Origin of the sequence: uncultured Aquabacterium sp. (genome assembly GCF_913773725.1) — a bacterium.
GTDB lineage: Bacteria > Pseudomonadota > Gammaproteobacteria > Burkholderiales > Burkholderiaceae_C > Aquabacterium.
The window spans coordinates 1-55,963 of sequence record NZ_CAJYGK010000161.1 but is presented as its reverse complement, the minus strand read 5'-3'; the positions used below and the strand labels follow the sequence as shown (position 1 = coordinate 55,963).

Sequence of the window (55,963 nt, the reverse complement as noted above, 5' to 3'; positions counted from 1 at the left end):
GGGGTGCAGGCAACGGCGCCAGTCGTCCAGTGTGCCGGTGAAGTCGGCGCGTGCAGAGCCGAAGATGGTGAACATCTCGTCGCTCCACATCAGCCGGCCGGCTTCGATGTCGTATTCCCAGATGCCGATGCCGTTGGCCTGGGTCGCCAAGGTCAGGCGTTCCTGGTGCGCGCGCAGTTCAGCCTCGACGGCACGGCGCCGGGTGACGTCTTCAAGAATGGCCACCGTGCGGACGTGGCGGCCATCTTCATGGCGCTCGAGGATGGCCGACATCAGCGTCTCGAGCACGCTGCCGTCCTTGCGTACCAGCCGGTAGGGCATGTCGTGGCACTGGCCTTGCCGGTCGAGCTCGCGGCGGGCCAGCTGCCGGGTGGCGTCCATCCCGGGGGCCATGAAGACATCGACCCGCTGACCCACCACCTCGTCGCGCTGGTAGCCGGTCTTGTCCAGCCAGGTGTCGCTCACGGTGAGCACGATGCCGTCCGGATCCATCGAGCACAGCATGGCAGGGGTGCGCTCGTACAGGGTGCGCAGCCGGGCGGCGCTGTGGCGCAGTTCGTCTTCGTAGCGGCCCTTGGCTTGCAGGCTCTGCTCGATGGCGCGACCTCGCATGGACAGGGCGGCTGCGGCGGTGGCGGCCAGCTCGCGCAGGACGGTGCGCTGCCGGGCGTCCAGTTGGCGTGGCACGCTGTCGATCACGCACAGCGTGCCGATGCGGGTGCCGTCGTCCAGCGCGATGGGGGCGCCTGCGTAGAAGCGGATGTGCGGGGGCTCGGTCACCAGCGGGTTCTGGGCGAAGCGCGGATCGAGCCGGGCGTCGGGCACCTCCAGGATGTCCTCGCCGAGGATGGCATGCGAGCAGAAGGCGACGTCGCGGGGCGTTTCACACACGCCGGGCAGCCCGACGGCCGCCTTGAACCACTGACGGTCGGCATCGATGAGGCTCACCAGCGCGATGGGCATGTCGCACAGTTCGCTGGCCAGCCGGGTGAGCGCGTCGAACAGAGGCTCGGCAGGGGTGTCCAGCACAGCCAGCGCCTTCAGGCGCGCCAGGCGGCGTGCTTCGTCAAGGGGCAGGGGAGCGGGGCAGGTCATCCGGATGCGTGGGCCAGCGTGGAAACGAAGGGCGGTACAGCAGAGGAGCCCCGTGCGCACGCTGGCGCCGGCTCCCTGGCGCTATTGTGGGTGTGGCGGGGTGTGGCTATCCTCGAACCATCCCGGGTTTTTCGCCCGATTTGTCACGTTCCATACGCTTTCCTGGCCCAGGCTCAAGCCGCCGTCTGCCCTGCCGATACACAGTCGAATCAGCGGTCTCTTTTTCCTGGCGCGGACGCGCGACAGCCACCTTGCGACAACTCCAGTCCCTTCTGTTTCCATCCGGCACGTCGGACGTGTTCCTGGCCTTGCTGGGGGTGGTCGCATGCGTGGCGGGGCTGACCCATTTCTGTCTCTTGCTGCTGTTTGCCGCCACAGGGGTGACCGCGCTGGCCCAGGTGAACGTGGCCAGCGTGCTGTGCTACGTGCTGGCAGCGTCGCTGCTGCATCGGGGCTGGCCGAGCGCCGCCATGATGCTGATGGGCGCTGAGATCATCGCCCACGGGCTGATGGCGGTGGCCGTGATCGGCTGGCAGAGCGGCTTTCACTTCTACATCGTCCTGATCATTCCAGTGATCATCGTGAACTCGCTGCTGTCGCCCGTGCCCAAGGGCGTGCTGGCGGTGGGCGTGGGGCTGTTGTACCTGGGCATGGACTGGCGGTGGCGCAACGCGACGCCCTACATGGACGCGCCCCGCGCCGTGCTGGACGCGCTGTATTACTTCAACCTGACCTCCACCCTGGTGATCCTCGGGGTGTTGAGCACGGTGTATTTCCAGTTGGTGATGAATGCGCAGAAGCGCCTGCGCGACGTCGCTCGGACCGACCCGCTCACGCAACTGCGGAACCGCCGCTACGCCATGGAGGCCGCGCAACTGGAAGCGGCCCGTGTGCAGCGGGGCGCGGGCCCACTGGCGGTGCTGCTGGGGGACATCGACCATTTCAAGGTCATCAACGATACCCATGGGCACGAGGTCGGGGACGAGGCGCTCAAGGCCGTGGCCGAGGTGCTGCGCGGCGGCGTGCGGGAGGTCGACCACGTGGCCCGCTGGGGCGGCGAGGAGTTTCTGGTGCTCTTGCCAGGCACCGATGCCGGCGAGGCACTGGCCGTGGCCGAGCGGCTGCGCGCCGGCGTGCACGCCGTGAGCGTGCCGGCGGCGCACGGCTGGTCCATGGGCATCACCCTGGGCGTGAGCGTGATGGTGCCCGGCGAGACCTTCGAGCAGGCTTTGCAGCGCGCCGACCGCGCGCTCTATCAGGGCAAGGCTGCAGGCCGTAACCGCGTCGTCCTGGCGTCAACACCCGGCATTTCTTGCCCACAGGACAAGGCGGGCGTCCTATAATCGCGGCTCCTCCGAGGAGCGTTGCAAGGTCACGGGCGCATGTCGCCATCGCTGACCCCAGGCTCGGAAGGTCAACTCTGATTGCAACGGCGCTCACCCGCATGTGTCCCGCTGGGTGAGTTGCATCCTTTCACGTCCTCCCGGTAGCGCACGGCGGCTTCTGAACCCATTTAGGAGCTCTGTCCATGAACGCTGTTCTGAAACCCCTGCCCGTTGACCAGTACGTGGTGGCCGACCTGTCGCTGGCCGACTGGGGCCGCAAGGAACTGACCATTGCCGAGCACGAAATGCCCGCGCTGATGGCCATCCGCAAGGAATTTGCCGCCAGCCAGCCGCTCAAGGGCGCGCGCATCACTGGCTCGCTGCACATGACCATCCAGACCGGCGTGCTGGTCGAGACGCTGCAAGCCCTGGGCGCCGAAGTGCGCTGGGCCTCGTGCAACATCTTTTCGACTCAGGACCACGCCGCCGCCGCGCTGGTGGCCGCAGGCACCCCGGTGTTCGCCTACAAGGGCGAGACGCTGGAAGACTACTGGGACTACACCCACCGCATCTTCGACTTCGGCCCGGCCGGCACGCCCGGCGAAGGCCCGAACATGATCCTGGACGACGGTGGTGACGCCACGCTGCTGATGCACCTGGGCAAGAAGGCCGAGACCGATCCGTCGGTGCTGGCCACCCCGGGCTCCGAAGAAGAGCGCATCCTGTTCGCCGCCATCAAGGCCAAGCTGGCGCAGGACCCGACCTGGTACTCGCGCAAGTCGGCCGACATCATCGGTGTGACCGAAGAGACCACGACCGGTGTGCACCGCCTCAACGAGATGAGCGCCAAGGGCACGCTGATGTTCCGTGCCATCAACGTGAACGACTCGGTGACCAAGTCGAAGTTCGACAACCTGTATGGCTGCCGCGAGTCGCTGGTGGACGGCATCAAGCGCGCCACCGACGTGATGATCGCCGGCAAGGTGGCCGTGGTGGCGGGCTACGGCGACGTGGGCAAGGGCTCGGCCCAGGCCCTGCGCGCCCTGAGCGCCCAGGTGTGGGTGACCGAGATCGACCCGATCAACGCGCTGCAGGCCGCGATGGAAGGCTACCGCGTCGTGACGATGGACTGGGCCGCCGACAAGGCCGACATTTTCGTGACCACCACCGGCAACAAGGACGTGATCACCTACGAGCACATGGCGGCCATGAAGGAAAACGCCATCGTCTGCAACATCGGCCACTTCGACAACGAGATCCAGGTTGCGAAGCTGGAAGAGAAGTGCAAGTGGGAAGAGATCAAGCCGCAGGTCGACCACGTCATCTTTGAAGATGGCAAGCGCATCATCCTGCTGGCCAAGGGCCGCCTGGTGAACCTGGGTTGCGCCACCGGCCACCCGAGCTACGTGATGTCGTCGAGCTTTGCCAACCAGACGCTGGCGCAGATCGAGCTGTTCACCCGCCCGAACGACTACGAAGCCGGCAAGGTGTATGTGCTGCCCAAGAAGCTGGACGAGAAGGTGGCCCGCCTGCAGCTGACCACGCTGAACGCCCAGCTGACCGAGCTGACGCCGGAGCAGGCCGCCTACATCGGCGTTGCGGTGGAAGGTCCGTACAAGCCCGATACGTATCGGTATTGATCTCCCCCCTACGGCCTGACGGCCGCCCCCCTTTCCGGGGGGCAACCACCAGCGGACTGGCCAAGCCAGATCCGCGGTGGTTTGCTCGATCGCGGTGCTCCGCGTGAGTGCCTCGATCCACCACAAGGAAATTCATGCCACGCGCTGATCAGCTACTCGTTCAACAAGGGCTTGCGCCCACCCGCTCGGCGGCCCACCGGCTGATCGACGCCAGTGCGGCGCAGTGGCTCGGCCCCAAGGGCTGGACCGCGCTGCGCAAGGCCGGCGAAGACCTGCCCGAGGACGCGCAGCTGCGCGTGACCAACGACGACGAGTTGCGCTGGGTGTCGCGCGCCGGGCTCAAGCTGGAAGGTGCCCTGGCACACATCGGCCTCGATGTGTCGGGCATGACCTGTCTGGATGTGGGCCAGAGCACGGGTGGCTTCACCGACGTGCTGCTGACGCAGGGCGCCGCCCGCGTGGTGGGCGTGGAAGTGGGCCATGGTCAGCTCCACGACAAGCTCAAGGCCGACGACCGCGTGGTCTGCCTGGAAAACGTCAACGCCCGCGAGCTGGACGCCAGCCCGCTGCGCGAACACGCCCCGGCCGACGGCTTCGACCTGATCGTGGCCGACCTGTCTTTCATCGCCCTGTCCAAGATCGTGCCCCACCTCGGCCCCTGGCTGAAGCCGGGCGGGCAGGTGGTGTTGCTCATCAAGCCGCAGTTCGAGGTCGGCAAGGAGCACGTGGGCAAGGGCGGCGTGGTCAAGGACCCGGCCCAGCACGCCCGCGCCCGCGACATCGTGCGCCGCGCCTGCACCGACCTGGGCTGGAAGGTCCACAAGGGCTTTGCCAGCCCGATTGCGGGCGGCGACGGCAACCTCGAGTTCTTCATCTGGGCGCAATCGCCCGTGCCCGACCAAGAGTGAGTTCATGACGACCCTGACGAGTTCGCAGCACGCGCTGCCCATCAGCATGGAGTTCTTCCCGCCCAAGACCCCCGAGGGCGTGGACAAACTGGCGGCCGTGCGGCAGCAGCTGTACCCGCTGAAGCCCACTTACTGTTCGGTGACGTATGGCGCCGGCGGCTCGACCCAGGACGGCACGCTGCAGACGGTGTGCGCCATCCTGCGCGAGGGCTTCGATGCCGCGCCGCACTTCTCGTGCATCGGCGCCAGCAAGGACGGCGTGCGCGCCCAGTTGCAGCAGTTCAAGGCGGAAGGCATCCGCCGGATCGTGGCCCTGCGCGGCGACCTGCCCAGCGGCTACGGCGGCTTCGGCGAGTTCCGCTACGCCTCGGACCTGGTGTCCTTCATCCGGGCCGAAACCGGGGATCACTTCCACATCGAAGTGGCGGCCTACCCCGAGATGCACCCCCAGGCCCGCAACCCGCAGGCCGACCTGCAGGCCTACGTGACCAAGGTGAAGGCCGGCGCCAACGCCGCGCTGACCCAGTACTTCTACAACACCGACGCCTACTTCCGCTTCGTGGACGAGGCCGCGGCACTGGGCGCCGACATCCCGGTCATCCCGGGCATCATGCCGATCACCAACAGCAGCCAGCTGCTGCGGTTCTCCGACGCCTGTGGCGCCGAGATTCCGCGGTGGATCCGCACGCGGCTGGAAGGCTTCGGCGACGACAAGGCCTCGATCCAGGCCTTCGGTCTCGACGTGGTGACCGACCTGTGCGACCAGCTGCGCTGCGCTGGCGTGCCGGGCCTGCACTTCTACACGATGAACCAGTCGGGGCCGGTGAAGGCCATCTGCGAGCGCCTCGGCCTGACGCCCGCAGCCTGATCTGTCCGGTACACCCGGGAGGGGGGCTCAAGGTGTTGCGTTTGCGCATCACCCTTGTCTGATCTGACGCAAAGCGCGTCGGCCGGGGCCCCCGCTGTCGTCCCCGTCGACCGGGGCGACTTGATGCAGCACAAGTCCGTGCGCCGTTCCGCTTGTTGCAATGAAGTCATGGAAAGCCCACCGGCGATCCACCCAGCCATTGAACAAGAAGGAACCACCATGAGCACCATCTTCAACCGCTCGAGCCTGATTGCCGCAGCCGCCCTGGCCTGCGCCGCCCTGACCCCCGCCGTCTCGCAAGCCGGTGCCGGTGACATCGTGGTGCGCGCCCGGGCGCTGTACCTGGAGCCGGCCAACGAGAGCGATGCGATCCCGTCGCTGGAAGTGCCGGAGAACGCCATCCACGTCAGCAGCAAGTACATCTGGGAAGTGGATGCGTCGTACTTCGTGACCGACAACGTCGCCCTGGAACTGATCGCCACCTCGCCGCAGAAGCACACCGTGTCGATCGGTGACACCAAGCTGGGTTCGGTGCGTCACCTGCCGCCCACGCTGACCGTGCAGTACCACTTCGCTCCGACCAACCCGGTGGTGCGCCCCTACATTGGCGCCGGTGTGAACTACACCCGCTTCTCTGCCGTGAAGCTGGCCGTGCCTGACGTGGCCCAGCTGGAGCTGGAAACCAACAGCTGGGGCCCGGCCTTCCAGATCGGTGCCGACTTCCCCATCACCGACCGCCTGTCGCTGAACGTCGACTTCAAGAAGATCGACATCCGTTCCGATGTCAAGATCAAGGGCACCGACACCGTCGTGACCCGCGTGAAGATCGACCCGATCCTGTTCGGCGTCGGCCTGGCCTATCGCTTCTGATCGGTCCCGCCTTGGCCGGCTGCGACGCCGGCTGGCACGACCCGCTCCAAGCCCCCGTCAGGGGGCTTTTTCATGGGCGTTTTCAGGAGAGGGATGAAAGCACGAGCAATCTGGCGCCTGGTGTCGGATGCAGCGTCCCGTGCTTGGGGGGTGTTTAAGGGTCAACGATATGCGGTGCATGAGGGGTCGCCTGCAGCATGGGTTCAACTGCTTCTCGCAGTCCAACCAACCTACAGCACAAGGTGACAGACATGCACAGCACTCTCTTCCGGCTGAGCCAGGCGGGCGCCGCGGTGGCCGCCCTGGCAGCCTCGGCAGCCGTTCAGGCGGCGGCATTCACGGCACCGACCCAGGCCATCCTGGCGCTCAGCTCGGACATCTCGTCCGCCCTGTCGGGTGCCACCTTCTCGGCCCTGGGCGGCGCCACCTACAACAGCAGCACCAACACCCTGAGCGAGGCCTTCACCTCGGTGACGCTCAGCAGCGCCGCGGCCACCGACTTCGTCGGCCTGACCGATGCCGCCTCCGGCTTCCTGCTGACCAGCGACAAGGGCCAGAAGCTCAGCATCACCAACATCAGCTACGCCCAGGCCAGCAAGGCGCTGAGCGGTGTGCTGGCCGTGGATGGCTCGGTGAAGTACACCGGGCAGATCCTGACCAGCGCCACCGCCACGGTCAGCGAGAGCTTCAACGCCACGCTGGGGACGGGCTATCTGTCCACCGGCAGCCTCTACCTGACTGCCGGTGCGGCCAACGCCATGTTGACGGCTTTCGGGCTGTCGACCTTCTACAGCGGCTTCCTGCAGAGCGTGAACTTCGGGACATTTGCCGCCGACGTGACCGGGCCGGCCAAGACCCCGGCCGTTCCGGAGCCATCCACCTATGCGCTGATGGGCCTGGGTCTGGTCGGCATCGCCGCGGCGGCACGCCGCCGGGCTGATCGACGCTGAGCCCCCTTCGACGGACGGATTTTGAGCGCCCCCTCGGGGGCGTTTTTCATGGGCGCGCGCCTCAGCCGCCCCAGGTGGCCGAAGGTGTGAGCACCGCCATCAGCGGCACATCGTGTGCGGCCGGAGACAGCGCCGACACCTCGACCTGTGCTTCGTCCCATGCCAGGCCGATGGCGGTCACCTCCGGGTGGGCAGCCAGGTAGCGGTCGAAGTAGCCCCCGCCGTAGCCCAGGCGGAAGCCTTCGGGGGTGAAGCCCACGCAGGGCACCAGCACGACATCGGGTTGAACCACCTTGGCGACCGATGGCGCGGGCAGGCCGCACTCGTCCCGCGTGTCCGGCTCGGTGCCATCCCAGGGCCGGAACTGCATCTCGACCGGGGTTCGTCGCGCGTAGGGCAGGGCCAGCGCGCAGCCCGATGCCGCGCGGGCCGTCAGGGCGATGTCCCTTGGGTTAAATTCGCCCCTGACTGGCCAGTACAGCCCCAGACACGCCGGTTCCAGTTGAGCCAGCACGCCCGCCAGCCGGTCTGCCAGCGCCTGTTGCGCTGTCTGCGCCGCAGGGGACGTGGCCCAGGCCTGCCGGGCGCTGAGGAGACGTTGCCGCAGGGCACGGCGGGCTTCGGCGGCAGGCGTGGGGGCGGGGGGCACGGTCATCAGACAAGGTCCATCAATTGAACATCTTCCGACAGTATGCGTCCCGCGGGCAGCCCGTGCCGGCCCCCGCGTCCTCCTCTGCCCCGCCGGGCCGTGCCAGGTCGGCGTTGGCGGCGGCGGGCATGTGGCTGGTGGCTTCGGCCGCCATGGTCATCCCCGGAGGCCTGGGCACGTCCCTGCTGCTGGCGCCACCGTCGGCCGTCGCGCAGCTGGCGCCGGTCAATGACGCCCTCATCCTGGAAGCACGCGAGGCATGGCGGGTCCGCGATCGCCAACGCCTGACCAGCGCCCGCGACGGCCTGATTGCCACCGGCCATCCGCTGGCGCCCTGGGCCGACTACTGGCTCTTCATGGCACGCCTGACCGACATCAGCCCGGCCGAGGTGGACGCCTTCCTCGGGCGATGGCCCGACGCCTATGTGGCCGACCGGGCTCGCAACGACTGGTTGCTCGAGCTGGGCCGCCGGCGCGACTGGGCCACCTTCGTGCGCATCCAGCCGGCCTTCCGGATGAACGACGACCGGGAGGTCACCTGCCTGGGGCTGCTGGCGCGTCAACAGCTGGGCATTCCCATGGAGGGGCCGGGTGAGCTGCGCGAGCAGGCCCGCCAGGCGTGGTGGGGTCAGCGGGACCCCGACCAGGGGTGCGACACCATGGCGCAGACGCTGCTGAGCGCGGGCGTGCTGACCCAGGCGGACGTGTGGGTGAAGCTCCGGCTGGCGCTGGAGGCCGACAAGTTCAAGACCGTACAGCAGAGCGCGCGCCTGTTGGGCGAGCCCCTCGCCCAGGCCGTGTCACGGCTGGTGAGCCAGCCGGCGGCCTTCCTGAAGCCGGGCGGTGTGGCGGCCGCCCCCCGTGAAGCGCCCGGTGCCGTCATGGGCGCACCCGGTGCGAACAAGAAGACCAAGGTGACGTCGAAGGCGCGAGCCCGACCCGCCCCGACGCCGATTCCCCTGGTCTTGCCCGAGCCGGTGGAGGCCCAGCTGAACCTGCTGGCGTTCATCCGCTGGGCTGGCACGGACACGGCCGGTGCGACGGCGGCCATCGAGGATGCGCCCACGCGCCTTCGCTGGCATTGGCAGCCCGAGGAGACCGCCTGGGCCTGGGCGCAGCTGGGGCGGTCGGCGGCCTGGCGGTTGATGCCCGAAGCGCCGTCCTACTTCCAGCGCGCCCTGGCAGACCGGGCCCTGGCTCTGGGGACTGCGGGTGGCAACCGCCTGCCCCCGGCCTGGTCGGCCGAAACCCTGGCCTGGATGGCCCGGGCCGCATTGCGCGCCGCGAACGCCGGTCAGCCGGCGGCCTGGACCCAGGTGGAACAGGCGCTGGACGCCATGGGCCCCGAGCAGCAGGCCGACCCGACGTGGGTCTACTGGCGCGCCAAGGCCTTGCAGGCCCGTGCGGCTCAGGCCGGCACGGAGCCGGGGCGCCGTGCCCTGCGTGAGCAGGCGCGAGAGCTGTTGGGCCGGGTGGCCCACCCGCTGACGTTCTACGGCCAGCTGGCGGCCGAAGAGGTGCACGGGGCCATCCGGCCGCCCGCGGTGCCTGCGCCTTTGACCGATGCCGAGTTGGCCCAGGCGCGTGCCGTGCCCGGCGCCGACCGGTCGCTGCGGCTGTTCGACCTGGGCTGGCGCGGCGAGGCGGTGCGCGAGTGGAACTACACCCTGACCTGGGGCAAGCCTGGCGGCATGAGCGACCGCGACGTGATCGCCATGGCCGAGCTGGCCTGCCAGCGCGAGCTGTGGGACCGCTGCATCAACGCCAGTGACCGTACCCGCCATGACATCCACCTCGGTCAGCGCTATCCGACGCCGTTCCGGCAGGAGATCCTGACCGCTGCCCGCGACGTGGGGCTGGATGCGGCGTACATGTATGGCCTGATCCGCCAGGAGTCACGTTTCCTGGTGGCGGCGCGGTCGTCGGTCGGGGCGTCTGGCTTGATGCAGGTGATGCCCGCCACAGCGAGCTGGACGGCGCGCAAGCTCGACATCCCCTACACCCCCGACCTGTTGACCGATCGGCAGACCAACCTGAAGCTGGGCGCGGGCTACCTGAAGCTGGTGCTGGATGACTTCCAGGGCATGCAGGCGCTGGCGGCTGCGGCCTACAACGCCGGGCCCGGCCGCCCGCGCCGCTGGCGTGAGGGCCCTCGCATGGAGGCGGCAGCCTGGGTCGAGAACATCCCGTTCAACGAAACGCGCGACTACGTGAAGAAGGTGCTGTCCAACGCCGTCGTGTACAGCCACCTGCTGCATGGCAAGCCGCTGGCGTTGCGTGAACGGCTGGGCCAGACGGTGGGGCCCCGTGCAGGCAGCGCGCCGCCCAGTGCCACCGACCTCCCTTGAGCCGAAGGAGTTCCCATGCGACGCATCCTGATTCTTGGCGGTACCGGGTTCGTGGGCCGCGCCCTGTGTGAACAGATTCCCCACAGCGCGGCCCTGGCCGGCGCCCGCGTGCTGGTGCCCAGCCGCCGCCGCGAGCGCGGCAAGCACCTGTTTCCGCTGCCGCACGTCGATGTGGTCGACGCGAACGTGCACGACGAGGCCACGCTGGTGCGGCTGCTGGCCGGCTGTGATGCCGTCGTGAACCTGGTTGCCATCCTGCACGGGACGCCGCAGGCGTTCCGGACGGCCCATGTCGAGCTGGTGCAGCGCCTGGTGGCGGCGTGCGGCAAGGCCGGCGTGCGCCGCCTGGTGCACGTCAGCGCCCTGGGCGTGCCCGACGATCCGGCCCAGGCGCCGTCGAACTACCTGCGCAGCAAGGCCGAAGGCGAGGGCGTGCTGCGCCAGGCTGCGGCGGCAGGCCTGAGCGTCGCCATCCTGCGCCCCAGCGTGATCTTTGGCGCACAGGACCGCTTCCTGAACCTGTTTGCCGCGCTGCAACGGGTGTTCCCTGCGATGCCGCTGGCTGGAGCGCAGGCGCGCTTTCAGCCGGTGTGGGTCGAGGACGTGGCGGCGGCGCTGGTGCGTTTGCTGGAAAGCGGGCGCGAGGGCGTGTACGAGGCGGCCGGCCCGCAGGTGCTGACGCTGGCCGAGCTGGTGCAGCGCGCGGGCCGCTGGAGCGGGCACGCGAGGCCGGTGCTGCCGATTCCCGACTTCGCCGGGCGCATGCAGGCCACGATGATGGGCCTGATGCCTGGTGAGCCACTGATGTCGCCCGACAACCTGGATTCGATGAAGGTGCCCAATGTGGCCAGCGGTCGCTTGCCGGGCCTGACGGAACTGGGCATCACGCCCCACGCGCTGGATGCGATCGGGCCCGCTTACCTGGGCGAAGCGGGCGCCCTGGCCCGGCAGCTGGACCTGTGGCGCTCGCTGGCGCGACGAGGCTGAGTCCACCGGGGTTCGAAAACGACAACGCCGCCCGGAGGCGGCGCTGGCGCAGGAGGCGGGTAACGCTCAGGCGGCAGCCAGCAGCTGGGCGGTGTCGAACACGCTGCTCATCGGCGGCAGGTTCATGATCATGGGCTGCGGCGCGTTCTTCGAGACCTTGACCGGCTTGGCGTTGGGGTCGTTCTGGGCCACGTCGGCCTTGTCCCAGTTGCCGGCCGATTCCTTGCCCGACACCGCGATCGAGTAGAACACGCGGAAGGGCACCTTGCGCTCGGCCCAGAAGTCGGCGGCGTCGCGGAAGGCGTCGAGCAGCTGCTCGCGGCTTTCACGGTCGTAGCGGGCGCCGTCCGGGATCAGCTCGAGCACGACGACGAAGCCGGGCTGCGGGCCGGACTTGTGGACCATGTCCGTGATGCAGTCGTACAGGGCGTCGAGGTTCTTGCCGAAGTGGTCCGGGAAGAGGAAGTCACGGGCGATGATGTCCAGCACGTCCTGCTTGCTCTGGGCGGCGCTCAGGTTGGTGTACAGGAAATGCTGGCCAGCCGCGTTGGCCGCCTGTTGCAAGTCTTCCGGGCGGTAGGCGCGGATGGATTGAACGATGTTGGTTCGAACGGATTGCAACAACATGATCGCTGGGGCCACGGGTCCGGCGCGCCTGGCGCGTCAGCCCCGGTGGGCCGATGAGAAGGTGTGAGGAAAGAACGAGGATGGGGGCGACCGGGGTCAGCGGTCATTGCCGTGGATCAATGGTCAGGAAGCTCTGGTAGTGATCCTCGGTGTAGAAACAAGTTTCGGGTCGTCTGACTTCCTGTCCGCCGCAGACGATGCGCCGGGCTCCCCGGTTGCGTGCGCCTGGCGTCGGCACGGTGTATTCACGGTAGTAGCCGCGTGGCTGACGTGGCAGGATGCGCTCGCGGTTGCCAAACACCGTGCCATCCTTGTCATGGCGGAACGGCCCACCTTGCAGGATGCGGCCGTACACGTCCTGTGCCTGGCGGGGCAACGTGGACAAGGGCGCCACCGCCAGACCGGTCGGGCTGGACAGTTCGGTGTCTTGCGGGGTACTGCGACGCGCGTCTGCCCGATCGGGCACGAGGCCCAGATTCAGGCTGGCTCCCACCAACACGGCGGTGACCACGCGAACAACGAAACGGGCCATCTTGTGGCGTCCGTCAGGGAGACCTTGAACCAGGCCGTGGATGAGGCCTGACGGGGTCGGGGCGGTGGGCTGGTTTACCAATCCGCAACCGCTTGAAGACGGTTCCCTGGTCAGCGTGGCGGGCACCATGTTGCTGTGTTTCCAGCCTTGATCGGTCAGCAATGCAGCTCTACGACAAAGCAGAAATGCTATAGAAAACGGCCCAAAAGCTCAAGGCCCCGGCGCCTGAAAAACAGGCAGACGGGGCCTTTTTACGGGGCTTGACACCGTGTGCTATAAGCCCGCCGCCCCGGCTTCAGGGGGGCGGGCCTGCGCTTCAGCGCACCGCGTTGGCGTCCGCCACGGTCATGGCCGTCATGTTGACGATGCGGCGCACGGTGGCCGACGGCGTCAGGATGGTGACGGGCTTGGCCGCCCCCAGCAGCACCGGACCGAGCGCGATACCGTTGCCCGCCGCGACCTTCAGCAGGTTGTAGGCGATGTTGGCGGCGTCGATGTTGGGGCACACCAGCAGGTTGGCCTCGCCGGTCAGGGTGCTGTGCGGCATCAGCTCGGCGCGGTAGGCCGCGTCCAGGGCCGTGTCGCCGTGCATCTCGCCGTCGATCTCCAGCCAGGGCGCCTGCTGCTGGATGAGGCCCAGGGCTTCGCGCATCTTCAACGCCGACGGCTGGTTGCTCGAGCCGAAGTTCGAGTGCGACAGCAGCGCGGCCTTCGGACGCTGGCCGAAACGCATCATCTCCTCGGCGGCCATGATGGTGATCTCGGCGATCTGTTCGGCCGTCGGGTCGTAGTTGATGTGCGTGTCCAGGATGTTGACCGTGCGACCCGGCAGGATCAGGCCCGTCATGGCCGCATACGTCTTGACGCCCGTGCGCTTGCCGATGACCTGATCGATGTAGTTCAGGTGCATGGAGGTCTGGCCCCAGGTGCCGCAGATCAGGCCGTCGGCATCGCCCTTGTGCACCAGCATCGAGCCGATCAGCGTCAGGCGGCGGCGCATCTCGATCTTGGCCATCTGCGCGGTCACGCCCTTGCGTTCCGTCAGGCGGTGGTAGGTCTGCCAGTAGTCGCGGTGGCGCGGGTCGTACTCGGTGCTGACCACGTCGTAGTCGATGCCGGCCTTCAGGCGCAGGCCGAAGCGTTCGACACGCTGCTCGAGCACGGCCGGGCGGCCGACCAGCATCGGGCGAGCCAGGCCTTCGTCCACCACGATCTGGGCGGCACGCAGCACGCGTTCCTCTTCACCTTCGGCGTAGGCGATGCGCTTGGCCTTGGCGCGCTTGGCCACGCTGAAGATGGGCTTCATGGTGGTGCCCGAGGCGTAGACGAAGCTCTGCAGCTTCTCGCCATAGGCCACAAAGTCCTTGATCGGGCGGGTGGCGACGCCGGACTCTTCGGCGGCCTTGGCCACGGCCGGCGCGATCTTGATCATGAGCCGCGGGTCGAACGGCTTCGGAATCAGGTATTCCGGGCCGAAGCTCAGCGTGGCGCCCACGTAGGCGGCCGCCACCACGTCGCTCTGCTCGGCCTGGGCCAGCTCGGCGATCGCGTGCACCGCGGCGATCTCCATCTCATCGGTGATGGTGGTCGCGCCCGAATCCAGCGCCCCGCGGAAGATGTACGGGAAGCACAGGACGTTGTTGACCTGGTTGGGGTAGTCCGTGCGGCCGGTGGCCATGATGGCGTCGTCGCGGACGGCCTTGACTTCCTCGGGCAGGATTTCCGGCGTGGGGTTGGCCAGCGCAAAGATGATCGGGCTGTCGGCCATCTTGGCGACCATGTCGGCCTTGAGCACGCCGCCGGCCGACAGGCCCAGGAAGATGTCCGCGTCGGCGATCACTTCGGAGAGCTTGCGCTGGTCGGTCTTCTGGGCGAACTGCGCCTTGTCCGGGTCCATCAGTTCTGTGCGGCCTTCGTACACCACGCCCGCCAGATCGGTCACCCAGATGTTCTCGCGCGGCAGTCCGAGCTTGACCAGCAATTGCAGGCAGGCCAGGGCGGCTGCGCCAGCGCCCGAGGTGACGAGCTTGACGTTCTTGATGTCCTTGCCGACGACTTTGAGACCGTTGAGCAGGGCGGCGCCCACCACGATGGCGGTGCCGTGCTGGTCGTCGTGGAAGACGGGGATCTTCATCCGCTCGCGCAGCTTGCGCTCGACGTAGAAGCAGTCGGGGGCCTTGATGTCCTCGAGGTTGATGCCGCCGAAGGTGGGTTCGAGCGCGGCGATCACTTCGACCAGGCGATCGGGGTCCTTCTCGTTGATCTCGATGTCGAAGACGTCGATGTCGGCGAACTTCTTGAAGAGGACGGCCTTGCCTTCCATCACCGGCTTGGCAGCCAGCGGGCCGATGTCGCCCAGGCCCAGCACGGCGGTGCCGTTGGTGATCACGGCCACGAGGTTGCCGCGGCTGGTGTACTTGAAGGCGTTGGCGGGGTTCTCGACGATCTCCTCGCACGGTGCGGCGACGCCGGGGGAGTAGGCCAGGGCGAGGTCACGCTGGTTGGTGAGCTGCTTGGTGGCACTGATCGCGAGCTTGCCGGGTGTCGGCAGCTCGTGGTACTCGAGCGCGGACTTTTTGAGTTCGGCTCGTTTCTGCTCAGGTGTGGTCATAAACAGGAGGGGTGGGTTTGAGCGGCCGGGAAACGGCCGCCGGGACAGGGATTTTAGGAAGTTCGGGCACTTTCGGGTTGCGGATCGCCACATTTGTGTCGGTCCGTCTGCCGATTCCCACCGGTCGGTGAGGGCGGGTCAATGTCCGACTCCGCCGCCGTCTTGCTGTTCACTCCCGAGCCTGACCCGGATGAGCGTTTCCTGACCGTGCTCCTCCAATTGGAGGGCGACGGTCCGGGTGGTGGATGCCTAAATTCTTGACATCCATGTGTCGATCGGTCCTGCGGGGTACCCGGCGGGGTGTCGTCAAACACGCAAAGGGCACCGGGGTGCGCCGTGAACCTTCACACGGGTTGCCCCCTTTTATCCGCCGCCTCGGCCGTTCGAACGATGCAAAAGCACGCGGAACCCCCTAGAACTCAGCCTTGGCGTTTACGGAAATTCACAGAATGATGCGCTTTGACATCCCCTGCTTGCGGGTTTGTGAGCACCGGGGCGCGTCGGGTTTTCCTCCAAATAACCTTCTCGGAGATCGTATGGTCGTGTGGCATGCAAGGTCCTTGAACTGGGCCAGAACAGCAGTGGGTGTCGGGGTGCTGGCGGTGTTGACCGCCTGTGGTGGCGGCGGGGGCGGCAGCTCGTCCACCAGTGGCGGCGGGGGGGGCGGGGCCTCTGCCTCGGTGTCCGGCGTGGCATCCAAGGGCCTGTTGCTCAATGCCCTGGTGACCGCCTATGCCGTGAACAGCGATGGGTCGCGGGGCGCGGTGCTGGCCACCACCTCGACCAGTGCGACCGATGGCAGCTACACCCTGAGCGGCCTGCCGGCCGGGGCGCTGGTGCTGCTGGAGGTGACGCCCAAGGCGACCGGCACCAAGATGCTCGACGAGACGACCGATGCCGAGGTCGACGTGCCGGCCAGCAGCGGGTTCAAGCTGCGGGCGGCCACCAGCCTGGACAGCAGCGGTACGACGAGCGCTCAGATCACGCCGTTCACGGACATGGCGGTCAAGCTGGCGGAAGACAACAACAACGGTCGTCTGAGTGCGGACGTGGTGACGGCCGCGAACGGCTCGGTGTCGGCATTCGTGGGCATTTCCGTGTTGACCGAAAGCCCGAGCTTCACCTCGGAGGGGGGCAACGTCAAGCCGACCAACGCCGCCGGGGCCAAGCTGGCCGCCATCTCGAAAATGGCCGATGACGGCGCGGTGGGTGACTGCGGGAGCGCCAGCGGCACCCTGGCCAAGGTCAAATGCGTGGTCGAGTACCTGGCGACCCAAGGTACGACCAGCGATGTGGCCACCAAGCTCAACACGGCCACGACGGCCGTGCTGCTGAATGATGCCGCCATCAGCAATCCGCTGGAACAGGCGAAAGCCGAGACCGAGTCCGTGCCGCAGCCCACGACCCTGCCACCCGTGGCGGCCGGTACGCAGACCGGAGTGCAGGAGGCCAAGGCGCTGATCCGCAGCGTGCGCACGACCGCGGCAGCGCTGTCCAATCAGTCGGATAGCCAGTCGCTTGCATACCGTGTGCAGAAGATGGCCGAGAGCGCCCAGGGTGTGGCCCAGCCCCTGGACGATGGCACCGTTCGTGCCGTGAGCGCCATCACCGAGGCCCTGGCCGAGCATGGCGCCATCGTGGCGGAAGGCGCCAAGGTCGATGGCTTCACGCTGTACGGCTACGGCTGGCAGCCTCAGATGCCTTACGCCACCAGCCAGATTGGCTCGGGCTGCCGCTTCTTCACGGACAACAACTTTGACACACCGGCGTACACCGTGGTGGAAGGGGTTCCGACCCTGAGCACCACCGACTTCATGGCCTGCCGTGTGCTGCAGCAGGTGGTCTGGGGGCAGACGTCGGAGGGCTATTACGTTCCCAAGTACGCGGTGTTCAACCGGGTCCGCCTGTCGAAGCTGAACAGCACCCAGTTCAAGGTCGAGTCCATCGTCAGGAAGGCAGACATCATTGCAACGTCCATCCCGGTGATGATCGGCCCCTTCCCATCGATGACGTCGACCACCTACACCTACAGCGCGACGGAAACCAACGTGAGCAGCGGCCTGGTCTCGGCCACGGCAACGCGCACCGCCACCGGCTGGTCGCTGGCGGGCGACCTGGCTCCGGGCGTCGAGAAGACCTGGACCTACAACGCCGACGCCGGCCGCCATGAAGAAGGCATCAAGGTGCTGGGCACCAAGCAGACGGTGGCCCTGAGCTACGGTGATACCGTCACGGTGGCCACCCAGACCACACGGCGCGCCCTGACGGGTGATGTCCGGGTCTACGCCGGCGCCAACGTGCAGTCGCGTCTGTCGCTGCTCGCGGGCAGCTATGTCGAGGCACAGCGCGTGTTCACCGTGGCCGGCCCGGTCGGGGGGGAGATGTTGCCCAAGGCGGTTCACCTGGTGATGGAAGGGCAGGTCAAGTCCGGGTTCAAGGTCAATGGCACCCTGGACATGGGCGACTTCCTCATGACGGACGCCCGCTGGGGCTTCTCGCGCGGTTCGTTCGCCGGTTCGTTCACCGACGTTGACGGAGTCAAGCTGTTCGACGGCACGCTGCTGTCGAATGTGCCGAACGACAGCGGAGCAGGTGCCTCTGTGACGCTGGACGGGGTCCTCACCACGACGGGCTCGAACACGCTGACCGTGCGGCTGACCGCCGCCCAGTCGGCCACCGTCTCGGGTGACTACACCGTCACGGGTCGCTACACCCAGGGCACGACGACCTTCCTGGTCACGGTGTTCAAGAGCGAGGGCGCGCCCGACACGGACAGCATTTCCTTCCAGACCGCGGCGGGCGGCGTGGGCTTCGTGGCCAAGCCGAGCGACACGCGTGTCGACATCAAGAAGGGCGATGCCGTGGTGGGGGTGTTCAACGTGTCCACCGGGCGCCTGGTCTACGCGGACGGCTCTTACGAGCAGTTCTGATCGAGACCGGTCCACCAGCCAGAAAAAGCCCCCGCCCGGGGGCTTTTTCGTATGCGTGGACGCGGTGCACTTTTGCATGATGAACAGGATGAAGATGCAGACCAGTCAATGGGGGTGGGCGGCGCAGGCCGTGCTGTGGGTGGGTGCGATGGGCGCGGCGGTGGCACCGTCTTGCGCCCAGTCCGGTCCGTCCACCTGGGGCGCCTATGTCACGGCAGACACCGAGGCCTGGTCCAACGGCGTGCCGGTGCTCGACCTGGACGGCACCTGGTCCAAGGGCTATCGTCAGCGGGCCGGCACGCAGGCGGCCTACGTCACGGCCCGGGCCGAGGTGGGGGCGGCGTTGCCCTGGCTGCGTCCGGCCGATGGCTCGGCATGGCGCGTGGGTGCGGTGGCCCGCGTGGACGGCACGGCCCGGCTGTCGGGGCAGGCTGCCCAGGCGCTGTATCACTATCAGAGCCGTACCGACCCCGATGCGCCGGTCACGCTGGATGCGCACTCCGACGTGCTGTACTGGACGGGCAAGGGGGTGACGGTGCACACGCCTTCGGTGAGCGTCGCGGGCTTCAAGCTCGACATGACGTTCGACCACCTGAAGCTCAACCGGCTGCGGCACCTGCGCAGCGAGGGCTTCGTGCGCTACAACGCGAACGACACCTACAGCTACGCCGGCACCGTGCGGGACGATTCGTCGCGTACCGAGGCGCTGTTCATGGCGCCCCCGGCCTCTGACGGTACGGGGCAGGCGGTCTCACTGGCGCTCGGCTGGACGCGGCCGCTCGACGCCCCGGCGACGGGGGGCTGGCTGGCGTCCCGGTGGATGCCCGATCGCATGACACTGCGCGTGGATGACGCGTGGTCCCGGCTGCGATGGAACGGCATCAACGGAGACGACGCGGTGCTGCTCAGCGATGTCGCGGAACTGGGCGACGCGCGCATCAACGGGCAATACACCCGGCGCAATGTGACCGAGCGCATTCCGGTGTCCACCCAGCTTCAGGCCGAGTGGGGCGGCGCGAGCGGGCGCTGGTCCGTCAGGGTGAAGAACCGGGTGGGGCTGTGGCAGGGATGGCTGGGCTGGCAGAGCGCAGGACCCTTGAGCTGGAGCGTGGCGGCCGAGCCGTTTGCAGGCGCCTTGCAACTGGGCCTGGACTGGCGCGGCCTGCGTGCGTCCGTGATGACCGATCGCCTGGACAACGGCGCCCATGCCCGCGGTGCCCAGCTCAGCTGGATCGGTGCCTTCTGAGGCCACGGCCTTCCGGTCTCAGATCGGGTCCTTCGAGCGGTCCATGGTTTCGATCATGGCCTCCAGCAAGCGCGACACCGACACCGGCTTGTGCAGCAAAGGCACGCCGGCGTCCCTGGCCTGGCGCAGGCGGTCTTCGGCGGTGTCGCCGCTGACCAGCAGCGCAGGCAGGTCGGGCTGACGGCGGCGCAGCGCGGCAATGGCCTTGAGCCCGCTGTCGCGCCCCGCCAGGCGGAAGTCGGCCAGCACCAGGTCCGGTGCCCGGGCCGCCTGGGCCTTCAGGGCTTCGGCTGTGCTGGCCGCTTCGCTCACCTCGCAACCCAGGCTGCGCATCAGTGTGGCCAGCGCCTCGCGCACGCCGGCTTCATCGTCCAGCACAAGCAGGTGGCAATGGGGCAGGGCGGTGGGCGCCTGGGTGAGCGTGGCGGGTTCAGGCGCACGCGTGGCCACCGGCAGCCACAGCGTGAAGGCGCTGCCTTCGCCGGGGGCGGAGCGCAGGCTCAATGGGTGATCCAGCAGCCGCGCCAGGCGTCGAACGATGGACAGCCCCAGGCCGAGGCCTTTGCTGCGGTCTCGCGCGGAGTTGTGAACCTGGTAGAACTCTTCGAACACCCGCTCGTGGTCGTGGGCGGCCATGCCGACACCGGTGTCCTGCACCACCACCTCGATGCGCTCGTCGGTGCGCAGGGCGCGCAGCTGCACCTCACCCTCTTCGGTGTACTTCACCGCGTTGTCGATCAGGTTGCGCAGCAGGCGTTCGAGGTGCACGGCATCGCTCTCGCACACCAGCCCGGGCTCGATCACGCAGCGCGCCCGCAGGCCCTTCGCTTCACACGCGGCCTGCAGTTCGTCGCCCAGGCGCGCGAGCAGCGGATCGAGTGCCAGGGGCGCCCGGTGCAGTTCGACCACCCCGGCGTCCAGGCGGGACAGATCGAGCAGCGCATTCATCTCTTCCCGCAGGCTGTCGAGCGCCAGGTCCATGCGGCGCACGATGTCCAGGCTGTCGGCTGTCAGCATGCGGGCCTGCAAGGCGGCGCACAGCAGGGTCAGCGTCTGCAGAGGCTGGCGCAGGTCGTGGCTGGCCGAAGCCAGGAACCGGTTGCGTGCCGCCATGGCCGCCTGGGCCTCGTCCAGGGCCCGTCTCAAGGCCCCGTTCAGGCGCTCCTGTTCTTCGCGCAATGCGGTGGCGTCGCACAGTCGGCGGTAGGCGTCACGTGCCAGGCCCAGCATCACCGCGAGGTAGGCAGCCAGCAGCACCGCCATGCCGATGTGCCCCCCGTCGCCGGCGGGGGCGCCGGTGCCCACGGCCCAGCCGACGATCAGGGCGCCCACGGCGGGCAAGGTGAAGGCGGGGTAGATCCGGGGGTGGCCATGGGTGGTGCCCACCGCCGCGACGGACAGGCCGCCGAGCAGGATGGTCAGGATGGCGCGCTGAGCCTCGTCCATCCATGGAAACAGGCCGACGGCCGCACCGTGGACCATGCCGTTCAGCCCGCTGAGCCAGACAGCCGTACGCACACGCTGCGCCAAGGGACGTGTGGTCTCGTTCGGCAGACGACGGAGCCAGTGCGCGCGCAAGACCTGCAGGCCGATCACGGTCGCCACCCAGGCAAGCAGGGCCCCTCGCGGTGCGCTGGACCAGGCGGTCAGCACCACCACCATCGCGCCAAGTGCAACGCCCCAGGGCACGGTGGTGACCTGGCGGGCGATCAGGGCCAGCACCTCGTCGTCGGCCCCGGACGGGGGCGTGAGGGGCCGGGAGGCGGGCGACAGCGGCATGGACCCATGTTACCGGTTGCTTACATATCCCGCCCGTGACGGATGACCGTTCGGGCGCGCGACAATGCCGGCATGAGCCTGGGTGAATTCGAACTGATCGAGTCCTTCTTCTGGCGCCGGCCCGGTCAGGGGCCGCGTCGCGCCGTGGTGGGCAATGGCGATGACTGCGCGGTGATTGCGCCCGCGCCGGGCATGCAGCTGGCAGTGTCGACCGACACGATGGTGGAGGGGCGGCACTTCCTGTCGACGGTGGACCCGGCCCGGCTGGGCCACAAGGCGCTGGCCGTGAACCTGTCCGACCTCGCGGCCTGCGGCGCGCAGCCGCTGGCCTTCACGCTGGCCCTGACGCTGCCGCGTGTGGACGAGGCCTGGCTGTCCGCACTGGCTCGCGGCCTGCTCGACCTGGCCGATGAGCACGAGTGCGAGCTCATCGGTGGCGACACCACCGCTGGCCCCTTGAGCATCGGCATCACGGTGATGGGCGAGGTGCCACCGGGGCAGGCCCTGCTGCGCAGCGGCGCGCAGCCCGGCGACGACCTGTGGGTCAGCGGGCACCCGGGCGAGGCCCGGCTGGCGCTGGAGGCATTTCGCGGCACCCTGCATCCGGGCCTGAGTGGCGAGGCCTTCGAGGCCACCCGACTGGCCATGGAGGCGCCGGACCCGCGCGTGGCGCTGGGCCTGGGCCTGCGCGGGGTGGCCACCGCCGCGATCGACATCTCGGACGGCCTGCTGGGCGACCTGGGCCACATTCTGCGACGCAGCCGGGTGGGCGCCACCGTGGCGCTGGACGCCCTGCCCGTGAGCCCGTGGCTGGCCAGCCGGTCCGTGGCCGAGCAACAGGACTGCATCCTGGCGGGCGGCGACGACTACGAATTGCTGTTCACCGCACCTGCGGCGCAGCGTCCTGCCGTGGCCGCGCTGGCGGACAGCCTGGGGCTGCTGCTCAGCCGCATCGGCCGCATCGAAGCCGACCCGGGCCTGCGGGTGAGGTCCACCGGGCTGGACGAAGTCCAGGCGGGCCCCCTGGTGCCCAACCGCTGGGTGTCTTTCGATCATTTCCGGGGCTGACATGATCAGGACCGAGACGCACACCGACACGCCAGCGGCGCAGGCCGGGCCCCGTCGCGCCACCGTGGGGCTGCTGCTCACCCATCCGGCGCATTGGATTGCGCTGGGCGCGGGCAGCGGGCTCAGCCCCGTGGCCCCTGGTACCGTGGGCACGCTGTGGGGGTGGCTGGTGTTCGTGCTCGTCGACCTCATCCTCGGCACGGGCTGGCACGCCGACCTGACCTGGGCCGGCATCCTGGCAGCCGGGTGGCTGGTGGGGTGGTGGGCGTGCACCCGCACGGCCCAGCGCCTGGGGGTGGCCGACCCGGGCGCCATTGTTTGGGACGAAATCTGGGCGATCTGGCTGGTGCTCTGGATCATCGACACGCCGGACTGGCGCGGTCAGGCCCTGGCCGTGGCCGCCTTCCGCTTTTTCGACGCGGCCAAGCCCGGGCCTGTAGGCTGGGCCGATCGGCTGTTCAAGCTGCGTCCCGGTCAGCCCATCGGATGGGCTCAGGGGCTGGGCATCATGTTCGACGATCTGGTGGCCGCGGGCTGCACCCTGCTGTTGCTGGCGCTGGCCGTGGTGGCCCGCCAGGGTGGGGTGTCGGCCGGGCTGCTGAGCTGAAAGGAGACGCACGATGGATACGCTTGAAGCCTTGCCGCTGGTGGGCGATGTGGCCGCCCGCTTGTGCGCGCGCGGCTGGCGCCTGGCCACGGCCGAGTCCTGCACCGGTGGCCTGATTGCCGCGGCCTGCACCGAACGGGCGGGGTCCAGCGACTGGTTCGAACGCGGCGTGGTGAGCTACAGCAATGTGGCCAAGATCGAGCTGCTGGGGGTACCCGCTGCCCTGATCGACACCCATGGCGCCGTGAGCGAACCGGTGGCGCTGGCCATGGCGCAGGGCCTGCTCGAGCGTGCGGGGGCCGACATCACGGTGGCGGTCACCGGTGTGGCCGGCCCGTCCGGGGGCAGCGCGCACAAGCCGGTGGGCACCGTGTGGTTCGCGTGGGCCACGGCCGCAGGGGCCCACGCCGAATGCCGGGTGTTCCCGGGGGATCGCAGCGCGGTGCGCGAAGCCACGGTGCGCCACGCGCTGGCCGGCGTGCTGGCCCGCAGCGTGCCGCTCTGACGGGCAGGGGCGCCGGTTTCAGGCGCCGACGTCAGGCGCGCGGAGCGCCACCGCGGCTGAACACCCGTTCCAGTGCCAGGTCGATCACCAGGCCCCAGATGCTGTACAGGATCGATCCCAGCAGCGCGCCGCCGAAGCCCGAGACCTGAAAACCTTCGAGCAGGCCGGAGGCCATCTGGAAGGTCAGCGCATTGATGACGAACAGAAACAGCCCCAGCGTCATCAGCGTGACAGGCAGGGTGAGGATGACCAGCAAAGGCCGCACGACCGCGTTGAGCAGTCCAATGACGAAGGCCGCGATGAGGGCGGCGCCAAAGCTGCGTACCGACAAGCCGATGTCCCACTGCGTGAGCAGGACGAGGGCACAGGCCAGCAGCAGCCAGCGAGCGATCAGTTTCATGCCGCTCAGCATAGCGGAGTTGGGGCGTTTCCTCGCTCGCAAGAGGGAGGTCCATCCCTGGGGTTGGGTCAAGACATCGGCGCGCCGAAGTGTCAAACTTTGACTGGAGGTCCGGGTGCACCGGACCGGGAGTACCGGATTCATGCGCGCCTCGCTGGAGCGCCTGCTCGCCAGCACGACCCCCGCTCGGCGGGTGCTGCTGGCCGTGGGGGCTTCCGTGCCCTTTTTCCTGATGCTGGTGATCGTGCACCGCACCGCCGCGGCCGATCCGGCGCTGGTCGGTGCCCTGGATGCAGACCTGGTGCGGGCCACCCAGTGGCCCCTGTTGCTGGCCTGTGCTGTGAACGTGCTGGTGGGCGCATGGGTCTGGCCCTCGCGCGATGCCACAACCCCGTGTGTCTGGCCGACGCGGGTCGTCTGTCTGACCGTGGGGATCACCTATACCCTGGTCACCGTGCTGTACGGACCGTACACCGCGCCGTCCAGCATCGTCCTCATCGGTGTCCTCATGGTGGGGGTGTTGCTGTTCGAGCCTGGCCCTCTGCGCGTGGTGGCCCTGGCCTGCACGCTCGGGCTGGCGGCCTACGACCTGGGCGTGCTGGCCGGTTGGTGGCGTTATGCCCCCGCGTTGCGGCCCGCCTTGTTCGATGACCCGACCGCCATGGCCAGCTGGCTGGGGTGGCGGACCTTCGTGCTGGTGTGCGGCGGGGTGGTGCTGATGGCGCTGGGCGGCTTGCTGTTCGCCCGGCTCGATGCGGTGCACCAGCAGCTCGATGCGCTGTCGCACACCGATCCGTTGACCGGGCTGGCCAACCGGCGTCGTTTGATGGAGGCCCTGGAGGCCGAGGTGGCCCGGCGCAACCGCACCGGTCAGGCCTTCTGCCTGGTGCTGGTGGACGCCGACCATTTCAAGCAGGTCAATGACACCTGGGGCCACCTGCAAGGCGATGCGGTGCTGTGTGCCCTGGGGCGGGTGCTCATGGCCGGGGTGCGCAGCCCCACCGACCTGGCAGCGCGCATCGGCGGGGAGGAGTTTGCGCTGCTTCTGCCCGACACCGACCTGGACGAGGCCGAAGCGGTGTGTGCTCGCCTGCGGGCCACCGTGGCCCGACAGCGCTTCGGAGACCCACTGGCGCCGTTCGCCCTGACGGTCAGCATGGGCGGCGCCGTCTGCGCGGCCGGTGACGCCCGCCAGGCCCTGCGCGAGGCCGACCAGCAGCTCTATCTTGCCAAGGCCCTGGGCCGCGACCGGGTGTGCCTGCGCCGGCTTCGGGAGGCATCGACATGAGGCAGGCCTGGCAGACGCTGTCGGCACGGGTCGCACGGGGACTGGTGCGGCGTCAGGACGCCCGTGGGGTCGTGTTGTTCGCGCTGGGTGTCTGGCCGCAACTGGCCGTGCTGTGGTGGGCGCAGTCGGCTGCCCTGCTGGGATGGGCAGGGGCCGACGCCTTTCACCGCCCGGTCCTGATCGGCGTGCACCTGGCCCTGTCTGCCCTGCTGGCGTGGCAAGGCTTGCAGGTGGGGCGGGCCTGGCCCTTGCGCACGGTAGCCCCGCCGCCCGGCCTGGTCGCGAAGATGCTGGTGCCCAGCCTGGTGGGCTCGGCGCTGCTCACGGTGACCTACGGGCCGACCGACACGCCGATGCCGATGGTATTCATGGCGCAGCTGGTGCTCGCCCGTGCGCTGTTCAGCTGGGCACAGATGCGGCTGGCCACCGTGCTGGCCCTGTCGTGCCTGGCCGGCGGGGTGCTCGCCGTCTGGGCCGGGCTGGCCGTGCCCCTGCTGGCCGGGCCCGTCTATGCAGGGGGTGCGATGAACCCGTGGTGGACCGGGTGGACCCGCATCGTGTTTGCCGCGGCCTGGCTGCCTTATATGGCGATGATGCTGTTTTATGCCGAGGTGCTGCAGCGGCGGCAGCGTGAGCTCGAGACGCTGGGCCGGACCGACGCCCTCACCGGGTTGCTCAACCGCCGGGCATTCATGGAGCGCCTGGCGCGAGAGGCCCATCGGCAGGCCCGCAGCGGCCGCCCGCTGACCCTGGTGATGTTCGACATCGACCATTTCAAGTGCGTCAACGACCGCCACGGCCACCCGGCCGGCGACGAAGTGCTGGCCGCCTTTGCCCGCATCCTGAAGGCCTGCACCCGTGACCGCGTGGATGCCGCCGGGCGTTGGGGCGGCGAGGAGTTCGTGCTGCTGCTGCCAGAAACCGATCTGATGGGGGCCGAGCGAGTGGCAAGCAAGGTGTGCGCAGCGCTGCGGCACGCGTCCTTCGAGGCGGACGAGCGTGCGTTCCGCGTCACGGCCAGCGCGGGCGTGTCCCAGGTGGAGCAGGGCCTGGTGGATGCCGCCCTGCCCGCCGCAGACCGCTGCCTGTACGACGCCAAACGGTCCGGACGTGACCGGGTCCGGGGCGGGGTGTCCACCGAGGTTCCAGGGGGTACCAATGACCGACCGGATCCCGCGTGAACGCGTCCTTGCGTGCCCGCGCAGAAAGGCGTGGGGCAGCCCCCTCGCATCGGGGGCGGCTTGTGTGACATATGGCCGATCAATGCCCTGTATTCCGGACGAGCGGACACGGCGCGAACGCGCACAATCCGAAGTGATGAAATCCCGCCCCGATCGAGGCGTGCCTGCCTGTCATGCCGATTCGTCCTGCCGCCGTCCGTCCTTGCGTGGCGGTGAGACGGCGTGGGCGGCTGCCCGGGCCGTCGAAGGGGCGCGGCCATGAAGCTGCAGACCGTCTCCCGCTGGTTCTTCGTCGCCGTGATGGTCGGCCTGCTGGCCAACGTCAGCTTTCTGCTGTTGATCCGCGGCGCGTACCAGTCCAACGAGGCCGCCATCGAGCGCCGCGCCGAAACCCTGCGCGTCGTCACCGCCTTGCGGCACGAGACCGAACTGCTGGGGCGCCTGGTGCGCTCGTACGCCGCCACGGGCAACCCGCGCTACCTGCTGTACTACTACGACATCCTGGCCATCCGCGAGGGCAGCAAGCCGGGCCCGGACACCGACAACCCCCAGCTCTACTGGGATGACGTCATTGCCGGCCGGCGCGGCCACGCGCTGCCGGAAGGGCAGCAGGGCGTGTCGCTGATCGACCGGATGCGCGCCCTCGATTTCAGCGCCACCGAACTGGCGGCCATGAACCAGGTGGTATCGGCCACCGAGCGGCTCAAGAAAAGCGAGCAAGAGGCCTTTGCGGCTGCCCAGGGGCTGTTCGACCGCGAGAAGCAGGCCTACGTGTCCGAAGGCGCCCCGGACCTGCCCTATGCCAGCGAGCTGGTCCATTCACCCCGTTATGAGGCCCAGACCGCTGACCTGGCTCAGGCGGTCGGTGAGCTGGGACGGGCGACCGACGAGCGCACCTCGCGCGAACGACGGGAAGCGTCGGCCCACCTTCAGCGTTTCATCGGCTACGCCCTGGTGCTGGACCTCATCATGGTCCCGGCCCTGGTCTTTGCTCTGTATGTCCTGCGCACCCGTCTGCTCAATCCCATCGAGCGCCTGGGGGGCGTCGCCGGCCTGATCGCCCAGGGGGACTATGCCGCGCGCACGGGTGACCGTAGCCGCTGGGTCGAGGAGCTTGACACGCTCGGCCATGCACTCAACGGCATGGCGCAGGCCGTCGAGGACGACCTGGCGCGGCGGGCCCGCATCCAGGAAGAACTCAGGGCTGCACGCGACCAGGCCGAAAGCGCGACGCGGGCCAAGTCCATGTTCCTGGCCAACATGAGCCACGAAATCCGCACGCCGATGAACGCCATCCTCGGGATGACGCACCTGGCGCTGCAGACCGACCTCGACGAGCAGCAGCGCGACTACCTCAACAAGGTGCGGGCCGCGTCGGACACGCTGCTGGGCGTCATCAACGACATCCTCGACTTCTCCAAGATCGAGGCCGGCAAGCTGGAGCTCGAATCGGCCCCGATGCGCCTGGAAGACGTGGTGGGCCACACGCTGATGCTGCTGCGCCAGCGTGCCCAGGAAAAGGAACTGGAGCTGCTGTGCGAGTTCGGCAGCCAGGGCCTGCTCAACGAGGCCGGGTGCGTCTATGGCGATGCCCTGCGCCTCGGACAGGTGTTGACCAACCTGGTGTCCAACGCCGTGAAGTTCACCCACCACGGCCACGTCAAGCTGGGCGTCTACGTCGTGGCGCAGGAGGGCGCCCAGCTGAGCCTGCGCTTCGATGTCAGCGACACCGGCATCGGCATGAACGACGAGCAGCTCAGCCGGCTGTTCGAGGAGTTCACCCAGGCCGACGGCTCCACCACCCGCCGCTATGGCGGCACCGGCCTGGGGCTGAGCATCACGCGGAGGCTGGTGACGCTGATGGGCGGCACGATCAAGGTGACCAGCGAGGTGGGCAAGGGCTCGTGCTTCACGGTGATCCTGCCGATGCGCATGGCGCCGATGCCGCAGCTGGCACTGGCCGGCATGCCGGTTTCGCGCCTGCGCGTGCTCGTGGTCGACGACCAGGCCGAGACCCGCCTGACGCTGCGCAGTCTGCTGCGCTCGCTCGACGTGGGCAGCGAACCGCCCGGCGGCATCGACGTGGCCGAGGACGGCACGCAGGCGCTGGCCGCCGTGCAGGCTGCGCTGGCGGAAGACCACCCCTACGACCTGGTCCTGCTGGATTGGGTCATGCCCGGCATGGACGGCAAGGCCGTGATGGCGGAGCTGCGGCGCATGGCCCCGCGGCTGGAGATCGTGGTGGCCTCGGCCTACGGCCTCGACAGCCTGCGCATTTCGGCCATGCAGGCCGGTGCCAGCGGCTTCCTGAACAAGCCCATCCTGCCCGAGGGCCTGCGCGCCATGCTGGCTCGCTTGCTGGGCGTCAGCATGCCGGAGCACAGCCGCCCGGGCGCGCCCCACGAGGGGCTGCGGCTGGACGGCCTGCGGGTGCTGCTGGCCGAAGACAACCTGCTCAACCAGCAACTGGCCATCGAACTGCTGGCCCGCCGGGGCGCCCGTGTGGCGGTGGCCAGCAACGGGTGCGAGGCCCTGGAGCGCCTGCGCCAGGCCGGTGTCGACGGCTTCGATGTCGTCCTGATGGACCTGCAGATGCCGGTGATGGACGGCTACGAGGCCACCCGCGAGATCCGGGCCGACGTAGCGCTGTCCCGCCTGCCCATCATCGCGCTGACGGCGCATGCCATGCAGGAAGAGCGTGACCGCTGCCTGGCGCTCGGCATGGTCGGCCACCTCACCAAGCCGCTGGACCCGGGCCTGCTGTACGAGACGCTGGCGCCCTATGTGCCCGTGCCCGTGACCGGCGCCCCCACCGGTTTCGGCTCGCTGCAGGAAACGGTGCACATGCCACTCGGGAATCCCGCGGTCGGACCTGCTGCCCAGGCCCTGCCCCAGATCGACGGGCTGCACGCCGAGCTGGCGCTGGCCCGCTTCGAGGGCGACATCGGCTTCTACAACCGCACGCTGCGCAGCTTCCTGCTGCACGCACGCCACCTGCCCGACATCCTGCGTGCCGCCCAGCAGGAGCGCGCCTGGGACGACCTGGCCCGCGAGGCCCACACCCTCAAGGGGCTGGCCGGCACCATCGGGCACGATGGCCTGGCCCTGCATACCACCATGCTGGAGCTGGCTGCGCAGTCACCGGACGCGGCGGACAACGCCCCGCCGGCACTCGACGCCGTGGTGTCCGAGATCCAGCGCCTGCTGCCGGCCCTCCGTGCCCATCTCGATGCCAGCAGCGCCCCGCCGCCGGCCGCACCGCAGCAGCCACCCGCCCACGCACCGCAGCCCCGCGATCTGGCCCTGGCCGAGGAACTGCGCCGCCTGGCCGCCGAAAGCGACAGCGAGGCCCTGGCCCTGTGGCAACGACACCGCAACGACTTTGTGAACTGGCTGCCCCCGCTGACGGCAGCCCGCCTGGCATCGGCCCTGGAACGCTGTGATTTCGACTCGGCGTTCGGCCTGCTCAGCGACCTGGATGATTCGGCCCGAACGCCATGACCAGCACCCTGCCTTCTTCTCCTCAGGCCACCGTGCTCGTCGTGGACGACGCCCCGGCCAACCTCAGCCTGCTTGCCGGGCTGCTCAACCGCCATTACCGCGTCAAGCTGGCGGCCTCGGGTGCCAAGGCGCTCGAGATCGCCCGGCGTGACCGGCCCGACCTCATCCTGCTGGACGTGATGATGCCGGAGATGGACGGCTACGAAGTCTGCCGCCGCTTGAAGGCCGACCCGACCACGGCCGTCATCCCCGTGCTGTTCCTCACGGCCATGAGCCAGGTCGAGGACGAGACCAAGGGCTTCGAGGTCGGCGCGGCCGACTTCATCCACAAGCCGGTCAGCCCCCCGGTGGTGCAGGCGCGCGTGCGCACCCATTTGCAGATCAAGGCCTACCAGGACGAGCTCATCGACCGTGCCGAATGGCTCGAGCGCGAACTGGCGCGGCGCCTGAGCCAGGTGGACCAGCTGCGCGAGGCCACGCTGCACGTGATGATCTCGTTCGCCGAGTTCCGGGACGAGGAAACCGGCCACCACGTCAAGCGCACACAGGAGTACGTGCGCACGCTGGCGAAGTACTTCTACGAGCAGGGACGTCATCTTGACGTGCTCACACCCGAGACCATCGACCACATTGCCCGTTCAGCCCCTTTGCACGACGTGGGCAAGGTCGCCATCCCCGACCACATCCTGCTCAAGCCCGGCAAGCACACCGAGGAGGAGCGCACCATCATGCGCTCGCATGCCGTGCATGGCTGGGAGATGCTGCGCCGCGCGGCCGAACGGCTGGGCGAGGACGCCGACTTCCTGACCTACGGCATGCAGATCGCGCGCTCCCACCACGAGCGCTGGGACGGCACCGGCTACCCGGACGGCCTGAAGGGCGAGCAGATCCCGCTGGCCGCCCGCCTGATGGCCGTGGCCGACGTGTACGACGCGCTGATCAGCCGCCGCCCCTACAAGATCCCGTTCTCGCACGAGGAAGCCGTCCACCTGATCGACGAGGGGGTCGGGACCCATTTCGACCCGGAGGTCGTGGCGGCTTTCCATGCGACGATCGACCAGTTCCAGTCCATTGCCCACACCTGGCGTGACCACGATGTCGACTGACCTGCCAGTTTCGTTCCCCCCCGTGCGCGCCTGCGGCGCTGCGGCCTTGTTCCTGGCGTGTGCCCTGTCGGCTGCGCCGGCCCATGCACAGCAGCTCGACTGGCGCCTGTCCGGGTTCGGGACCGCGGGCTGGGCCCGGACCGACCAGTCCTACGACTTCCAGCGCTTTCTGTCGGAGTCGGGCTCGCTCAAGCGGGACTCGGTGCTCGGCGGGCAGCTCGACCTCCAGATCGCCCCGACCTGGTCGGCCACGGTGCAGCTGACCGTGGCGCCCTCCCTGAAGGACGACCACGGCGTGCAGCGCACACCCACCTGGGCCTTCGTGTCCTGGCGGCCCGACAACGACTGGTTGCTGCGCCTGGGCAAGCAGCGCCTGCCGCTGTTCCTGAACACCGAGAACCGCGACGTCGGCCAGACCTACGACCTGCTGCGCCTGCCCGCCGAGGTCTACGGCATCGCGCCCAGCACCGACATGACGGGGCTGTCGGTCTCGCGGACGTGGTTGCAGCCGGCCGGGGAATGGTCGCTGGACGCCTACGTCGGGGCCGACAACCTCAGTGTGCGCTACCACACCCGGGACACCGGGGCCGATTTCATCCGCGTGCGCACCTCGGTGGTGGGGGCGGCGCTGACCCTGAAGCTGGACGGTGCCCACACCTTCCGTACCAGCCTGTACCGCGCGCAGACCCGGCGGCGGGACGGGCAGCCCCTGGAGCGCCGCTATCCGCTGGTCGATTCGCCCTTCGGCAGCTACTACCAGGTCAGCGACCTGCTGCCCGGCCCCGGCGTGGAGACCACGCCGTCCATCGTCAACCACGTCGTGACCTTTGGTGCCGACCTGCAGCTGACGCCGAACTGGCGCCTGGTCAGCGAGGTGGCGCGCAGCTTCCAGCACCGCACCGACCTGGGCGCCGACACCCTCGGGGCCTACGCGGCGCTGCTGTACCGTGCCGACCGCTTCACGCCCTATGTGCTGCTGTCGCGCCTCAAGAGCACCGGCGACTCGTGGCGCAACGCGATGGCACTCGAGGCATCGGCCCAGGCGGCGCCCTTGCCGGAGCTCGCCGTCGCCCAGCGCGCGGCCGCCGACAGCATTCCGGTGTACGACCAGAACTCGGTGGCGCTGGGCCTGTCGTACGCCGTGTCGCCGCAGAGCCGGCTCAAGGGCGAATGGATGCGCACCCGCATCGGCCGGCGATCGGCCATGGTCGACAGTCCGGCGGGGGGGCCCCCGGTCTCCCATGACCTGATCAACACGCTGTCGATCAGTTACAGCTTCGTGTTCTGACGGGGAGGCCACCATGTTCCGCTTCCCTCGCTGCCTCCTCATGGTGCTGCGCACGCTGGTGTTGACGCTCGGCCTCGGATCGGCGGTGCTTGCACACGCCGGCGTCGTCGTCATCGCACACCCGAACGTGCGCAAGCTCGACCTGCAGACCGTCCAGCGCATCTACACCGGCCGCGTGATCGAGGTCGACGGTGTGCCCGTCGTGCCCCTGCACGCGCCGGCCGGACACGCCCTGCGTCAGCGCTTCCTGGCCGACTACCTGCAGCAGACCGAAGACGGCTACACCGCCTACTGGACGGTGCGCCGTTACGTCGGCAAGGGGGTGCCCCCGCGCGAGGTGTGGCCGCTGCCCGACCTGCTGCTGGCGGTGGCCAACATCCCGGGGGCGATTGCCTATGTGGACGAGGCCGACGTGCCGGCTGGCGCCCACATCGTCCTGCGCCGCTGAGCGCGTGCCGCATACACAGGCCGACCGCTTCGCGCTAGCATGCCACCATGGTTGCCGGTATGTCGTCGTGGATCGCTCTGGCTGTCGCGCTCGTGTGCGGCGTGCTGCTCGTTCGCCTGTTGCTCGGGCCTGCACGGCGTGCCCGCTTCGACCGTTTCTGGCGTGACCGCGTCGGCCTCGCCGGATGGCGTCGGGCCCGGGGGGCTGTGCACGGTGTGCGGCGCCTGGTGCGGCGCCGTGCCGACCAGCAGGCCGCGGCCAAGGCCGCCGAAGAGGTGATCAACCGTGCGCGCCGTGCCCGTCCCCGGGTCGACAAGGCGGGCAACGTCTACACCCCCCATTCGTTCAAGGGGCCCCGCAAGCCGCACTGAGGGTGGAATTAGCCATCCGGCCAATGGTGTGATGGGGACGGCAGTGCGACAGTTTCGGGATGTCCACCGACTCCCACGAGCCTGCACCGGCCCGATTCTGGGCTGACACCAACGTTGTCACCGAATTGGCCGAGCCCGTGTCCGCCCGCGGCCGCACCGTGCCAGCCGACATCGGAGAACCGGTGGGGCGGCACGTGCGCGAGCTCTTCGTCTCGTGCGATCCGGCGCAAGCCCTGCGCATGCAGCTGGAGCAGAGCTCACTGCGCTACATGGCCATCGCCGACCTGGGCGGCGGACGCGCCCGCCGGGGGCTGCTCGACATCTCCCGGGCGTCCGGCTGGCCCGTGCAGCGGCTGGTGGTTCGGCGCCAAGGCTACGGCGATACCCTCGCCACGCTGTTCTTCCTCGACAGCCCCACGCAGGATGGCGGCGCGGTACGGGTCTTCTGTGCCGACGTGGATGCTGGCGCCGACGAGGCGACGCGCATTCAGCTCGGCCTGATGCTGATGGCGCGGGCCGAGCTGGTGGCGCTGCTGGTGCCGGACCAGTCGGCCTCGCTGCGAGCCCAGGCCACCGACACGCTGCGCAACGAGATCCACCGCCAGCGCACTGGCTGGCTGTGCCGCAACCTGATCTTCATGCCGGCAAGGACCTCGCCGGATTTCGTCAACGAGATCACCCGTTTTCGCGCCGAAACCGGCATCCCGGCCCGGATGGCCCCCGCCGTGCGGCGGGCCGATCAGCTCTGGATCTACCTGGGCTCCACCTGGAACCAGATGCAGGACAGGATGGCCGCGGGGCAGCGCCTGATCCTGCGCACGCTGGCCCTGGTGGCACCGCCCCCGGCCGCCGCCGAGCGGCCGGACAGCCTGGTGGTGAACGACACCGAGTTGCTGGCACAGCGCTGCGTGCACCACCTGCTGCGCCAGCCGGGCGTGCAGCGCGTGTGCCTGTTCAACCTGCAGAGCCAGGTCGTGGTGGCCCACAGCGGCACCCCGGAGGAGGCCCAGGCGATGGCCGCTCAGGGGCGCGCACTGCTGCAGGCCATGGGGCGGGCGGGCGAGGTCATGGCGCTGGGCCACGCCCTGGTGGAGGCCAGCTTCACCTTGACGGAGCACCGGGTACAGCTCCGCGGCATGGCGCTCCTGCCCGGCTGCGTCATGCACGTCATCCTGACGCGCAATGCCCCGGCCCTGGGGCCCCTGCCGGGTCGCGCTCAGCTCGAAGCGGGCGTCTGAGCATCTCGGCGCCGGAGGTGCGTCGGCTGGAGGCTGGACGGGGTGTGGCCGCCATGCTACACTCGAAGGTTTCTTTCGTTGTCTTGCCTGATGCTTTGGCCGCGGCCGTCGCCGTTGCGTCTGTCGGGCGTCCAACCGGTTCCATTCCATGGCCAAAGAAGAACTGATCGAAATGAACGGCGTCGTTGACGAAGTCCTGCCCGACTCTCGTTTTCGCGTCACCCTGGACAACGGACACCAGCTGGTGGCCTACACGTCCGGCAAGATGAAGAAGCATCACATCCGCATCCTGGCGGGTGACAAGGTGTCGCTCGAACTTTCGCCGTACGACCTGACCAAGGGCCGCATCACCTTCCGCCACATCGAGCGCAGCGGCAACTACGCGCCGGCCCCGCGCCGCAACTGACCCCCGCGGTCACCAGCTGGCCGCCTGCTGCGGCGAGTCGGGGCGATAGGCCGCGAAGCGGTCTGCCAGAAAGTCCAGAAACACCCGCACGGTGGCCGAGAGATGGTGCCGCTGCGGGTAGATGGCATGGATGTCGGCCGAAGGGTCCGACCATGCCGGCAGCACGCGCTGCAGCGCCCCTGATCGCAGGTAGGGCGCCACATCCCATTCCGAACGCAACAGGATGCCGTGGCCGGCCAGGCCCCAGTCCACGGCGATCTCGCCATGGTTGCTGGCCAGGGCGCCCCGCACCTTCACCGTGTCCTGCTGGCGTCCGTCCGACAGGTGCCAGGTGTTGTACGCCGCATTGTTTTCCCGGATGACGATGCACTGGTGCCGCGCCAGATCACGTGGATGCGCTGGCGTGCCGTGGGCGGCCAGATAGGCCGGTGCGGCGCACAGCAGGCGCCGGTTGGCCGCGATCTGCCGTGCCAGCACGCGCGCATCGGGCGGCACGCCGAAGCGGATGCCGATGTCCATCGCATGGGCCGTGAGGTCCAGCGGCCGGTCGGTCAGCTCCAGGATCACCTCGACGGCTGGGTGCTGTCGCACGAAGTCGGACACCGCCGGGCCCAGATGGCGGCGGCCGAAGCCGAAGGTGGCGTTGATGCGCAGCAGACCCCGCGGCGCGTCGCGGCTGGCGCCCAGGGCGCGTTCCAGCTGCTCGATCTCGCGCAGCAAGCGCCCACCTTCTTCCAGATAACGCTCGCCCTGCGGCGTGAGGCTCAGCCGCCGTGTGGTGCGGTTGAGCAGCCGCACGCCCAGGCGGTGTTCCAGCGCGGCCAGCCGGCGGCTCACGGCCGGCGCCGACAGGCCGAGCTCGGGTGCGGCGGCGGCCAGGCTGGGGTGCCGTGCCAGCGTGGTGAAGAAGGCCAGGTCGGCCTGGGTGGACTGGGAGGTGGACGAGGGCATCGGCAGGCGGTCGGGCAAGGAACACGCGGGGCAGCCACATTCTTGCACTGAACGCACGAATCAAATGAATAGGCCGCCATTGATGCGGAGGAGGCTGCCAATCATCATGACGGCATGCTGTTTCCTGCCGACCTGCTCGCCTTCCTGCCCGCGCTGCTGCTGGGCGCCCTGATGGGTTTCTTCGGGGGGCTGTTCGGCATCGGGGGCGGCATCATCGCCATCCCGCTGCTGGTGCTGGGCTATGGCATGGACCAGGCCCTGGCGCAGGGCACGGCACTGGTCATGATGGTGCCCAACCTGCTGGTGGGCTGGTGGCGCTACAGCCGCCTGTATCCGGTGCCGCTGCCCCGCGCGCTGGGCATCGGGCTGTGCGCCACGGCCACCACCTGGCTCGTGGCCCAGGTGGCCATCGGCCTGCCTTCGGCGCTGCTGCGCACGGTGTTCAGCGTCTTCCTGATGCTGCTGGCCTGGCGGCTGCTGTGGCAGCTGCGGGCCCGCCAGCGTGCCGCCGCGCAAGGCCGGCCCGACGAGGCCACCCCCCGCGTGCCCGAACGTTACATCCCGCTGGTCGGCATGGTGGGGGGCTCGAGCATGGGCCTGCTCGGCATCGGCGGCGGGCTGGTCGCCACCCCGATCCTCACCGGCGTGTTCGCACAGCGTCAGACGGTGGCGCAGAGCCTGTCGCTGGCGCTGGTCGCGCCCAGTTCCATCATCGCGCTGCTGAGCTACGCGCAGGCCCACCGGGTTGACTGGCACATGGGGCTGCCGCTGGCCGCCAGCGGCATGCTGACGGTGTCGGCCGGCGTGGCGCTGGCGCACCGCCTGCCCGAGCAGCGCATGAGGACGCTGTTCGCGTGGATGCTGCTTGTCACGGGGGGCTGGCTGTTGTTGGGCCTGCTCTGGCACTGAAGGCCGGCGCACCTCGGCGCATGACAGCCCGCGCCCGCAGCGCCTACACTGCCGGCCTGCCTTTTCCCTGATCCATGCGCATCGAGACCCTCCGCCAGCGCCTGCGCGAGCACGGCGCCCGTCCCCTTCACGAGCAGCGCGTGCTGCGCCTGTGGGCGCAGGCCCTGCCGCAGGACCACGGCCGCCGCAAGCCCGAGGACTTTCTGCCCGAGGCCGTGCGGAGCATGTTGCCGGCTTTCACCGCCGAGCTGGCCGGCCTGGCGCGGCTGAAATCCGAGCACCCCGGTGAAGACGGTTCGGCGCGCCTGCTGGTCGAGCTGGCCGATGGCCAGACCGTGGAAAGCGTGCTGCTGCCGCGTGATGGCCTGTGCGTGTCGACCCAGGTGGGGTGCGCCGTGGGATGCGTGTTCTGCATGACCGGCAAGGAAGGCCTGGTGCGCCAGGTCACCAGTGGCGAGATCGTGGCCCAGGTGGCGCTGGCCCGCACGCGTCGCCCGGTCAAGAAGGTCGTGTTCATGGGCATGGGTGAGCCCTCGCACAACCTCGAGAACGTGCTGGAAGCCATCGACCTGCTGGGCACCGTCGGCAACATCGGCCACAAGAACCTGGTCTTCTCGACCGTGGGCGATCACCGGGTGTTCGAGCAGCTGCCGCGCGGCCGCGTCAAGCCGGCGCTGGCGCTGTCGCTGCACACGACCAAGCCCGATCTGCGCGCCGAGCTGCTGCCCCGTGCCCCCCGCATGGACCCGGCTGAACTCGTCGAGCTTGGCGAGGCTTATGCGCGGGCCACCGGCTACCCGATCCAGTACCAGTGGACGCTGCTGGACGGCATCAACGACGGGCCCGATGAGATCGAGGGCATCGTGCGCCTGCTCAAGGGCAAGTACGCGCTGATGAACATGATCCCGTACAACAGCGTGCCCGAGCTGCCCTACCAGCGCCCGTCATGGGAGAAGGCCGCCGAGATCGCGCGCACCCTGCACCGTGCCGGCGTGCTGACCAAGCTGCGTCACTCGGCCGGCCAGGACGTGGACGGCGGCTGTGGCCAGCTGCGGGCGCGGGCTGCGCTGCCGAAGGCCCAGCGCGTGGCGTTGCACCTGCAGCGGCGCGAAGCCTGAGTGCTCAGGGCGCCACGGTCTGGCGCACCGCGTGCTCCCACTGCGCCATGCGGCGCTCGGCTTCTTCGCGCGACAGCGTCGGCAGAAAACGCCGGTCGACCTGCCACTGGGCTTCCAGCTCCGCCAGGTCCTTGTAGACACCCGTATGCAGACCAGCCAGGTAGGCGGCGCCCAGGGCGGTCGTTTCGATCACCTTGGGTCGCACCACCGGGATGCCCAGCAGATCGGCCTGGATCTGCATCAGCAGGTTGTTGACGCAGGCGCCACCGTCGACCCGCAGCTCGCTGACCGGCGCCCCGCCGCGTGCGACCGCGTCTCGGCTCATGGCCTGCAGCAGGGCCGCGCTCTGGAAGGCAATGCTTTCCAGCGCCGCGCGGGCAATGTGGGCCACGGTCGAGCCGCGGGTCAGCCCGACGATGGCACCGCGCGTGTCGGCATTCCAGTAGGGTGCGCCCAGGCCTGTGAAGGCGGGCACGAAGACCACGCCGCCCGCATCGGGCACGCTCTCTGCCAGCTGCTGCACCTCGCTTGAGGCCTGGATGGCGCGCAGGCCGTCGCGCAGCCACTGGACGACCGCGCCGCCAATGAACACGCTGCCTTCGTTGGCATAGGCCGGCGTCGGTCCCGGTTGCGCGGCGGCCGTGGTGATGAGGCCGTTGGTACTGGCCTGGGCCTGTTCGCCCGTGTGCATCAGCATGAAGCAGCCCGTGCCATAGGTGTTCTTGGCCAGCCCGGCCTTGAAACAGGCCTGGCCGAACAGCGCGCTCTGCTGGTCGCCAGCGATGCCGCCGATCGTCAGCTCGCCCCCCAGCGCAGTGGTATCGCCGAAGTGCGCCGACGAGGGGCGCACCTCGGGCATCATGGCCCGCGGGATGCCGAACAGGGCCAGCAGTTCATCGTCCCATTGCTGCGTGTGGATGTTGAACAGCATGGTGCGCGCCGCGTTGCTCACGTCGGTGGCGTGCACCCGGCCCTCGGTCAGCTGCCACACCAGCCAGGTGTCGACCGTGCCGAAGGCCAGTTCGCCGCGCACCGCCGCGGCGCGCGCCCCATCGACATGGTCCAGGATCCACTTCAGCTTGGTGGCTGAAAAGTACGCGTCGATGCGCAGCCCGGTCAGGGCCTGAACCCGCTCGCCGTGGCCCTGTGCCCGCAGCTCGGCGCAGACGGGTTCGGCGCGCCGGTCTTGCCACACGATGGCGTTGTAGATCTGCTCACCCGTGCGGCGGTTCCACACCACCGTGGTTTCGCGCTGGTTGGTGATGCCGATGGCGCGGATGGCTGCAGCCGTCACGCCGGCCTTGTGCAACACCTCGCGCGCGGTGTCGAGCTGGGTGGACCACAGCTCGCGCGGATCGTGTTCGACCCAGCCGGGCTGAGGATAGATCTGGCGGAACTCGCGCTGTGCCATCGCCGCGATCGATCCATCCGTGCGGAAGACGATGCTGCGTGAGCTGGATGTGCCCTGGTCCAGGGCCAGCAGATAGGTCATGGTGTGCTTTCGTCAGGGCTGGGCCACCACACATTCCACGCCCGCGTCCTGCAGCAGGGCGGGGAAGGGCTCGGGCGGCTCGGTGTCGGTGAACAAGGCGTCGATCTCGTCCAGGCGGGCCTGATGCACCATGGCAGGCCGGCCGAACTTGCTGTGGTCTGCAGCCACCCACACCTGGCGCGACTGCTCGATGATGGCGCGTGCCACCTTCACTTCCCGGTAGTCGTAGTCTCGCAGCGAGCCGTCCGTCTCGATGCCGCTGATGCCGATCAGGCCGATGTCGACCTTGAACAGGCGGATGAAGTCGACCGTCGCTTCGCCGACGATGCCCCGGTCGCGTGCGCGGACCACGCCGCCGGCAATGATGACTTCGCAGTCGGGGTTGTCGGACAGGATGGCCGCCACGTTCAGGTTGTTGGTGATCACGCGCAGGCCCTTGTGGTGCATCAGGGCGCGTGCCACGGCCTCGGTGGTCGTGCCGATGTTGAGGATGAGCGAGCATCCGTCGGGAACGCGTGCGGCCACGGCGCGGGCGATGCGCGCCTTGCCTTCGGATTCCAGCTCCTGTCGCTGCCGATAGGCGATGTTTTCGGTGGTCGAGGTGGGCATCCTGACCCCCCCGTGAAAACGGATCAGCAGCCCGGCCTCCGCCAGACGCTGCACATCGCGCCGCACGGTCTGCAACGTGACGCCGAACTGCTCGGCCAGGGCCTCGACGGTGACGGTGCCGCGCGCGCGGACCTCGTCGAGCAAGGCGATGTGACGGGGTTTGGTGCTCATGGGCGAATCATGCCGCGTGCAACGCGCGTTTTTGTCAACCGGAAAGGTGCGGATGGCGCGGTCGGGCTGCGCGAACGATGATTAACTGAAGCTTAAAACGAACAAAACGAACCGCTAATAGGGAAATCACTGAGCGAGAAAGCGCGACAAGGCTGCTACAAAAGAAAAAGACGAACATAAAACGAACCAAGCGAGCATTCATTCGCGCAGTTTTCGCGCATGATCGGTGGTTCGGATCAGGGCCTGATGGGAGGCCCCCCGCCTTGCCAGGAGACCCTTCTTGACCTCTCGTACCCCTTCTTCGCCCGGAGGCGAAGCGCCGCCCGCCAGCGTCGATGTGCTGGTGGTGGGTGGTGGCATCAACGGCGCAGGCATCGCCCGCGACCTCGCGGGGCGCGGCTGGCGCGTGCTCATGGTCGAACAGGACGACCTTGCCGCGCACACCTCGTCGGCGTCCACCAAGCTGATCCACGGTGGCCTGCGCTACCTGGAATACAACGAGTTCTCCCTGGTGCGCAAGGCCTTGCAGGAGCGCGAGGTGCTGTTGCGCTCGGCGCCGCACATCATGTGGCCGTTGCGCTTCGTGCTGCCGCACGACCCGACCATGCGCCCTGCGTGGTTGATCCGGCTGGGGCTGTTCCTGTATGACCATCTGGCGCGTCGCGAGGTCCTGCCCGGCTCGCACGGCGTGAACCTGCGGACGGATGCCGTGGGCGCGCCGCTGCAGCCGCGTTACACCCGCGGCTTCGTCTACTCGGACGGCTGGGTGGACGACGCCCGTCTCGTGCTGCTGAATGCACTCGATGCGCGCGACAAGGGGGCAGCCGTGCACACCCGCACCCGCTGCACGGGCGTGCGCCGCGACGCCCAGCAGTGGACGGCCACCGTCGTGGACGCCTGGGGGCGAGAGCACACCGTGCGCGCACGTGCCATGGTGAACGCCGCCGGGCCGTGGGCCGAGCGCTTCCTGCGCGGTGTGGCCCGCCCGGCGGGAACCGAGGCCCTGGCCACCCGCAGCCTGCGCCTGGTCAAAGGTTCGCACATCGTCGTGCCGCGCTGCTTCGAGCATGACCATGCCTACATCTTCCAGAACCCCGACAAGCGCATCATCTTCGCCATCCCCTACGAGCAGGACTTCACCCTGATCGGCACCACCGACCAGGAACTGCATGGCGATCCGCGCGATGCCTGCATCGGGGAAGACGAAGTCGCCTACCTGTGCGAGCAGGCCAGCCGCTACTTCACCCGGCCCATCTCCCCGAGCGACGTGGTGTGGACCTACTCCGGTGTTCGCCCCCTGCTCGACGATGCCTCGGGCGATCCCTCGGCCGTGACGCGCGACTACCTGCTTGAAACGCAGGCCGACGGGGCGCCCTTGCTCACGGTATGGGGCGGCAAGATCACCACCTTCCGCAAGCTGGCCGAAGATGCCGCGACCGAGGTGGGGCGTCTTCTCGGCGATGCCCGCCGACCCTGGACGGAAGGCGCCAGCCTGCCCGGGGGCGACCTGCGCGCCTGGATCGGCACCCCGCAGCGGCCGGATACCGATTTCGAGCGATTCGTCAGTGTGCTGCGCACCCGCCATGCATGGTTGCCTGCCGAGCTGGCCCGCCGTCTGGCGCGTGCCTATGGCGCGCGCGTCGAGCGGGTGCTGGGTCCCGCTCACCAATTGAGCGACCTGGGTGCCGAGGTGGCACCCGGTCTGTATGAAGCCGAGCTGCGCTACCTGCAGCGCGACGAGTGGGCCGTGACGGCCGATGACGTGCTGTGGCGCCGCAGCAAGCTCGGTCTGCACCTCACCACCGCCGAACGTGCGCAGGTGGCCGACTGGATGGAGAACCACCCCGTGAATCAAGACGAGAAGGCGCGCGCATGAAGCTCACGCTGGAAGCCATCACCAAACAGGTGGGTGCCGACACCTGGCTGTACGAGACCACCTTGTCGCCCGAGCCGGGTGCCGTGACCGTGCTGCTGGGGGCCACGCAGGCCGGCAAGACAAGCCTGATGCGTCTGATGGCCGGACTGGATGTGCCCACCACCGGCAAGATCCGGGTGGACGGGCAGGATGTGACCGGCATGCCCGTGCGCGAGCGCAATGTGGCCATGGTCTACCAGCAGTTCATCAACTACCCGTCGATGACGGTGTACGACAACATCGCTTCACCGCTCAAGCTGATGGGGCAGCCGCGGGCCGACATCGACCGGCGCGTACGCGAACTGGCTGCGCGCCTGCACATCGAGGTGTTTCTGGATCGGCTGCCATCGGCGCTGTCTGGCGGACAGCAGCAGCGGGTGGCGCTGGCGCGCGCATTGGCCAAGCAGGCTCCGCTGATGCTGCTGGACGAGCCCTTGGTCAACCTGGATTACAAGCTGCGCGAAGAGCTGCGCGAGGAGCTGTCCGCGCTGTTTGCGGCGGGCGACGCCACGGTGGTGTACGCCACCACCGAGCCGGCCGAGGCCCTGCTGCTGGGTGGCTACACGGCCGTGATGGACCAGGGCGAGGTGCTGCAGTACGGGCCGACAACCGAAGTCTTTCACCGGCCGCGGTCGTTGCGCGTGGCCCGGGCCTTCAGCGATCCGCCGATGAACCTGATGCCGGCCGAGATGCAGGGCGATCTGGTGCGCCTGCAAGGCGGCCCCACGCTGAGTCTCGCCCTGCCACCGAAGGCGACCCGCCAGCTCACGGTGGGCGTGCGCGCCAGCGCCTTGCGTGTGCACAGCCGGCCGGGCGACCTGGCGCTGCCCGGCACCGTGCAACTGGCGGAGATCTCGGGCTCGGACACCTTCGTGCACGTGCACACGCTGGTGGGCGAACTGGTCGCTCAGTTGACCGGCGTGCACGACTTCGAACTCGGCGCGTCGCTGACCCTTTACCTCAGCCCCGGCCAGGCGTATGCCTTCGATGCGCAGGGCGATCTGCTGGTGGCCCCGGTGCGCGGGCCCGCCGGCCACACAGGAGGCCGCTGATGGCGCGCATCGATCTGGATCTGGCTCATTCCTACAAGCCGAACCCCCGCGAGGACAGCGACTACGCGCTGACCCCGCTGAAGATGACCTTCGAGGACGGCGGCGCCTATGCGCTGCTCGGGCCCTCGGGATGTGGCAAGACCACGATGCTCAACATCATGTCGGGCTTGCTGGTGCCCTCGCATGGCAGTGTGCGCTTCGATGGCCAGGATATGACACGCGCGACGCCGCAGCAGCGCAACATCGCCCAGGTCTTCCAGTTCCCGGTCATCTACGACACGATGACCGTGGCCGAGAACCTGGCCTTTCCGCTGAAGAACCGCAAGGTGCCTGCTGCCCAGATCCGCCAGCGCGTGGGACAGATTGCCGAGATGCTGGAGATGAGCCACCAGCTCGATCAGCGTGCAGCCGGGCTGAGTGCAGACCAGAAGCAGAAGATCTCGCTGGGCCGCGGGCTCGTGCGTCCGGACGTGTCGGCCGTGCTGTTCGACGAGCCCTTGACCGTGATCGATCCGCATCTGAAATGGCAGCTGCGACGCAAGCTCAAGCAGATCCATCACGAGCTGCGGCTCACGCTCATCTACGTCACGCACGACCAGGTCGAGGCACTGACGTTTGCCGATCAGGTCGTCGTCATGACCCGCGGCAAGGTGGTGCAACTCGGCACGCCCGAGGCCCTGTTCGAGCGCCCGGCCCACACCTTTGTGGGGCACTTCATCGGCTCGCCGGGCATGAACTTCCTGCCTGCTCAGGTCGATGCGGGCGTGCTGCACGTGGGCGGGGTGCCGCTTGGGTCGGCGGCCACGCCGGGCGTGGGCCGATTGCCGGAAGGGGCGCTGAGATTGGGCATCCGGCCGGAGTACCTGGGCGTGGAAGCCTCCGGGCTGCCCGACACCCTGCCTGCCACCGTGCGCCAGGTGCAGGACATCGGAACTTACCAGCTGGTGACCTGCGAGGCAGCCGGCCAGACGCTGAAGGCGCGCCTGTCGCCGGATGTCGTGGCGCCCACTGTGGGCTCGTCCGTCGGACTGCGCGTCCTCGGTGAGCACACCTGCTTCTACAGGAACGAGGAGCTCATGGCATGAGCCAGACCAACAAGCCTGTGAACCAGAAAGCCTGGTTCCTCATCCTGCCCGTGTTCATCTGCGTGGCCTTTTCAGCCATCCTGCCGCTGATGACCGTGGTGAACTACTCGGTTCAGGACATCATCAGCCCGGAGCGACGCGTGTTCGTCGGGACCGAGTGGTTCGCGGCCGTCATGCGCGACGAGGAATTGCATGCGGCGCTGTGGAACCAGCTGAAGTTCTCGCTGGCCGTGCTGCTGGTGGAGCTGCCGCTGGGCATCGCGCTGGCGCTGTGCATGCCGGCCCAGGGCTGGAAGGCGTCGGCCACCCTGGTCATCGTGGCGCTGTCGCTGCTCGTGCCCTGGAACGTGGTCGGCACCATCTGGCAGATCTTCGGCCGTGCCGACATCGGTCTGATGGGCCATGCACTGCAGCAACTGGGCATCGAGTACAGCTACACCGGCGATGCCACCCACGCCTGGATGACGGTGTTGCTGATGGACGTGTGGCACTGGACGCCGCTGGTGGCGCTGCTCGCCTATGCGGGTCTGCGGTCCATCCCGGATGCCTACTACCAGGCTGCCCGCATCGACGGCGCCAGCAAGCTGGCCGTGTTCCGCTACATCCAGCTGCCCAAGATGCGCGGCGTGCTGATGATCGCCGTGCTGCTGCGCTTCATGGACAGCTTCATGATCTACACGGAGCCCTTCGTGCTCACGGGCGGCGGTCCGGGCAATGCCACCACCTTCCTGTCGCAGTACCTGACGCAGAAAGCCGTCGGCCAGTTCGACCTCGGCCCGGCTGCGGCGTTCTCGCTGATCTATTTCCTCATCATCCTGCTGTTCTGCTTCGTCCTCTACAACTGGATGCAGAGCCTGGGCCAGACCAAGTCGGAGGCCGTCCATGACTGAACGCCGATTCCAGAAGCGCAGCCTGTTCCTGATCGCCTACATCGTCTTCGCACTCCTGCCCATCTACTGGATGGTCAACATGAGCTTCAAGACGAACGAGGAGATCCTGTCGTCCTTCAGCCTGTGGCCCAGCCACTTCACCTGGGACAACTACCGCACCATCTTCACCGACGAAAGCTGGTATTCGGGCTACATCAACAGCCTGATCTACGTGGGCCTGAACACCGTGATCTCGCTGACGGTGGCGCTGCCGGCCGCCTACGCCTTCAGCCGCTACAGTTTCCTGGGCGACAAGCACGTGTTCTTCTGGCTGCTCACCAACCGGATGACGCCACCCGCCGTGTTTTTGCTGCCGTTCTTCCAGCTCTACACCACCGTGGGACTGATGGACACGCACATCGCCGTGGCGCTGGCTCACCTGCTCTTCAACGTGCCGCTGGCCGTGTGGATTCTCGAAGGCTTCATGAGCGGGATCCCGCGTGAGATCGATGAAACAGCCTACATCGATGGCTACAGCTTCCCGCGCTTCTTCCTCACCATCTTTCTGCCGCTGATCAAGGCGGGTGTTGGCGTGGCGGCCTTCTTCTGCTTCATGTTCAGCTGGGTGGAACTGCTGCTGGCGCGCACGCTGACCAGCGTCAACGCCAAGCCGATCGTGGCCACCATGACCCGTACGGTCAGCGCCTCGGGCATGGACTGGGCCACGCTGGCCGCCGCCGGCGTGTTGACCATCGTGCCCGGTGCCATCGTCATCTGGTTTGTCCGGCACTACATCGCGAAGGGCTTCGCGATGGGCCGCGTGTAAGGAGATCTGTGATGTTCGACTGGATGGTCTGGACGACCCCGGTGGCGGTGTTCTTCACCTGCATCGCCCTGATGCTGGTGGGCATGACAGTGTGGGAGATCAAGTCGCCGACGCGGCTGCGCAAGGGCTTTCTGCCCATGGCGACCACCCGCGGAGATCGCCTGTTCATCGGCTTGCTCACCGCGGCCTACATCAACCTGATCTTCGTCGGCCTGGCCGAGAAGATGGCGACCTGGCTGAGCCTGTCGGAGGAGCCGAGCGTGTGGATCAGCTTCGTGCTGTCCATGACGGTGCTGGCGCTGATCATGCGCAAAGGCTGAGCGCGCCACAGAACAAGAACAGGATGCCGGCCCGGTGCTGCCCCGGGGCTCAGGCGACCTTGACAACCAGGGGCAGCAACCGTGAGACGCCAGACTGAGGAGACACCCATGAAGATGCGTTACACCGCCATGGCCTTTGCGGCCGCCTGCGCGCTGGGCACGATGACGGCCCATGCCGGCGAAGCCGAGGCCAAGAAGTGGATTGACAGCGAGTTCCAGCCCTCCACGCTGAGCAAGGACAAGCAGCTCGCCGAGATGAAGTGGTTCATCGATGCCGCGGCCAAGCTCAAGGCGGCGGGCGTCAACGAGATCTCGGTCGTCTCCGAGACCATCACCACCCACGAATACGAGGCCAAGACCCTGGCCAAGGCCTTCACCGAGATCACGGGCATCAAGGTCAAGCACGACCTCATCCAGGAAGGCGACGTTGTCGAGAAGCTGCAGACCTCGATGCAATCCGGCAAGTCGATCTACGACGGCTGGATCTCTGACTCCGATCTGATCGGCACGCATTACCGCTACGGCAAGATCCTCAACCTGACCGACTACATGGCCGGTGCGGGCAAGGCCTACACCAACCCCGGTCTGGACCTGAAGGACTTCATCGGCACGAGCTTCACCACGGCGCCGGATGGCAAGCTGTATCAGCTGCCTGACCAGCAGTTCGCCAACCTCTACTGGTTCCGGGCCGACTTGTTCGCGCGCAAGGATCTGCAGGACAAGTTCAAGGCCAAGTACGGCTATGACCTGGGCGTGCCGCTGAACTGGAGCGCCTATGAAGACATCGCCGAGTTCTTTACCAACGATGTGAAGCAGATCGATGGCAAGCCCATCTACGGCCACATGGACTACGGCAAGAAGGACCCGTCGCTGGGCTGGCGCTTCACCGACGCATGGCTGTCGATGGCGGGTACGGCCGACAAGGGCATCCCGAACGGCATGCCCGTGGACGAGTGGGGCATTCGTGTGGCCGACGACAAGTGCACGCCAGTGGGCGCCTCGGTGGAGCGCGGCGGCGCCACCAACTCGCCGGCTGCGGTCTATGCGCTGACCAAGTATGTGGACTGGATGAAGAAGTACGCGCCCAAGGAAGCCACTGGCATGACCTTCGGCGAAGCCGGTCCGGTACCGGCCCAGGGCCAGATCGCACAGCAGATCTTCTGGTACACCGCCTTCACGGCCGACATGACCAAGAAGGGTCTGCCTGTGGTGAACGCCGATGGCACGCCGAAGTGGCGCATGGCCCCTGGCCCCAACGGCCCGTACTGGAAGCAGGGCATGCAGAACGGCTACCAGGACGTGGGCAGCTGGACCTTCTTCAAGGACCACGATGCCAACCGCACGGCCGCAGCCTGGCTGTACGCCCAGTTCGTGACGGCCAAGACCGTGTCGCTGAAGAAGTCGATCAACGGTCTGACCTTCATTCGCGACAGCGACATCCGCAGCGACTTCTTCACCCAGAACGCCAACAAGTACGGCGGCCTGATCGAGTTCTACCGCAGCCCGGCGCGCGTGGCCTGGACGCCCACCGGCACCAACGTGCCTGACTACCCCAAGCTGGCTCAGCTGTGGTGGAAGAACGTGGCCCAGGCCGTGACCGGCGAGAAGACACCGCAGGCTGCCATGGACAACCTGGCCAAGGAGATGGACGACGTCATGGCCCGTCTGGAGCGGGCCGGCATGGCGAAGTGCGCTCCCAAGCTCAACAAGAAGGAGAGCGCCGACAAGTGGTTGTCGGACCAGCACGCCCCCTGGAAGAAGCTGGCCAACGAGAAGCCCAAGGGCGAGACCATTGCCTACGACAAGCTGCTCAACGCCTGGAAGGAAGGCCGCGTACGCTGAGTCTCACGGTTTGAGCTTCTGACAGGGGCCGCGACGCCGGGGCGTGTGTCGCGGCCCTTTTTCTCTGCAGACATCTCATCCGCGCTGTTGACCCCAGCGCCGTACTGTGAGCCGTTCCAGCGTCTGGAACACCAGCCCTTCGACCAACAGGCCGATCAGGATGACCAGCACCAGTCCGGCAAACACACGGTCGGTGTAGAGCTCGTTGCGGTTTTGGTAGATGTACCAGCCCAGACCGCCCTGGCCCGAGGTGGCACCGAACACCAGCTCGGCCGCAATCAGGGTGCGCCAGGCAAAGGCCCAGCCGATCTTCAGGCCGGACAGCACCGAGGGCAGCGCCGCGGGCAGCAGGATCTGCACGACGTAGCGCACGCCCGTGAGCCCGTAGTTGCGGCCAGTCATGCGCAGCGTTTCCGGCACCGACTGAAAGCCGGCCAGCGTGTTCAGGGCCACGGCCCACAGCACGGCGTGCACCAGCACGAACAGCAGGCTGGCCTTGCCCAGGCCGAACCACAGCAGGGCCAGGGGCAACAAGGCGATGGCCAGCAGCGGGTTGAACATGGCCGTCAGCGTGCTCAGCAGGTCGCGCCCCCAGCGCGAGGTGGTCGCCAGTGCGGTGAACGCAAAGGCAGCCAGCACGCCCAGTGCATAGCCCTCCAGCAAGGTACTCAGCGACACGGCCGTCTTCACGAGCAACTCGCCTGACGACAGCCCCTCGATCAAGGCCTGCAATGTGGCCGTGAACGTGGGCAGCAGCAGGTCGTTGTGCTGCCAGCGGGCGGTTGCTTCCCACACGCCGGCCAGCACCAGAAGAATCAGGGCCTGCCGCGTGCCGGGGTGGCCGCGCAAGCGCGTGTGCCATGGCAGAGGCCGGGCCGCCTGCAGCGGGCCCAGCGGAGCCAGTTCGCGCTCGTATTCGGCCCGTACGGGCGGGGCTGCGCGCGCAGCGGTCACATGGGCCGTGCTCATGCCTGCCTCCTTTCTGGCAAGGGGATGACCGGGGCGCGCGGTGTGGCGGCGGCACCCGCGGCGCCCGTGTCCCCGTCATCGAAAAGCAGGCGGTGGATCCGCTGCACCGTGGCTTGGAAGCCAGCTTCGCCCTGGCGGTCGAGCGACCAGCCCTGGCTGTTGAGCTCGGCCCGCACGCGCCCGGGATGCGGTGACAGCAGCCCGATGCGGTTGCCCACCACCAGCGCCTCTTCGATGGAGTGGGTGACGAACACCAGGGTAAAGCGTACCTCGTCCCACAGGGCCAGCAGCTCTTCCTGCATGCGCCGGCGTGTCAGCGCGTCCAGCGCCGCAAAGGGCTCGTCCATCAACAGCACGCGGGGTTGCATGGCCAATGCCCGGGCAATCGCCACACGCTGCTTCATCCCACCCGATAGCGTGTGCGGATGCGCGTCGGCAAAGCGGCTCAGCCCCACCTTTTCGAGGTAGACCTCGGCGCGCTCGCGGGCTTCCCGGCGGCCCAGCTGCCCCGAGGCCAGCAGCGGAAACATCACGTTCTCGCGCACCGTCTTCCACGGTGGCAGCTGGTCGAACTCCTGGAACACCACAATGCGATCGGGGCCCGGGCCCTGCACGGCGCGCCCCTCCAGCCGGATCTCGCCCTCGGTGGGCGGAATGAAGCCGGCGATCGCCTTGAGCAGCGACGACTTGCCGCATCCGGATGCGCCCAGCAGCACGAAGCGATCGGCCTCGTGCACGTCGAAGCTCACCTGGTGTGTGGCGCGCACTTCCTGAACCGCCGTGCGGTAGACCAGGCTGACGCCATCGACCTGGAGCAGCGGGCGGTGATGCGCGTGGTTCTCGATCTCGCTCATGGACCCTCCCGGTTCAGCTGCCGCTTCGCAGGTGCGCGTCGTTGAACAAGTAGTCCTGCACCGAGGCCGGCCGGTTGCGAATGGCGCCCACCCGGGCCATGAAGTCGGCGAGCACGAAGGTGTTCTGCGGGGTCAACGAAAACTGCACCTCCGGGCTGCGGATGACCTTGAGCAGCAGTTCGCGATCGAGCTTGGCGTTGTTCACACGCAAGTAGATGTCGGCGGCCAGCTCGGGTTGCTGCGCGATCAGCTTCGAGGCGTCGGCCAGGGCCTGCACGAAGGCGCGGTAGGTCTTGGGGTTCTGCGTGCGGAAGGCCTCGGTGGCGTACAGCGCATTGGGCGACGAAGGCCCGCCCAGCACGTCATACGAGTTGAGGATGACGCGGGCCTTGGGGTTGGCCGCCAGTTCCTGTTCCTGGAACGGCGGGGTGGCGAAGTGGGCATTGACCTCGGTGCCTCCGCGGACGATGGCGGCCAGCGCTTCGGGGTGGGGCAGCGTCACGGTGAACTTGTCGAGCCGGTTGAAGCCGCCATCGCCCCAGCGCTTGGCCGCGGCCAGCTGCAGGTAGCGTGACTGCACCGACACACCCACGGCCGGCAGCGCGATCCGGTCCTTCTCGCTCAGGTCGGCCACGGTGCGCACGTTCGGGTTGGTGCTGATCAGGTAGTACGGCGTGTTGCCCAGCGAGGCCACGCCCTTGACGTTCTGGCGGCCCTTGGTGCGATCCCACAGCGTCAGCATGGGGCCGATGCCAGCGCCACCGATGTCGATGGCGCCCGACAACAGCGCGTCGTTGATGGCCGCGCCACCGGACAGCTGCAGCCACTGCGGGGTGATGGTCAGGCCCTGCGTCTTGCCGTGTTTCTCGATCAGCTTCTGATCCTGAACGACGTGCAGCAGCAGGTAGCTGATGCCGAATTGCTGCGCAATGCGGATCTGCCCTTCGGCATGGGCGACCAGCTGGGTGGTGGCCAGACCGAGGCCGGCGAGGAGGGCGCCGAGACGATGTGAAAGCTTCATGGTTTTGTGTCAGTGGGGGGAGGTCGCCGTCTGGATGCGGCATGGTGGCTCGCGAGGTGAGCCTTGGGGATCGAGCAGCGGGATCGAGGGGCGTGTCCGCCCGGTCAGAAGGGCACGTCGCCTTCGACCGTGGTCCGGTACAGCTTGCGGCGCAGGTGGGCTGGCGTGCCCGCGGCCAGGTGCGTCACCGAGCGGTTGTCCCAGAACACCATGTCGTGGGGGCGCCAGACATGGCGGTACTGCAGCTCGGGCCGCGTGCTCCGCGCAAACAGCTCGTCGAGCAGGGCGCGGCTTTCATCCTCCGGGATGCCGACAATGCGGGTCGTGAAGTGCTCGCTGACGAACAGCGCCTTGCGTCCCGTTTCAGGGTGGGTGCGCACCACGGGATGCACGACGGGCTGCACTTCGGCGAGCTGCCGCGCAGTGAGGTTGGGCCGCCACGGGCTGCGGGCCTGCAACTCGGCGTAGCGGGCGGTGTAGGTGTGCTCGGCACGGGCGCTGGCCACCGCCACCTTCAAGGCCAGCGGCAGGTCTTCCCAGGCGCGATGCTGGTTGGCGAACAGCGTGTCGCCGCCGGCCGATGGCAGCTCCTGCGCGTGCAGGAAGGAGCCCAGGCTGGGGCGCTCCTTGTACGAGAGGTCCGAGTGCCAGAAGTGCCCGGCATCGCCCAGGCCGATGGGCTGGCCGTTCTCGACGATGTTGGACACCACCAGCACCTCTGGGTGATCCGGCAGGGCGAACTGCGACAGCACATGGCGTTGCAGCGGGCCGAAGCGGGCGCTGAAGCGCACCTGTTGAGCCGGCGTGATGCGCTGGTTGCGAAAGACCAGCACATGGTGCTGAAGGTGGGCACGGTGGATGCGGCGGAAGTCCTCGAGCGAGACGTCGCGCGACAGGTCCAGGCCCAGGACCTCGGCACCCAGCGGCCCGTTCAGAGGGCGGATCTCGAGGGTGCCGGTGGCGGTGTCAGGTGTGGCAGTGGTCATGCGGTGCTCCTTGTGGGAACACCGACTCTAGGCAGCCACCGGCTTCAGCAGAACAAAGCAATGCGCGCAAGCATGGGCAGGGGACGTCTATGCGAGGGTCGATCTGCGGCGCGCGCATAAGGCCAGCGCCGCGCGGTTCAATCCAGGCTGGTCGCGAACTGCCGCTGGAAGGCTTCCAGGAAGGCCGCCGTGCCACTCAGCGTCAGGGTCACGGTGTGCCAGTCGCCGTCCTGGCTCACCTGCAGATCGTGGTCCCAGTCGAAGCCTTCGTCCAGGGGGCCGGGGCCGTGTGGATGGTGCGCGCGGGCCCATTCGATCACCGCACGGGCTTCGGCCAGGGCGTGTGCGTGCGCCGCGGCGTCCGTCGACGCCATGCCCTCGACGGTGTCGATGCCATCGGTGTCCTCGCTGATCTCGAACGTGAGGTAATGCAGTGCTCTCATGCCGACATTGTCGTTCGGCGGGCGGTTCATGCCGATGCCGACTGAGGTCATGCGCAGAGAGTTGAACGCTTCGTGAACGCGGCGGTATAGACTCTCGGTTTGTCTGGCCCCCAGAGCCGTTGCCCCACGCCACGAGCGTGCCCGCGCGACGGTGTGACCTGTCTTGATCGCGCTCGAACGACTCCACAAAACCTACCCGGCCCGCGGCGGTGCGCGCCATGCTGCCGTCACGGCCCTCGACGACGTGTCGCTGCACGTGCAGCCTGGTGAAATCTTCGGCGTCATCGGCCGCTCCGGCGCCGGCAAGAGCACCCTGATCCGCACCGTCAACCTGCTCGAGCGCCCCGACCAGGGGGTGGTGCGCGTCGGCGGTGTCGACCTGACGGCGCTGTCGCCCCGCGAACTGCAGCAGCAGCGTCAGCGCATCGGCATGGTGTTCCAGCACTTCAACCTGCTGCAGTCGCGCACGGTGGCCGGCAACGTCCGCTACCCGATGCAGCTGGCTGGCGGGCGCACGGCCGCCGAGATGGACCGCCGTGTGGACGAACTGCTGACCCTCGTCGGCCTGGCGCATCTGAAAGACCGGCACCCGTCGCAACTGTCCGGCGGGCAGAAACAGCGCGTCGGCATCGCGCGGGCGCTGGCCAACGAGCCGCACGTGCTGTTGTGCGACGAGGCCACCTCGGCCCTCGACCCCGAAACCACCGAGCAGATCCTGAGCCTGCTGGCCGACGTCAGCGCGCGACTGAAGCTCACCGTGTTGCTCATCACGCACGAGATGCACGTGATCCACTCGCTGTGCGACCGCGTGGCCGTGATGGAGCAGGGCCGCATCGTCGAGCAAGGGCGCGTGCTGGACGTGTTTCTCGACCCGCAGCACGCCACCACCCGGTCGCTGCTGGCGCATGCGGGCTTTCTGCTGGATGAGGGGGCAGCGACCGTACCGGGTCGGCCCATCTGCAGATCACGGCCGTGGGCGCGGCGGCCCAGTCGCCGTTGCTCGACCGCCTGCGCGAGCAGCACGGCATCCGTCTCAATCTGCTGGAAGGCCGCGTGACCCACATCAAGGGCGAGCCCGTGGCCCGCCTGCGCGCCGACGTGCTGGGCGCCGACGTGCCGTTGGACCGCATCCCGGCGCTGGTGGCCGAACTGGGCGGGCACGCCCGCTGGTTGAACGAGGGGATCACCCAATGAGCGAGCTCGACTGGCAAACCTTTGCCGCCATCGACTGGGCGGAAGTCTTTCAGGCCAGCCTGGACACCCTGACCATGCTCGGGGTCTCGCTGGCGTTCACCGTGCTCATCGGCCTGCCGCTGGGCGTGCTGCTGTTCCTGACGGCCCCCGGCCAGCTGCTGGCGCGCCCGCGTCTGTATGCGGCCATCTCGCTGCTGATCAACGCGCTGCGCTCGCTGCCCTTCATCATCCTGCTGATCGTGATGATCCCCGTCACGCTGAAGCTGGTGGGCTCGTCGCTGGGCGTGGCCGGGGCCATCCCGCCGCTGATCGCCGCCGCGGCCCCGTTCTTCGCGCGCCTCGCCGAGAACGTCTTCCGCGAGGTCGATCCCGGCGTCATCGAAGCCAGCCAGGCCATGGGCGCCCGCCTGCACCAACTCATCTTCGGCGTGCTGTTGCCCGAATCGCTGCCCGGCCTGGTCGGCGCCATCACCGTCACCGCGGTCACGCTCGTGTCCTACACCGCCATGTCCGGCGTGATCGGCGGCGGCGGCCTGGGCGACCTGGCCGTGCGCTACGGCTACCAGCGTTTCCAGACCGAGGTCATGATCGTGACCGTTGCGCTGCTGCTGGTGCTGGTGCAGTGCGTGCAGTCGGCCGGCGATCGGCTGGCGCACCGCCTGCTGAAGCGTTGACGCATCCGTGCGTCCGCCCGTGTCCACAACAAAACCGTTTCCATCCGCTGAAGGAATAACACCATGACCAACGTTGTCCGTCGCGCCGTGATTGCCAGCCTGCTGCCGCTGTTCGCCGCAGGCGCCTCGTGGGCGCAAACCACCCGCATCGTCGTGGCCGCCTCGCCCGTGCCGCACGCCGAGATCCTCGAGTTCGTCAAGCCCAAGCTGGCCAAGCAGGGCGTGCAACTGGAAGTGAAGGTCTTCAACGACTACATCCAGCCCAATCTGCAGGTCGACCAGAAGCACCTGGACGCCAACTACTTCCAGCACGTGCCTTACCTGGACACCTTCAACAAGGGCAACGGCACCAAGCTGTCGGTGGTGGGCCAGCCCGTCCACATCGAGCCGCTGGGCGCCTACTCGACCAAGTTCAAGAAGCTGGCCGATCTGCCCGAGGGCGCCGTGGTGGCCATTCCGAACGACCCGACCAACGGCGGGCGCGCGCTGCTGCTGCTGGCTGCGCAAGGGCTGATCCAGCTGAAGGACACCAACAACATCCTGGCCACGGCCAAGGATGTGACGGCGAACCCGAAGAAGCTGAAGTTCCGCGAACTGGAGGCCGCGACGCTGCCGCGCGTGCTGCCGCAGGTGGACCTGGCGCTGATCAACTCGAACTTCGCGCTGGCTGCCAAGCTCTCGCCCACACAGGACGCGCTGTTTGCCGAGAAGGTCTCGCCCTATGCCAACGTGGTGGTGGCGCGCACCGAGAACAAGGACAACCCGGCGCTGGTGAAGCTGGTGAACGAACTGCGCAGCGCCGAAACGCGCCAGTTCATCCAGCAGAAGTACAAGGGCGCCGTGGTGCCGGCGAACTGAGCCAGCTCATTGTGTGAGCCTGCCGCATCAAGCCCGCGCTGAGGCGGGGTTGACGCGGCGCTCAGCGCTCGTCGAAGCACGTGAGCGTGGGTTCGTCGGCGTCTTCCGCACACCAGCCCAGCTTGGGCCAGCCGCCGGCGTGCATGAAGGTGGTGAACAGCTGCTCGGGCGTGACGCACAGGGACGGGTTCATCGTAGGGCCTTTCCGTTGAGTGAATCGGTGATGCCCATCGTGCGCCGAGGCGCATTGAACGCGCTCAGTGAAACCCCGCGCCGCCCCGCGTTCGCGGGAGCGGGTTCACACGGTCTTCGGTGACCAGCCCAGGGCCTCGCCGCGGTCGCGCAGGCGGCTGATGAAGCCCTCGGGCGGTGGAGCCACCTTCTTGTGGCCGTCGCCCTCGTCGCGCAGAAAGACCACGCCGGTCTTGCCCCGGGCCACTTCGCGGCCTGTCGCCTTGTCCGTCAGGCGGAACACCAGATCGAAGCCGTACTTGTTGAAGTCGTCCGGCACCATGTCGACCTGCATGGTCTCGCCGTAGAAGGCCTCCGACTTGTACTGCGCCATCATGTCGCCCACCACGATGGACTGCCCGTCGACGTTCAGCTCACCCTGGTAACCCAGCCAGCGGAAGAAGCGCACACGCGCTTCGGACACCAGCGTCAGTAGCTGAGCGTTGTCCAGATGCCCGCCCTGGTTGACGTGGCTGATGTAGATCGGGATGTCGGTCGAGAAGAGGAAGCGCTCGGGAAGGGTGAACTGGATGCGGGGCATGGCGGGTAATGCGGGGTTACCCTGGGATTATGGGTGACAGCGGGCTGCCCGTCAGCCGTGCTTCATGGTGGGTCTGGTTTGAGGGCTGGGACCAATGCTGTGCAAGCAGGCCGGAAGGGGCGTGGAGGTGAGAGTGACCTGCCCCCTGTAGACGTACCAATCAAAAATGGAAGTCCGGGTTCAAGATTACTCGATGGGTTTCGGGGTTGATGGGAGTTGAGCTGCATCGCCAGCGCGCTGGCGATGCAGCTCGGCGAAACG

General features: G+C 68.1%; 50 protein-coding genes, 2 pseudogenes and 1 riboswitch (1 of these 53 cut by a window edge). Of the genes and pseudogenes, 35 read left to right on the top strand and 17 right to left on the bottom strand.

The window, feature by feature from the left end:
* Positions 1-1,095, bottom strand: partial view of an EAL domain-containing protein gene (locus QZ709_RS20845; RefSeq protein ID WP_294639465.1) — the beginning only. It extends 1,914 nt beyond the left edge of the window; the window shows 1,095 of its 3,009 coding nt (coding positions 1-1,095); its start codon is at positions 1,093-1,095; the stop codon falls past the left edge of the window.
* A 251-nt stretch (positions 1,096-1,346) separates the two neighbouring features.
* On the opposite strand from QZ709_RS20845, the gene QZ709_RS20840 reads away from it, so the two are divergent.
* From QZ709_RS20840 to QZ709_RS20815, 6 genes are all read left to right on the top strand, one after another.
* Positions 1,347-2,438, top strand: a complete 1,092-nt coding sequence (locus tag QZ709_RS20840; RefSeq protein ID WP_294639464.1) for a GGDEF domain-containing protein — start codon at positions 1,347-1,349, stop codon at positions 2,436-2,438.
* A 7-nt stretch (positions 2,439-2,445) separates the two neighbouring features.
* A riboswitch (S-adenosyl-L-homocysteine riboswitch) is annotated at positions 2,446-2,540 on the top strand.
* A gap of 83 nt (positions 2,541-2,623) precedes the next feature.
* Positions 2,624-4,060: an adenosylhomocysteinase gene (gene ahcY, locus QZ709_RS20835; protein WP_294639463.1), complete on the top strand. Its 1,437-nt coding sequence runs from the start codon at positions 2,624-2,626 to the stop codon at positions 4,058-4,060.
* Positions 4,061-4,194: 134 nt separating this feature from the next.
* Positions 4,195-4,968: a TlyA family RNA methyltransferase gene (locus QZ709_RS20830; protein WP_294639462.1), complete on the top strand. Its 774-nt coding sequence runs from the start codon at positions 4,195-4,197 to the stop codon at positions 4,966-4,968.
* 4 nt (positions 4,969-4,972) lie between these two features.
* On the top strand, positions 4,973-5,836 hold the full coding sequence (metF, locus tag QZ709_RS20825; protein ID WP_294639461.1) for a methylenetetrahydrofolate reductase [NAD(P)H]: 864 nt from the start codon (positions 4,973-4,975) through the stop codon (positions 5,834-5,836).
* Positions 5,837-6,055: 219 nt separating this feature from the next.
* Entirely contained in the window at positions 6,056-6,706 is a 651-nt protein-coding gene (locus tag QZ709_RS20820) for an OmpW family outer membrane protein (protein ID WP_294639460.1), read from the top strand.
* Positions 6,707-6,957: 251 nt separating this feature from the next.
* A complete protein-coding gene (locus QZ709_RS20815; RefSeq protein WP_294639459.1) occupies positions 6,958-7,656 on the top strand; it encodes a PEP-CTERM sorting domain-containing protein in 699 nt (232 codons plus the stop codon).
* A gap of 61 nt (positions 7,657-7,717) precedes the next feature.
* Here the strand turns inward: QZ709_RS20815 and QZ709_RS20810 are convergent, their stop codons facing one another.
* Positions 7,718-8,311 carry a 5-formyltetrahydrofolate cyclo-ligase gene (locus tag QZ709_RS20810; protein WP_294639458.1) on the bottom strand — a complete coding sequence of 198 codons (594 nt, stop codon included), beginning with the start codon at positions 8,309-8,311 and terminating at the stop codon, positions 7,718-7,720.
* A gap of 17 nt (positions 8,312-8,328) precedes the next feature.
* Here QZ709_RS20810 and QZ709_RS20805 point away from each other — a divergent pair, with 17 nt between their 5' ends.
* Complete coding sequence (locus QZ709_RS20805; protein WP_294639457.1) at positions 8,329-10,653, top strand: lytic transglycosylase domain-containing protein; 2,325 nt, start codon at positions 8,329-8,331, stop codon at positions 10,651-10,653.
* 15 nt (positions 10,654-10,668) lie between these two features.
* The gene (locus tag QZ709_RS20800) at positions 10,669-11,640 is read left to right on the top strand and encodes a complex I NDUFA9 subunit family protein (RefSeq protein WP_294639456.1); all 972 of its coding nucleotides are present in this window, start codon (positions 10,669-10,671) and stop codon (positions 11,638-11,640) included.
* A 240-nt stretch (positions 11,641-11,880) separates the two neighbouring features.
* Here the strand turns inward: QZ709_RS20800 and QZ709_RS20795 are convergent.
* The 3 genes and pseudogenes from QZ709_RS20795 to QZ709_RS20785 all read right to left on the bottom strand — a co-directional run.
* Positions 11,881-12,267 (bottom strand): annotated as a pseudogene (locus tag QZ709_RS20795) (barstar family protein); the annotation flags it as partial.
* A 103-nt stretch (positions 12,268-12,370) separates the two neighbouring features.
* Positions 12,371-12,799: a ribonuclease domain-containing protein gene (locus QZ709_RS20790; protein WP_294639455.1), complete on the bottom strand. Its 429-nt coding sequence runs from the start codon at positions 12,797-12,799 to the stop codon at positions 12,371-12,373.
* Between the two features lie 316 nt (positions 12,800-13,115).
* Positions 13,116-15,410, bottom strand: a complete 2,295-nt coding sequence (locus QZ709_RS20785) for an NADP-dependent malic enzyme (protein WP_294639454.1) — start codon at positions 15,408-15,410, stop codon at positions 13,116-13,118.
* A gap of 536 nt (positions 15,411-15,946) precedes the next feature.
* Between QZ709_RS20785 and QZ709_RS20780 the strand changes: the two genes are divergently transcribed.
* Together QZ709_RS20780 and QZ709_RS20775 are read left to right on the top strand one after the other, a co-directional pair.
* Complete coding sequence (locus QZ709_RS20780) at positions 15,947-18,340, top strand: hypothetical protein (protein ID WP_294639453.1); 2,394 nt, start codon at positions 15,947-15,949, stop codon at positions 18,338-18,340.
* A gap of 88 nt (positions 18,341-18,428) precedes the next feature.
* Positions 18,429-19,586, top strand: a complete 1,158-nt coding sequence (locus QZ709_RS20775; RefSeq protein ID WP_294639452.1) for a hypothetical protein — start codon at positions 18,429-18,431, stop codon at positions 19,584-19,586.
* Positions 19,587-19,604: 18 nt separating this feature from the next.
* Here QZ709_RS20775 and QZ709_RS20770 read toward each other — a convergent pair whose 3' ends face one another.
* Positions 19,605-21,365 carry an ATP-binding protein gene (locus QZ709_RS20770; protein ID WP_294639451.1) on the bottom strand — a complete coding sequence of 587 codons (1,761 nt, stop codon included), beginning with the start codon at positions 21,363-21,365 and terminating at the stop codon, positions 19,605-19,607.
* 78 nt (positions 21,366-21,443) lie between these two features.
* Here QZ709_RS20770 and thiL point away from each other — a divergent pair, with 78 nt between their 5' ends.
* Genes thiL through QZ709_RS20755 form a run of 3 tightly spaced genes read left to right on the top strand, consistent with a single transcriptional unit; the run spans position 21,444 to position 23,545 of the window.
* Positions 21,444-22,433 (top strand): thiamine-phosphate kinase, encoded by a 990-nt coding sequence (gene thiL / locus QZ709_RS20765; RefSeq protein ID WP_294639539.1) that lies wholly within the window; start codon positions 21,444-21,446, stop codon positions 22,431-22,433.
* 1 nt (position 22,434) lies between these two features.
* Positions 22,435-23,040: a phosphatidylglycerophosphatase A gene (locus QZ709_RS20760; RefSeq protein ID WP_294639450.1), complete on the top strand. Its 606-nt coding sequence runs from the start codon at positions 22,435-22,437 to the stop codon at positions 23,038-23,040.
* 13 nt (positions 23,041-23,053) lie between these two features.
* On the top strand, positions 23,054-23,545 hold the full coding sequence (locus QZ709_RS20755) for a CinA family protein (RefSeq protein ID WP_294639449.1): 492 nt from the start codon (positions 23,054-23,056) through the stop codon (positions 23,543-23,545).
* A 31-nt stretch (positions 23,546-23,576) separates the two neighbouring features.
* Here the strand turns inward: QZ709_RS20755 and QZ709_RS20750 are convergent, their stop codons facing one another.
* Positions 23,577-23,945 (bottom strand): phage holin family protein, encoded by a 369-nt coding sequence (locus tag QZ709_RS20750; protein ID WP_294639448.1) that lies wholly within the window; start codon positions 23,943-23,945, stop codon positions 23,577-23,579.
* A gap of 142 nt (positions 23,946-24,087) precedes the next feature.
* Here QZ709_RS20750 and QZ709_RS20745 point away from each other — a divergent pair, with 142 nt between their 5' ends.
* The 9 genes from QZ709_RS20745 (at position 24,088) to infA (ending at position 34,772) form a co-directional block, all read left to right on the top strand.
* On the top strand, positions 24,088-25,233 hold the full coding sequence (locus tag QZ709_RS20745; protein ID WP_294639447.1) for a GGDEF domain-containing protein: 1,146 nt from the start codon (positions 24,088-24,090) through the stop codon (positions 25,231-25,233).
* Positions 25,230-26,414, top strand: coding sequence for a GGDEF domain-containing protein (locus QZ709_RS20740; protein WP_294639446.1), 1,185 nt, complete (start codon positions 25,230-25,232; stop codon positions 26,412-26,414). Before QZ709_RS20745 ends, QZ709_RS20740 begins: the two co-directional genes overlap by 4 nt.
* A gap of 258 nt (positions 26,415-26,672) precedes the next feature.
* Positions 26,673-29,915, top strand: coding sequence for a response regulator (locus QZ709_RS20735; RefSeq protein WP_294639445.1), 3,243 nt, complete (start codon positions 26,673-26,675; stop codon positions 29,913-29,915).
* Positions 29,912-31,021: a two-component system response regulator gene (locus tag QZ709_RS20730; RefSeq protein WP_294639444.1), complete on the top strand. Its 1,110-nt coding sequence runs from the start codon at positions 29,912-29,914 to the stop codon at positions 31,019-31,021. The genes QZ709_RS20735 and QZ709_RS20730 overlap by 4 nt, the downstream gene beginning before the upstream one ends.
* Positions 31,011-32,309: a hypothetical protein gene (locus tag QZ709_RS20725; RefSeq protein WP_294639443.1), complete on the top strand. Its 1,299-nt coding sequence runs from the start codon at positions 31,011-31,013 to the stop codon at positions 32,307-32,309. Before QZ709_RS20730 ends, QZ709_RS20725 begins: the two co-directional genes overlap by 11 nt.
* A 13-nt stretch (positions 32,310-32,322) precedes the next feature.
* Positions 32,323-32,757, top strand: coding sequence for a hypothetical protein (locus QZ709_RS20720; protein WP_294639442.1), 435 nt, complete (start codon positions 32,323-32,325; stop codon positions 32,755-32,757).
* A 47-nt stretch (positions 32,758-32,804) separates the two neighbouring features.
* A complete protein-coding gene (locus QZ709_RS20715) occupies positions 32,805-33,128 on the top strand; it encodes a hypothetical protein (RefSeq protein ID WP_294639441.1) in 324 nt (107 codons plus the stop codon).
* Positions 33,129-33,187: 59 nt separating this feature from the next.
* Entirely contained in the window at positions 33,188-34,366 is a 1,179-nt protein-coding gene (locus QZ709_RS20710) for a hypothetical protein (RefSeq protein WP_294639440.1), read from the top strand.
* A gap of 148 nt (positions 34,367-34,514) precedes the next feature.
* A complete protein-coding gene (infA, locus tag QZ709_RS20705; RefSeq protein WP_294639439.1) occupies positions 34,515-34,772 on the top strand; it encodes a translation initiation factor IF-1 in 258 nt (85 codons plus the stop codon).
* Between the two features lie 9 nt (positions 34,773-34,781).
* Here the strand turns inward: infA and QZ709_RS20700 are convergent, their stop codons facing one another.
* A complete protein-coding gene (locus QZ709_RS20700; protein ID WP_294639438.1) occupies positions 34,782-35,723 on the bottom strand; it encodes a LysR family transcriptional regulator in 942 nt (313 codons plus the stop codon).
* Positions 35,724-35,837: 114 nt separating this feature from the next.
* Between QZ709_RS20700 and QZ709_RS20695 the strand changes: the two genes are divergently transcribed.
* Together QZ709_RS20695 and QZ709_RS20690 are read left to right on the top strand one after the other, a co-directional pair.
* Positions 35,838-36,632 carry a sulfite exporter TauE/SafE family protein gene (locus QZ709_RS20695; RefSeq protein WP_294639437.1) on the top strand — a complete coding sequence of 265 codons (795 nt, stop codon included), beginning with the start codon at positions 35,838-35,840 and terminating at the stop codon, positions 36,630-36,632.
* A 74-nt stretch (positions 36,633-36,706) separates the two neighbouring features.
* A complete protein-coding gene (locus QZ709_RS20690) occupies positions 36,707-37,750 on the top strand; it encodes an RNA methyltransferase (RefSeq protein ID WP_294639436.1) in 1,044 nt (347 codons plus the stop codon).
* A 4-nt stretch (positions 37,751-37,754) separates the two neighbouring features.
* Here QZ709_RS20690 and glpK read toward each other — a convergent pair whose 3' ends face one another.
* A complete protein-coding gene (gene glpK / locus QZ709_RS20685) occupies positions 37,755-39,242 on the bottom strand; it encodes a glycerol kinase GlpK (protein WP_294639435.1) in 1,488 nt (495 codons plus the stop codon).
* 12 nt (positions 39,243-39,254) lie between these two features.
* A complete protein-coding gene (locus QZ709_RS20680) occupies positions 39,255-40,022 on the bottom strand; it encodes a DeoR/GlpR family DNA-binding transcription regulator (RefSeq protein WP_294639434.1) in 768 nt (255 codons plus the stop codon).
* Positions 40,023-40,302: 280 nt separating this feature from the next.
* Here QZ709_RS20680 and glpD point away from each other — a divergent pair, with 280 nt between their 5' ends.
* From glpD to QZ709_RS20645, 7 genes are all read left to right on the top strand, one after another.
* Complete coding sequence (glpD, locus tag QZ709_RS20675) at positions 40,303-41,898, top strand: glycerol-3-phosphate dehydrogenase (RefSeq protein ID WP_294639433.1); 1,596 nt, start codon at positions 40,303-40,305, stop codon at positions 41,896-41,898.
* Positions 41,895-42,989 (top strand): ABC transporter ATP-binding protein, encoded by a 1,095-nt coding sequence (locus QZ709_RS20670; RefSeq protein ID WP_294639432.1) that lies wholly within the window; start codon positions 41,895-41,897, stop codon positions 42,987-42,989. The genes glpD and QZ709_RS20670 overlap by 4 nt, the downstream gene beginning before the upstream one ends.
* Entirely contained in the window at positions 42,989-44,074 is a 1,086-nt protein-coding gene (locus QZ709_RS20665; RefSeq protein WP_294639431.1) for an ABC transporter ATP-binding protein, read from the top strand. Before QZ709_RS20670 ends, QZ709_RS20665 begins: the two co-directional genes overlap by 1 nt.
* Positions 44,071-44,964, top strand: coding sequence for a carbohydrate ABC transporter permease (locus QZ709_RS20660; RefSeq protein WP_294639430.1), 894 nt, complete (start codon positions 44,071-44,073; stop codon positions 44,962-44,964). Before QZ709_RS20665 ends, QZ709_RS20660 begins: the two co-directional genes overlap by 4 nt.
* A complete protein-coding gene (locus QZ709_RS20655; protein WP_294639429.1) occupies positions 44,957-45,769 on the top strand; it encodes a carbohydrate ABC transporter permease in 813 nt (270 codons plus the stop codon). The genes QZ709_RS20660 and QZ709_RS20655 overlap by 8 nt, the downstream gene beginning before the upstream one ends.
* A gap of 11 nt (positions 45,770-45,780) precedes the next feature.
* Positions 45,781-46,089 carry a DUF2160 domain-containing protein gene (locus tag QZ709_RS20650; protein ID WP_294639428.1) on the top strand — a complete coding sequence of 103 codons (309 nt, stop codon included), beginning with the start codon at positions 45,781-45,783 and terminating at the stop codon, positions 46,087-46,089.
* A gap of 108 nt (positions 46,090-46,197) precedes the next feature.
* On the top strand, positions 46,198-47,931 hold the full coding sequence (locus QZ709_RS20645; RefSeq protein ID WP_294639427.1) for an ABC transporter substrate-binding protein: 1,734 nt from the start codon (positions 46,198-46,200) through the stop codon (positions 47,929-47,931).
* Between the two features lie 75 nt (positions 47,932-48,006).
* Here QZ709_RS20645 and QZ709_RS20640 read toward each other — a convergent pair whose 3' ends face one another.
* The 5 genes from QZ709_RS20640 to QZ709_RS20620 all read right to left on the bottom strand — a co-directional run bounded on the left by QZ709_RS20640 (position 48,007) and on the right by QZ709_RS20620 (position 52,204).
* Positions 48,007-48,900: an ABC transporter permease gene (locus QZ709_RS20640; protein ID WP_294639426.1), complete on the bottom strand. Its 894-nt coding sequence runs from the start codon at positions 48,898-48,900 to the stop codon at positions 48,007-48,009.
* Positions 48,897-49,754 (bottom strand): ABC transporter ATP-binding protein, encoded by an 858-nt coding sequence (locus QZ709_RS20635; protein WP_294639425.1) that lies wholly within the window; start codon positions 49,752-49,754, stop codon positions 48,897-48,899. Before QZ709_RS20635 ends, QZ709_RS20640 begins: the two co-directional genes overlap by 4 nt.
* A 13-nt stretch (positions 49,755-49,767) precedes the next feature.
* A complete protein-coding gene (locus tag QZ709_RS20630) occupies positions 49,768-50,775 on the bottom strand; it encodes an ABC transporter substrate-binding protein (protein WP_294639424.1) in 1,008 nt (335 codons plus the stop codon).
* A 104-nt stretch (positions 50,776-50,879) separates the two neighbouring features.
* Positions 50,880-51,761, bottom strand: a complete 882-nt coding sequence (locus QZ709_RS20625) for a TauD/TfdA family dioxygenase (RefSeq protein WP_294639423.1) — start codon at positions 51,759-51,761, stop codon at positions 50,880-50,882.
* A gap of 137 nt (positions 51,762-51,898) precedes the next feature.
* Complete coding sequence (locus QZ709_RS20620) at positions 51,899-52,204, bottom strand: hypothetical protein (protein ID WP_294639422.1); 306 nt, start codon at positions 52,202-52,204, stop codon at positions 51,899-51,901.
* A 163-nt stretch (positions 52,205-52,367) separates the two neighbouring features.
* Between QZ709_RS20620 and QZ709_RS20615 the strand changes: the two are divergent.
* From QZ709_RS20615 to QZ709_RS20600, 4 genes and pseudogenes are all read left to right on the top strand, one after another.
* Positions 52,368-53,105 (top strand): annotated as a pseudogene (locus QZ709_RS20615) (ATP-binding cassette domain-containing protein); the annotation flags it as partial.
* 71 nt (positions 53,106-53,176) lie between these two features.
* Positions 53,177-53,398: an NIL domain-containing protein gene (locus QZ709_RS20610; RefSeq protein WP_294639421.1), complete on the top strand. Its 222-nt coding sequence runs from the start codon at positions 53,177-53,179 to the stop codon at positions 53,396-53,398.
* Positions 53,395-54,072: a methionine ABC transporter permease gene (locus tag QZ709_RS20605; protein WP_294639420.1), complete on the top strand. Its 678-nt coding sequence runs from the start codon at positions 53,395-53,397 to the stop codon at positions 54,070-54,072. The genes QZ709_RS20610 and QZ709_RS20605 overlap by 4 nt, the downstream gene beginning before the upstream one ends.
* Before the next feature lie 63 nt (positions 54,073-54,135).
* Positions 54,136-54,930, top strand: a complete 795-nt coding sequence (locus QZ709_RS20600) for a MetQ/NlpA family ABC transporter substrate-binding protein (protein WP_294639419.1) — start codon at positions 54,136-54,138, stop codon at positions 54,928-54,930.
* A gap of 61 nt (positions 54,931-54,991) precedes the next feature.
* Here QZ709_RS20600 and QZ709_RS20595 read toward each other — a convergent pair whose 3' ends face one another.
* Together QZ709_RS20595 and QZ709_RS20590 are read right to left on the bottom strand one after the other, a co-directional pair.
* Positions 54,992-55,123: a hypothetical protein gene (locus QZ709_RS20595; protein WP_294639418.1), complete on the bottom strand. Its 132-nt coding sequence runs from the start codon at positions 55,121-55,123 to the stop codon at positions 54,992-54,994.
* Between the two features lie 105 nt (positions 55,124-55,228).
* On the bottom strand, positions 55,229-55,702 hold the full coding sequence (locus QZ709_RS20590) for a thioesterase family protein (protein ID WP_294639417.1): 474 nt from the start codon (positions 55,700-55,702) through the stop codon (positions 55,229-55,231).
* Positions 55,703-55,963: the final 261 nt, after the last annotated feature.

What these genes read in the sequence shown, in the direction of transcription:
- ahcY (WP_294639463.1), top strand. Translation starts at nt 2,624, where the DNA reads ATGAACGCTGTTCTGAAACCCCTGCCCGTTGACCAGTACGTGGTGGCC.
- QZ709_RS20830 (WP_294639462.1), top strand. Translation starts at nt 4,195, where the DNA reads ATGCCACGCGCTGATCAGCTACTCGTTCAACAAGGGCTTGCGCCCACC.
- metF (WP_294639461.1), top strand. Translation starts at nt 4,973, where the DNA reads ATGACGACCCTGACGAGTTCGCAGCACGCGCTGCCCATCAGCATGGAG.
- QZ709_RS20820 (WP_294639460.1), top strand. Translation starts at nt 6,056, where the DNA reads ATGAGCACCATCTTCAACCGCTCGAGCCTGATTGCCGCAGCCGCCCTG.
- QZ709_RS20815 (WP_294639459.1), top strand. Translation starts at nt 6,958, where the DNA reads ATGCACAGCACTCTCTTCCGGCTGAGCCAGGCGGGCGCCGCGGTGGCC.
- QZ709_RS20810 (WP_294639458.1), bottom strand. Translation starts at nt 8,311, where the DNA reads ATGACCGTGCCCCCCGCCCCCACGCCTGCCGCCGAAGCCCGCCGTGCC.
- QZ709_RS20800 (WP_294639456.1), top strand. Translation starts at nt 10,669, where the DNA reads ATGCGACGCATCCTGATTCTTGGCGGTACCGGGTTCGTGGGCCGCGCC.
- QZ709_RS20790 (WP_294639455.1), bottom strand. Translation starts at nt 12,799, where the DNA reads ATGGCCCGTTTCGTTGTTCGCGTGGTCACCGCCGTGTTGGTGGGAGCC.
- QZ709_RS20785 (WP_294639454.1), bottom strand. Translation starts at nt 15,410, where the DNA reads ATGACCACACCTGAGCAGAAACGAGCCGAACTCAAAAAGTCCGCGCTC.
- QZ709_RS20780 (WP_294639453.1), top strand. Translation starts at nt 15,947, where the DNA reads ATGGTCGTGTGGCATGCAAGGTCCTTGAACTGGGCCAGAACAGCAGTG.
- QZ709_RS20775 (WP_294639452.1), top strand. Translation starts at nt 18,429, where the DNA reads ATGAAGATGCAGACCAGTCAATGGGGGTGGGCGGCGCAGGCCGTGCTG.
- QZ709_RS20770 (WP_294639451.1), bottom strand. Translation starts at nt 21,365, where the DNA reads ATGCCGCTGTCGCCCGCCTCCCGGCCCCTCACGCCCCCGTCCGGGGCC.
- QZ709_RS20760 (WP_294639450.1), top strand. Translation starts at nt 22,435, where the DNA reads ATGATCAGGACCGAGACGCACACCGACACGCCAGCGGCGCAGGCCGGG.
- QZ709_RS20755 (WP_294639449.1), top strand. Translation starts at nt 23,054, where the DNA reads ATGGATACGCTTGAAGCCTTGCCGCTGGTGGGCGATGTGGCCGCCCGC.
- QZ709_RS20750 (WP_294639448.1), bottom strand. Translation starts at nt 23,945, where the DNA reads ATGAAACTGATCGCTCGCTGGCTGCTGCTGGCCTGTGCCCTCGTCCTG.
- QZ709_RS20745 (WP_294639447.1), top strand. Translation starts at nt 24,088, where the DNA reads ATGCGCGCCTCGCTGGAGCGCCTGCTCGCCAGCACGACCCCCGCTCGG.
- QZ709_RS20740 (WP_294639446.1), top strand. Translation starts at nt 25,230, where the DNA reads ATGAGGCAGGCCTGGCAGACGCTGTCGGCACGGGTCGCACGGGGACTG.
- QZ709_RS20735 (WP_294639445.1), top strand. Translation starts at nt 26,673, where the DNA reads ATGAAGCTGCAGACCGTCTCCCGCTGGTTCTTCGTCGCCGTGATGGTC.
- QZ709_RS20730 (WP_294639444.1), top strand. Translation starts at nt 29,912, where the DNA reads ATGACCAGCACCCTGCCTTCTTCTCCTCAGGCCACCGTGCTCGTCGTG.
- QZ709_RS20725 (WP_294639443.1), top strand. Translation starts at nt 31,011, where the DNA reads ATGTCGACTGACCTGCCAGTTTCGTTCCCCCCCGTGCGCGCCTGCGGC.
- QZ709_RS20720 (WP_294639442.1), top strand. Translation starts at nt 32,323, where the DNA reads ATGTTCCGCTTCCCTCGCTGCCTCCTCATGGTGCTGCGCACGCTGGTG.
- QZ709_RS20715 (WP_294639441.1), top strand. Translation starts at nt 32,805, where the DNA reads ATGGTTGCCGGTATGTCGTCGTGGATCGCTCTGGCTGTCGCGCTCGTG.
- QZ709_RS20710 (WP_294639440.1), top strand. Translation starts at nt 33,188, where the DNA reads ATGTCCACCGACTCCCACGAGCCTGCACCGGCCCGATTCTGGGCTGAC.
- infA (WP_294639439.1), top strand. Translation starts at nt 34,515, where the DNA reads ATGGCCAAAGAAGAACTGATCGAAATGAACGGCGTCGTTGACGAAGTC.
- QZ709_RS20700 (WP_294639438.1), bottom strand. Translation starts at nt 35,723, where the DNA reads ATGCCCTCGTCCACCTCCCAGTCCACCCAGGCCGACCTGGCCTTCTTC.
- QZ709_RS20695 (WP_294639437.1), top strand. Translation starts at nt 35,838, where the DNA reads ATGCTGTTTCCTGCCGACCTGCTCGCCTTCCTGCCCGCGCTGCTGCTG.
- QZ709_RS20690 (WP_294639436.1), top strand. Translation starts at nt 36,707, where the DNA reads ATGCGCATCGAGACCCTCCGCCAGCGCCTGCGCGAGCACGGCGCCCGT.
- glpK (WP_294639435.1), bottom strand. Translation starts at nt 39,242, where the DNA reads ATGACCTATCTGCTGGCCCTGGACCAGGGCACATCCAGCTCACGCAGC.
- QZ709_RS20680 (WP_294639434.1), bottom strand. Translation starts at nt 40,022, where the DNA reads ATGAGCACCAAACCCCGTCACATCGCCTTGCTCGACGAGGTCCGCGCG.
- QZ709_RS20670 (WP_294639432.1), top strand. Translation starts at nt 41,895, where the DNA reads ATGAAGCTCACGCTGGAAGCCATCACCAAACAGGTGGGTGCCGACACC.
- QZ709_RS20665 (WP_294639431.1), top strand. Translation starts at nt 42,989, where the DNA reads ATGGCGCGCATCGATCTGGATCTGGCTCATTCCTACAAGCCGAACCCC.
- QZ709_RS20660 (WP_294639430.1), top strand. Translation starts at nt 44,071, where the DNA reads ATGAGCCAGACCAACAAGCCTGTGAACCAGAAAGCCTGGTTCCTCATC.
- QZ709_RS20655 (WP_294639429.1), top strand. Translation starts at nt 44,957, where the DNA reads ATGACTGAACGCCGATTCCAGAAGCGCAGCCTGTTCCTGATCGCCTAC.
- QZ709_RS20650 (WP_294639428.1), top strand. Translation starts at nt 45,781, where the DNA reads ATGTTCGACTGGATGGTCTGGACGACCCCGGTGGCGGTGTTCTTCACC.
- QZ709_RS20645 (WP_294639427.1), top strand. Translation starts at nt 46,198, where the DNA reads ATGAAGATGCGTTACACCGCCATGGCCTTTGCGGCCGCCTGCGCGCTG.
- QZ709_RS20640 (WP_294639426.1), bottom strand. Translation starts at nt 48,900, where the DNA reads ATGAGCACGGCCCATGTGACCGCTGCGCGCGCAGCCCCGCCCGTACGG.
- QZ709_RS20635 (WP_294639425.1), bottom strand. Translation starts at nt 49,754, where the DNA reads ATGAGCGAGATCGAGAACCACGCGCATCACCGCCCGCTGCTCCAGGTC.
- QZ709_RS20630 (WP_294639424.1), bottom strand. Translation starts at nt 50,775, where the DNA reads ATGAAGCTTTCACATCGTCTCGGCGCCCTCCTCGCCGGCCTCGGTCTG.
- QZ709_RS20625 (WP_294639423.1), bottom strand. Translation starts at nt 51,761, where the DNA reads ATGACCACTGCCACACCTGACACCGCCACCGGCACCCTCGAGATCCGC.
- QZ709_RS20620 (WP_294639422.1), bottom strand. Translation starts at nt 52,204, where the DNA reads ATGAGAGCACTGCATTACCTCACGTTCGAGATCAGCGAGGACACCGAT.
- QZ709_RS20605 (WP_294639420.1), top strand. Translation starts at nt 53,395, where the DNA reads ATGAGCGAGCTCGACTGGCAAACCTTTGCCGCCATCGACTGGGCGGAA.
- QZ709_RS20600 (WP_294639419.1), top strand. Translation starts at nt 54,136, where the DNA reads ATGACCAACGTTGTCCGTCGCGCCGTGATTGCCAGCCTGCTGCCGCTG.
- QZ709_RS20595 (WP_294639418.1), bottom strand. Translation starts at nt 55,123, where the DNA reads ATGAACCCGTCCCTGTGCGTCACGCCCGAGCAGCTGTTCACCACCTTC.
- QZ709_RS20590 (WP_294639417.1), bottom strand. Translation starts at nt 55,702, where the DNA reads ATGCCCCGCATCCAGTTCACCCTTCCCGAGCGCTTCCTCTTCTCGACC.